The organism is Paenibacillus sp. CCS19, assembly GCF_033239625.1.
Classification (GTDB): Bacteria; Bacillota; Bacilli; order Paenibacillales; family Paenibacillaceae; genus Paenibacillus_T.
Genome location: NZ_BTCK01000041.1, coordinates 1 through 57,671, shown reverse-complemented (window position 1 = coordinate 57,671; position 57,671 = coordinate 1). Strand labels below are relative to the sequence as shown.

Here is a 57,671-nt window from a genome sequence, read left to right as displayed (position 1 = left end):
GGTAATCGCAAATAGGACTTCAATCCCGAGCGTTTCGCCGGCCTCCTGGACGAGCTTGTCGAGCGAGTAGACGCGGCTCTCTTGTTCGGGAGCCGACAGTTTGCGTACCGTATGCCGCATTCGATCCATGCTGTCCTGCAACTGGTCGCGTATTTGCTCGACGATCGCGCGCGCGCGATCCGCATCATGATCGAATAGATGCAGCGCGGCTTCCGACATCATTTTGACCCGAATGAGCCGATGTCCCAGATCATCGTGAATGTCTCTTGCGATCCGATTGCGTTCTTCCGTCTGCGCATATTGCTCGATCTGTGCGGCATATTCTTGAGCGCGCCGCCGCGCCGCTCCCAGCTCTTCATGATGCTGGGCAAGCCGGTCATACAATTGCTCCGTCTGATTCCGCTTTTCTTCATACTGTTTGGAAGCCGTAAGAACGGCTGATAACAGCAGCCATAATAGACTGGCTGTTAACATCAATTCCGGTTCTCTGCCGTTCATGGCGCTGATCTGAACCGCAAGTCCGCCGACCGCCCATGCCGTTAAGCTCTTAGATTTGAATGACAAGGAGTAGATCGCGATCAAGGTTGAGTAGGGCAGCAGGAACAGATAGCCTCCCCAGCTGTAAGACATTGCACCGAAGCCGATTAGCTCGCATGCAGCAAGCAGAGCCGCCATTCGCGGCAGCAATTCCCCTAATTTGACTGCGAGAATCGAGAGCAGGACACAGATGACGAATAGGCTCGTTGATTGATCCACGGGACGGTCCAGCAGTGTGGCGGCCGCGGGGATGATGATGAATAAATGGCGTAGCCATGTCATGAACAGCGTCATCTCGGCGTTTCTCCATCTGACTTTTTGTCCCATTATAGCATATCTGTTTTGAGGTTCGGATGAGGTTTGGATGAAGAAAGATGACTTTCGTCACCTGCATGTGATGACTTTCTATACCTGTCGTCGAGCATCCAGCATTATACAATGAGAGCAATAGAACGGATATGAGGAGTGAACCGGTACGATGAATGCATTTGTTCATTTTCGCGAGGTCGTAAAGAAATACGATTCGGTGATGACCGTTAACCATCTTACGCTGGATATCGAGGAAGGCGAAATTTTCGGATTGCTCGGCCCGAACGGCGCTGGCAAGAGTACGACGATCGGGATGTTGTCCGGACTGCTTGATTTGAACGGCGGCGACATTACGGTCGGCGGCAGCTCGATTAAGAATAGACCGATCGAAGTGAAACGTCAGATCGGGCTTGTTCCGCAGGAGTTGGCGATTTATTTGAACTTGACGGCTAGAGAAAATGTAACGTTCTTCGGCAAGCTGTACGGACTGCGTGGCGCGCAGTTGAAGGAACGGGTTGACGAAGCGCTGTTGTTCGTTGGTCTGCTCGACCGCGCGAAGGATAAACCGTCGACCTTCTCGGGCGGCATGAAGCGCAGGCTGAACATCGCTTGTGCGATCGTGCATCGGCCGAAGCTGATCATTATGGATGAGCCGACCGTCGGCATTGATCCGCAGTCTCGCAACCATATTCTCGAATCGGTGCGCACGTTGAACAGGCTTGGTTCTACGATTATCTATACGAGTCACTATATGGAAGAGGTAGAAACGATCTGCACGCGCGTCGGCGTCATGGACCAAGGCAAGTTGATTGCTTGCGGGACCAAAGAGCAGCTGCGCCTACAAGCAGGGCAGGATACGAAGCTGGCATTCGAGCTTGATCGCGAAGAGCCGCAGGCCTTAGAAGAAATCAACAGTCTCCCCCGCGTCAAGCAGGCCGGCTCCATCGGCGACGGCATCATTGAAGTGATTTGCAAAGATTCGGCCGCGATATTGCAGGACATTTTATTTATTTTTCACAAATACGGCATTTCGCTTCGTACGATGACGCGAACCGAGCCGGGGCTCGAGACGCTGTTTCTGCAATTAACGGGCCGATCGCTGCGGGATCAATAAGGGTTGAAGGAGGAGAACGATTATGCGTGCATTCTTAACGGCAGCCCAATACCAGATTATATCGCTCTGTCGGATGCGGAACTTAATATTGACGTTGTTCCTTCAGCCGCTTGTCTTGATTCTGCTGCTCGGGCATGCGTTCGGCGGAGAGATGAAGCCTGCCAAGGTCGGACTGTTCATTGAAGACACAGGAGCTCTGAGCAGTTCGATCCAAGAGTATTGGCATTCCGAGCAAGTGACAGCCTATGCGGCTGTGGAGATTACGCGATCTGAGGAGGAGACGCGTCAGTCCGTCGAGAGCGGACGTTTCGACTATGGCGTCGTCATTCGAGAGGGGTTCTCGGAAGCTGTCACGGCAGGCCAACCAGCTCAATGGGTCCTGATGCCAGGACATGATGATTCTCGCAACATTGCGGTGCGGGCAGTGGCAGATCGGTATTTGTCAGAGATGAACTTGAAGCAATCTGCGTCAATCAATGGCTTAGGCGATGCATCGAGCGATACGGAGAATGGGAGCACGGATGCTTCCTCAAAGACCGTGCAAATCGGAACGCTTGGCGTGAGCGCGGAGCATTTGTTCGGTACGGTGAATGCGAATCAATATTACGCAGTGTCGAATCTCATTATGTTTCTGCTGTATGCGGGAATGACCGGGACCATTGTTTTGCAGAATGAGAAGCAGAACTTCACGCTCCAGCGAATCTATACGCAGCCCTCTCGGTTCAATATGGTCGTCTACGGGAAACTGGCTGGTGTCGTCTGCTTCGGAATCGTGCAGTCGATCGTCATCATCGCCTTCACAACGTTTGTGTACGATGTAGATTGGGGCAATCGCCTCGACCTGACCGCGCTGGTCTGCCTATTATCGATCGCCGCCGGCATCGGCTGTGCGATCGTCATCGCTTCCTTCTTCAAGTCGCACCAAGCGTTCCGTTCTTTCTACAGCATCTTTATTTTCATCGCAACCTTCCTAAGCGGCGGCATGGTGGCGAATCTCGATGGAACGGTTGGCGAGCTTGGCAAGTTTACACTGAATTATTGGTCGACCAAGGGGTTAAGAGGCATCATGAACGGCGAGCTTGGCACTGATCTATGGATGCCGATCGGTGTACTCGCGAGTATTGCAGTTGTTCTTCTGGCAATTGGTGCAGTAAGAATGTCGAAGGTGGTGAAGGTCAATGCCTAGTCTTACAATTGCGCTGCTGCTCATACGGCGGGTCCTGTCTACGAGGCGCGATATCATAATGAGTCTGCTGCTCCCGGCTGCTGTGCTCGCTGGCATTGTCGCGTTATTCGCATCATCCAGCCAAACGGAGCCGAAGCTGACCGTCTTGAATCAAGATAAAGGAGCCTATGGTTCAATGATCGGCAAGCAGCTTGAGATCGAGCCGAAGTACGAGATTACTACGGTTACTTCGGGAACGGAAGAGCAATTGAAGCAAGCGATCGAAGTAGGGAATATAGACGCTGCTATCATTATTCCGGCAGCTTATTCCGAACAGCTGCTAGCGGGTCAATCGCCGACCGTGATTTTGTATCGAATGAACGAACAGCTGTGGAACGCATCCCTCGCGCTGTCGCTGGAAGCAGAGACGGATCGGATGAATCATGCGGCTTCTCTTCTGGCTCAGACCGGCGAGTTGAATAAGGAGAACCTTGATCATCTGCTGGCAACTGTACATGAGAATCGGATAGCTATGCATGATGCGGATCTGCAAATCGGCAGCACGATCGCTAATCCTGAAGTTATCGGGCTCATGTTGTTGTTCGTGCTGCTGCTCGTCATGAAATCCGTCTCTTTAATAATGGAAGATCGCGAGCATCGAACGATGGCGCGTATGTTCACCGCGCCTGTTCGCGGGTATGAGATCGCACTCGGCAACTTTCTTGGCAGTGCAGCCGTAGGGACGATGCAGCTTATTGTAATGGTCGGCTTGTGCTGCTTCGTATTTGGTTATGATCCTGGCTTCTCTCCACTTATGCTGCTCCTGCTGTTGGAATGTTTCCTTATTACTTCGGTTGGTCTAGCAAGTGCAATTGCAGGCCTCGTACGCAACAGTATGCAGCTAAGCGGTATAGGCAATCTGGTGATTACGCCGACGTGTATGCTGGGAGGATGTTTCTGGCCGATCTCCATCATGCCGGATTTCATGCAGAAGCTGGCCAATTTCACGCCTCAGAAGTGGCTGCTGGAGGCGGCTGATCGGCTATCCAGCGGCAGCGGGATAAACGCTGTTACTGTCCCTGTATTAATTATTCTGCTGTTCGCAGTCGTACTGCTTGCTTTCGGTGCGGTAGTGCTGCGTCCAAGCCGACAGGCCGTTAGCGGTTAGTTGCGGCCTAACAATTCGAAGGACGATCCAGTCGAAGCGGCTGTTTCGTCCTCTTTTTGCACCTGAACAGAGAGGTTTGCATTTTCGGACGCGCAGAGCAAGAACTTTTTTTGCGGATGATGGATATTGGAGCGGGGAGGGTGAATAGGATGACAATACCCCTCTTCTTCAACAAGTAATTGTCACAGCACGCGCTGGATTGTCGATTTGTCTACGGCCGGGACAAAACGGGCGCTCCAACGTTCAAAAATAGTCAATAATCCAAGTTGCCAGAACATAAGATGAAGTATAAACTAGATACGAGAGGTAATTGTCAGAACATTTCGCCAATTACTGATTGATCATCACCGAAGCAAGGGAGGGATTGCCGTTGAACAAGAGCCACGAAGTTGAATATTGCAATTTGGAGCTGCGATTCGACCGCCGGCAAATCCAGAATCTCATTCGGGATCTGATTCAGGAAGGCTACTCTCTGTATTGGAGCGAGACGGAGTACCAGTTTCTTATTTCGATTCGCACAGGGCGCAAGCTCGTCAAGCTGCGATTCCAGCGAATCAAGCAGCGTTATAAGATTGTTGGCGACTATTTGATTAAGGACGAGAAGCTGTCGGAGTTAATTGAGAAGCTGATCAACGACACACGCGGCCACGCGGTCGTGAAGCGGATTAAAGATCGTCAAATCGTTATCGAGAACATTATGTTCGGTGAAATTATACGTTTAGTGGAGGTGTCCGGCATGGAACATCGGATTATTTATCAGAAAAAGCCGTTTGTAACGATTGAAGAGATGATTCAGGCGTTCCAGTCGAAAAGAGCGGAGGAGCGGGCCATCGTTCTGCGCTACGAGCTCGACTATGAACTGTCGGTACTATACGAGGCGTTGTCGAACAATGATGAGGAGACGATTACATCGTCGAAGGAGAAGCTTGTCGGACTTCGGACGGAGATGCTCCAGCTGGAGCTGTGACGAATTGCAGATAGATTCAGGCAGCAAATTTACGCTAAAGCAGGGGAGGCGGCCATCATGGCGTCGAACCTGCTTTTTCCATATCAGAAATAATAATGATCGGTGATAATCTGGAAAGGATAAAAGATTATTGGCGGGGGCAGCGACTGTAGCGGTCCTTACCGGGGTGTTCAGTGCGTTTCGATCGGAGTGAGATAAGCTAACAAATAAGTGGATAAAGGGTATCTTGTCATGCCATGAATAACAAAGACTTAATAATGCGATTAGAAAAAGTAATGAATGAAGGCGCTTTTTTCCTAAACGACAGTTTTCATCAGCGGATAAAACGAGTACAATAGGATGTATTGTGAAACAAATTATGAGAGATAAAGGATGGAAGAAACAGATGTCTAAACAGCAAATCGGCGTGATCGGCCTTGCCGTAATGGGCAAAAACCTGGCACTTAACATTGAGAGCAGAGGTTTTACCGTATCCGTATACAATCGCTCCCGTGAAAAAACGGACGATCTGATGCAAGAAGCAGCAGGCAAAAACCTGGTACCTACATACTCCATTGAAGAGTTTGTAGCTTCCCTGGAAGTTCCACGCAAAATTCTGATCATGGTTCAAGCTGGCGCAGGTACAGACGCAACGATCGATTCGCTCGTTCCTCACCTGGCGGAAGGCGACATCATCATCGACGGCGGCAACGCATACTTCCCTGACACGCAACGCCGCAGCAAAGACCTCGAAGCTAAAGGCTTCCGCTTCATCGGCACGGGCGTATCCGGCGGCGAAGAAGGCGCACTGAAAGGTCCTTCCATCATGCCAGGCGGACAAGAGTCGGCATACAAACTTGTTGAGCCAATTCTGACGGCTATCTCGGCCAAAGTTAACGGCGACGCATGCTGCACATATATCGGACCGGACGGCGCAGGCCACTACGTCAAGATGGTTCACAACGGCATCGAGTACGGCGACATGCAGCTGATCTGCGAAGCGTACAACCTGCTCCAATCGGTTCTTGGCCTCGACGCGAAAGAACTGCACGAAATCTTCACAGAGTGGAATAAAGGCGAACTCGACAGCTACCTGATCGAGATCACGGCTGACATCTTCTCGAAGTACGATCCAGAGACGGGCAAACCGATGGTTGACGTCATCCTCGACTCCGCCGGCCAGAAGGGCACAGGCAAATGGACGAGCCAAAGCTCGCTCGACCTGGGCGTTCCGCTGTCCATCATTACGGAATCGGTATTCGCACGTTTCCTGTCCGCTATGAAAGAAGAGCGCGTGCAAGCTAGCAAGCTGCTCAAAGGACCTAAGCCTGCTCCATTCCAAGGCGACAAAGCAGCATTCATCGAGAATGTACGCAAAGCGCTGTTCGCGAGCAAAATCTGCTCCTATGCACAAGGCTTCGCACAAATGCGCGCCGCTTCCGATGAGTACGGCTGGGATCTGCGCTACGGCGATATCGCAATGATCTTCCGCGGCGGCTGCATCATCCGTGCCCGCTTCCTGCAGAACATCAAAGATGCATACGACCGCAACCCTGCGCTGTCGAACCTTCTCCTCGATCCTTACTTCCAAGAGATCGTAGAGTCGTACCAAGGCGCTTGGCGTGAAGTTGTAGGAACGGCTGTAGCACAAGGTATTCCAGTGCCATCGTTCGCAAGCGCGATCGCATACTTCGACAGCTACCGTACGGAGCGTCTGCCTGCTAACCTGCTGCAAGCGCAACGCGACTACTTCGGCGCTCACACGTTCAAACGTCTGGACAAAGAAGGCACGTTCCACCACAACTGGATGAGCAACTAATGGCTTAGGAAGGCGGGGAGGATGAGGGTTGTCCTAATGTAACGGGGACGACACGCCTTCCACTGCATCCTTCAGCCAACGGCGGAGGCGGTCGACCTCATGGTCGCCATTCTTCCGCTGAATGAGACTCATGGACGCTTCGGCGAACGAATGAAACGTTTTAAGCAAATGTGGCTGCGACAGATCCAGTAATTTCGGGTCTGCGTCAGCCACTTTCTTTTTAATGAATTCCAGCAGCCAGATGACATCATCTCTTGTAAGCGGGTAACTGCTGTCCAGCAGTCTGCTTACGCGGACAGCTGCCGGATTGTTGCTTGAATTCGACGATGGATTGACGTTCATAGACGACGGCCCCTTCCACTTCATATGTACTACTATCATCTCTACGGCAAAAGAAAGATTTTTATACCCGGCTTTACGGAAAAAATGGTATGATAAGGCCGTATGCGCTTACGTAGAAAGCAATTTGCTTACAGCTTTTAGGGGGATTATAGATGAGTGGACAACCCAATCCACAATCGGCTGCACCAAGCACAGCAGGTACGTCGGGCAAGATCGTCCTTGTAGGTTTCATGGGGACAGGCAAGTCGACGGTGTCGCGGCTGCTTGCGGAGCGGCTTGGCTGGCAGCGCATCGATTCGGATGAAGAGATCGAACGTCGGTCAGGCAAGACGATACCCGAACTGTTCGCCGAAGGTGGAGAAGACTATTTCCGCGATGTAGAGACTGCTGCTCTACAGGCGCTTATGGCATTAGAACAATCAGCTGTTATAGCGACTGGCGGCGGCGCCGTATTGCGCGAGATTAATCGGGCTTGCATGCTGGATAACGCATTTGTTGTTGCGCTCAAGGCAGATGAAGCGCATATTATCGCGCGCGTGGGCAATGATCCTTCCAGACCGCTGCTGCAAGGCGATGCGGCCGCTAACGTACGGCGTTTGCTTGATGCACGCAGAACCGCGTACGATTTTGCCACACTGTCCATCGATACAACCGGTTTAACGCCTGACGATGTGTGCAGCGCAATTATTGAACAGTGGACTGCAGCTTGTACTACATAATATAAAAGGAGATTCGACGAATATGGATGTTATCGTAACCCCAACACCTAAGCTTCAAGGTGATATTCAAGCACTCTCTTCCAAGAACTATACGACGCGCTACTTGCTTGTAGCAGCGCTTGCGGATGGCACGAGCACCGTGTACTACCCGGCACATAGCGAAGACAGCGATGCAATGCGCCGCTGCATTCGCGATCTTGGCGCAACGATCGAAGAAGACGATGAGAAAATCGTCATTACCGGTTTCGGCAGCCGTCCGAGCAGCGTGAAAGAGCTGAACGTAGGAAACGCTGGCGCGGTACTTCGTTTCCTGATGGCTATCGCATCCCTGAGCCCTGAGATTACGTTCGTGAACACGTATCCGGATTCGCTCGGCAAACGTCCGCATGATGACCTGATCGATTCGCTGAAACAGCTTGGCGCAGAGATCGATCACCGTGAAGGCAAGCTGCCGATTACGATCCGCGGCGGCAACCTGAAGGGCGGCAAAATTACGGTATCCGGCAACATCAGCTCGCAGTTCCTGAGCGCACTGCTGTTCCTGACGCCGTTGCTCGAAGAAGACAGCGAGATCGAAGTGCTGCATGATCTGAAGTCGAAAATCGTTATCGGTCAGACGCTCGAAGTCATTGAGCAAGCCGGCATCGTCATTCATGCAAGTGAAGATCTGATGCATTACCGCATTCCAGGCCGTCAGAAGTATGCTGCGAAGACGTATCGCGTGCAAGGCGACTATCCAGGTTCGGCTGCAGTGCTTGCAGCTGCAGCTGTGACGGAATCAGACGTTACACTGCGCGGTCTCGAAGAGAAGAGCAAGCAGGGCGAGCGCGCCATCGTTGACGTGCTTCGCATGATGGATGTGCCTCTGACGCACGAAGACGCGGTTGTTCGCGTACAAGGCAATAAGAAGCTGAAAGCGGTAGAGTTCGACGGCGACGTTGCGACAGACGCAGTACTCGCGATGGTAGCAGCCGCTGTATTCGCTGAAGGCACTTCCCGTTTCTATAACGTTGAGAATCTTCGTTACAAAGAGTGCGACCGTATTACCGATTACTTGAACGAGCTTCGCAAAGCAGGCGCGAACGTAGAAGAGCGTCAGGCTGAAATTATCGTACATGGTCGTCCTGAAGGCGTTGAAGGCGGCGTTGAAATCGACGCTCATTACGATCACCGCGTCATTATGGCGCTTACGATCGTTGGTCTGCGTTCGCAGAAGCCGCTTCGCATCAAGGATGCGCATCATGTTGCGAAGTCGTATCCGATCTACTTCGATCACTTGAAGGCGCTTGGCGCGCAAGTAGAGTGGGTAGAGTAATTTACGGTTAATTCGGATATATTCCTTTAGTGCAGTTGTCGTTGATTTTGGTATTGGTTAGGTTCGTATATGAATAGGCTGGGAGGCTTGTATCCGTATGGCATATGCACATCCTTCAAGAGAGCAGCTGAAAGAGCTTCTGGAGCGGTCGAATACGATCGCTGTTGTTGGTCTGTCCGACAAGCCGGATCGTACGTCGTACATGGTAGCCGAAGCGATGCAAGCGAAGGGTTATCGGATTATTCCGGTCAACCCGAACGCGGAGACGATACTTGGCGAGCAATGTTATGCATCGTTAGCCGACATTCCGGAGCCCGTCGATATCGTTAACGTTTTTCGCCGCAGCGAGCATACGCCGCCTGTAGCCGAGGATGCTGTTGCAATCGGCGCCAAGGCGTTGTGGCTGCAGCTTGGAATTGCCAATGAAGAAGCGGCTGCGATCGCCCAAGAGGGCGGCCTGTTCTTCGTGATGGACCGCTGTATCAAGGTGGAAGACTCCATTCTGCTGCCGCAAGGAAAATCCAAATAATGGCGTGATATTATTCGATGTCTCTTGCCACAATAAGACAGGTTTCCGAGTGGGATAATGGCTAAAGCCACATCGCCTCAATGGAGCCTCACTTATGCAAGCAACTCAAGGAGGAGACAAAAGAATGTATCCATTCAACCAGCAAGGCTCCCAGTTTCAGTCCAACAGCCAGCAGCAACCGTTCCAATCCGGCGGCCATTATGTGCAATCCCATTACCAAGGCCAATTAAGCCAGCCAAGCTTCGGACAACCGGGTGTTATTCCTTCGGGTTATCAATCGAACTCACATTTTAACCAAGGGAATTATTCTTCGTTTGGCGGCAATCAACAGTACCAGCAATACACGCCGGCAAGCCAGTCGCTTGGTCCGGTAATCTCGCGCGTGGGATGGCAGGCTGGTCCTGACTTGCATCAACAGCACCAACCGCAGCAATCGCACAGCTATGTACAACAATCTAGCGTGGGCAATCAATATGCTGCAGGTCCTGTCATCAGCCGTTACGGTTATCAAGCTGGTCCGGATAACAGAGGCCCTGTGAATCAAGTGTTTAACCAACAATCCAATCAGGGCTACTTCCAACCGCAGCATTTTGGGGCATCCCACATCCATACAGGCTTCACTGCACAAAGTCATACAGGGCAGCATCCGGTATATGAGTCGACGAACGCATACCAGCAAGCAGGCCCTGTCATTTCGCACTTTGGCGGATATGAGTCGAATCAACATTAAGGGTTGAATGAAGTAGTGACAAGGCTGTTTTCGGCGTAAATGCTGGAAACAGCCTTACCTTTCGTGCATCTCTTTGACAAAATGCGCAGCAGCGCTTACGATTTTACTAAAAACCAAAGAAGTATGTAAATTTTCATTTTATACTTTCGCTTGGATTTCTCCGGAATGAAACGCACTACGCCGTTAACAGGATGGCGAAACCCGTTTCACCTTGATAAACGAGAGGAGGCAGCAGCGAGTGAACATGCTCGGACGGCTGCAGCAGCTAGGCAGATCATTCATGCTGCCAATGATCGCTCTGCCTGCGGCATCCATATTTCTTAGCTTAAGCGTGCTGCCGTGGGACCGGATCCATCTGCCTCAGATGGCCGACTATTTGGCATTGGCCAGCCAAGCTATTTTTACATTCTTGCCATATATATTCGCCCTAGGCGTTGCAATGGGTATGTCTGGTAATGCAGGTACGGCTGGGATGGCAGCACTTGTTGCCATGTTCATTTATAGCGGAATTACGAGTAAAGGTAATCCCGATATCGAACCGACTGTTCTGATCGGCGCAATAATGGGTCTTGTATCAGGACTTAGCTTCGAGCGATTCAAAAATATTAAGCTGCCCGAATACATACAGTTTTTCGGTGGACCGCGATTTGTTCCGTTATTCGTTAGTGTGTTCGCAGTAATTTTCTCATCGATGATGGTTGGCGTGAGTGATGATATTCAGATCGGCTTAATTCATCTAGGCGAGATTGTTAATTCTGCTGGCGGCTTCGGCGTGTTCTTATATGGGTTTATCCATCGGATACTCGTCGTATTTGGCTTGCACCATCTGTTGAACCATGTTTTCTGGTTTCAGGTTGGTGGTTACACAACAGCGGATGGCAACGTTGCTTTCGGTGATTTGCCGCGTTTCTTCGCAGGCGATCCGACAGCGGGCGCTTATATGGCAGGTCTGTACCCAACGATGATGTTCGCGCTTCCTGCGATAGCGCTCGCGATCATTCAAGAGGCGCGCGAAGACTTGAAGCCGAAAATTCGCAAAACTTTTCTTACCGCTGCGCTCGCTTCATTCCTGACCGGTGTTACGGAACCGGTGGAATTCGCCTTCTTGTTCGTTGCGCCGTATTTGTTCGTCGTGCATGCGCTGTTGTCGGGCGTCATGATGTGGGTGACTTACGAGCTTGGCATTCGTCATGGCTTCTCGTTCTCCGCAGGCGCGATCGATTACGTGCTTAATGAACATCTGGCAACGCGCGGTTGGCTTATTATTCCGATTGGTCTTGTTTTCGGTATTTTCTACTATGTGTTATTCCGCTGGGCGATCAGACGGTTCCGCATTCCGACGCCTGGCCGGGAGGAAGGCTCGCAGCTCGATGAATGGGCAGGAGACATTCCTTACCGTGCTCCGCTTATTCTTGAAGCGATCGGCGGCAAAGAGAACATCGTTCAGATGGAAGCGTGCATCACCCGACTTCGCTTGAAGGTGTCCAATGAGAAGCAGCTGGATATTAACGCGCTGCGCAATCTTGGCGCTGCAGGCGTTATCCGACTGGGCGGCGGGCATGTACAGGTCGTATTCGGCACCTTCTCTGAACTGATCAAGGAAGAGATGAACAAGGTCATTCGCAACGGGCAATCGCAAGTGCTGTTCTGTTCGCCTATGCAGGGCCGTATGATGCCATTGGAGGATGTGCCCGATCCGATATTCGCTGGCAAGCTGGTTGGACAGGGCGTTGCGTTCATGCCAGATAAGGGGGAGCTTGTTTCGCCAGTGAAAGGTACCGTTCTCATGATATACCCAACGATGCATGCGATCGGCATTCGGTCCGAATCTGGGCTTGATGTGCTGCTGCATATTGGGATTGAGACTTCCAAGCTGACGGACAAAGGATATTTTCAAGCGGTTGTGCAGGAAGGCGAGACGGTTATGCCCGGACAACTGCTCATCCGCTTTGATCTGAATCGTGTGCGCAAGGCGAGCAAGTCGCTTGCGACACCGATGGTTATTACAAATTCCGATATGGTCAAAACATGGCGGTTCGCACCGTTCAAAGCGGTGAAGAAGGGCCAGGCTTCGATTATGTCGGTCGTCTTAACAGAGAGAGACGGTGGGGGGAGAAGCGATGATTAACGGAATTGGAGCATCGCCTGGAATAGCAATCGGCAAATCGTTCGTTCTACCCAACTGGGAATGGGAAATGACCGACCAGAAAATCGATGTCGCGGATCTAGCACGCGAATTCGATCGCCTATATGAAGGAATTCGTACTTCGAAGTTTGAGATCGAGCAGATGAAGGATGAGCTTCGCGAAGTCGTTGGACCTGCGGAGACGACGATTTTCGATGCGCATCTTGCGATTCTGGATGATCCAGCTTTCATGAATGAGATTCAAGGGATGATTCAGCGGCAGTACAAGGCGGCAGAGGTTGCGGTCAAAGAAGCGATCGACCACTTCGTCGCCATGTTCGATCTGCTCGATGATGAATATATGAAGGAGCGAGCGCTCGACATCAAGGATGTCGGCAATCGGCTGCTGAAGCATCTGCTCGGCGCACCGGAGATTACATTGCCGTCAGATACACAGCCGTTCATCCTTGTGGCGAAGGAGCTGTCGCCGTCGCAGCTGGCTCATCTGAACCCGCAGCACGTGCTTGGCATCGTAACGTTGTCTGGCAGTACGACGTCGCATTCCGCCATTATGGCTCGTGCACTGGGCATTCCGCTAGTTGTCGGTCTTGATATCGATGAGATGGAGGACGATCCTTTCCAGACGGGCGAAATGCTCGTAATCGACGGCTCGGAGGGCATTGTTATTCTTGATCCAACACCTGCTGAAGTGGACCGCTATGGCGAACTGCAGAAGCAGGAGCGAGAGGATCGTCAGCGGCTTCGCGGCTTTGCCAACGTGCAGCCGGTTACGCCGGATGGCAAGAAGCTTGAGCTTGCAGCCAATATCAGCTCATTGAAGGAGCTGGAGGTTGCGCTTAGCAGCGGTGCGCATGGCGTCGGACTGTTCCGTACCGAGTTTCTATATATGGACCGCCAGCGCTTCCCGCGTGAGGATGAGCAGTTCGATGTGTATCGCACCGTAGCGGAACGTCTTGACGGCAAACCGCTCATCATTCGAACGCTTGACGTTGGCGGCGATAAGCAGTTGGATTATTTCGAGCTGCCGGAGGAGGACAATCCATTCCTCGGTTATCGCGCGATCCGAATCAGCTTGGACCGGACCGATCTGTTCAAGACGCAGCTGCGTGCGATCGTACGGGCTAGTCACTACGGGCAGGTCAAAATCATGTATCCGTTAATCTCCTCTGTTGAGGAGGTGCGGGCTGCGAATCGTCTGTTGAAAGAGGTCATGCAGGAGCTGAGCGAGGAAGGCATTCCGTATGATAACGGACTGCAGACTGGCATTATGATTGAGCTGCCGGCGGCTGTACAGATTGCGGATCTGTTGGCGGAGGAGGTCGACTTCTTCAGCATTGGCACGAACGATCTCGTGCAGTTCACGCTCGCAGTGGATCGTATGAATGAGCAGATATCCTACATGTACGATCCGTTCCATCCTGCGATTTTGCGTATGCTGAGAATGACGGTTGAAGCGGCGAAGAGCAAAGGCATCAAGGTTGGGGTCTGCGGAGAGATGGCAAGCGACTTGAGTGCGCTGCCGATCTGGCTTGCGCTCGACGTTGACGAGCTTAGCATGTCAGGGCATGCCATTCTTGAGCTGAAGGAACGTTTGTTGCACACTTGTCAGGAGGAGAGCCGCGCGCTGTTCGCAGAGCTGCTGCGCTGCCGCACAAGCGCAGACATTCACGACAAGCTTAAAGCTTTCGACGCATCGGTGCTATAAGTTTGTTGTAACCAAAGAACAGCCGGCCTTCCAGCGTAAAGCAAGGAGGACCGGCTGCTGCTGTCTTTAACCTTTAGCGCGCGTACGAAGAGCTTCGACGAACGCTTGACCGTATTCCGGAAGATCCGGCGGTCTGCGAGCGGAGATGAGATTGCCGTCGACAACAACGGGCTCGTCGAACCACTGAGCACCTGCATTCTCCATATCGTCGCGAATGCCTGGGGTGGATGTCACTTTGCGGCCATTCAGTATTTTCGCAGAGACCAGCACCCAGCCAGCATGACAAATTTGCCCGATCGGCTTGTTTTGTTCGTTAAGCTCACGTACGAGCTCAAGCACTTTGGGGAAACGGCGAATTTTGTCCGGCGCCCAGCCGCCGGGAACAAGCAGGCCATCGATTGCTGCGCTGTCCAGCTCGTCATAGGACAAATCGGCTGTTGCAGGAACGCCGTATTTGCCGATATGGGTCTTTCCTTTGACAGGGCCGGCATACAACACCTTTGCGCCTTCCTCGCGCACGCGGTAAACCGGGTACCACAGTTCCAAATCTTCAAATTCGTCATCAAGCAGACAGATGACAGTCTGGTTATGTAGGCTCATTCTAGTGAACTCCTCTCCATTCATCCTGCGGGTAACGTTTATAGACGGATGAGCACTTCAATTGTATCGAAGGTGAAGCAATGAAGCAATCGCGGTTGCGGTTATTTCGACTGCTGCCGGCTATTCTGGTGATGGGTGCTATTTATTGGCTATCAGATCAGCCAAGCAGCGAGATGAATACAGTTTTTCTGCCATGGTTTCAGGAATTGTTCCCTGCGATGGAAGGCTTTGATTGGGGACATTACGTCGCATATTTCGTGTTAGCGTTGGCATTTGATTATTATGGCGGCGAGCGTTCAGATCGGGTGTCCGTTAAGATCATAATCGTTCTATTGTGCACGCTGTACGGGATAACGGATGAATACCATCAGCGGTTTATAGACGGACGTACGTCGGACTATCATGACCTTCTGCATGATGCGATAGGAGCATTCGCTGCCGTATCGCTGGTGGGCATTCCAGCTATTAGACGATGTTGGCGGCGTGTGGCGAACTAGCAAAACTTACAAGCGTTTATGAGAAGGATTTTATGTAACGAAAGTCGAATCAGTCTACGTTGCATTAAAGCGGCGTACTGCCCTTCCGGTGAAGGAGTGACTCTAGTTGCTAAAGACGTGTTCATGTGGTGAGACGATGCGAATGAAGCTTCGTACCGTCATTTATTCAGGCAAAGTGGAAATTGATAACGTTCCCGTGTATACTTGCAAGGCGTGCAGCCGCAGTGAGGTATATCCTGTGGTTAAGACGGATTTGACCGGTTTGATCGGTACGCTGGGCGCACAACCAGAGAAACAATCCTTTCGTTTCGATGATTGGAACGAATGGGCGAATTTATTAGTGGAAGCATTCAATGCTCACAAGAAGCAGCCGGATCCGGCTTTAGTCGATCGGCTCGCTGGGGAGCGAATCGATATGCTGCTTGATCTTTATTCGCTTGCCGAGAAATTCGGTGACAATGAATGGAAGAATGAAATTTCCAAGCGTTTGACACAGCTAAGTCATAAAGCCTCTATACATAGAAGCACCATCGCACCGTAAACACTAGTGTATAATCGTTAGGTTGAAGGATGGGAATGCTACTAATTGGGGGGAATGACATGTCCGACTATGATGTATTGTCCACCGTAGAGCAGTGGGAGACTGCAGCAGCAGTGACCGATAAGCCTCTCCTCATCTTCAAGCACAGCACGCGTTGTCCAATCAGCGCCGAAGCATTCCAGGCTTGGAGGAGGTGGGTGAGTGATCATCAGGACAGCGGCATTCGTCAAGCGCTCGTGCATGTTGTGGAACATCGCCCTGTCTCGAACGCCGTAGCAGAGCATACAAGAATTACGCATGCATCCCCGCAAGCGATTCTAATCGTGGATGGGAAGTCGGTTTGGAATACCTCGCACTGGCATATTACGTATGATTCGCTAGAGGAACATCTCCGTGAACATTGCGGAAAGTAAATTTTTGTCGTATCATTACGGTAAAATGATGTGCGATAAAATACGAAGCAATGGAGAGAAGGACCGTGACGGTAACCATTTATGATGTAGCAAGAGAAGCGGGCGTATCCATGGCCACAGTATCGCGGGTTGTGAATAATAACCCCAATGTGAAGCCGCAGACGCGCAAGAAAGTATACGAAGCGATCGAACGCCTTGGCTATCGACCGAACGCAGTTGCACGCGGCTTGGCCAGCAAGAAGACGACGACTGTCGGCGTAGTTATTCCCGACATTTCGAATGCGATCTTCGCTGAAGTTGCGCGCGGTATTGAAGATATTGCCAACATGTATCATTATAATATTATTTTGTGCAACGCCGATAAGCGCAAGGAGAAGGAAATTCGTGTTGTTAACACGCTGCTGGAGAAGCAGGTCGATGGCCTGTTGTTCATGGGCGGCGCTGTAACGGACGAGCATCTGCAAGCGTTTAAAACGGCGAACGTGCCAGTCGTGCTCTGCGCGACGACGGACGAGCATGGCGTCATTCCTTCTGTTGATATCAATCACGAGGAAGCTGCTTATGATGCTGTCCGTGCGCTTATTGCGAACGGCCACCGCCGCATCGCGATGATCAGCGGTACGCTGCAAGACCCGTCGAACGGCTATGCCCGTTTCCACGGCTATAAGCGCGCAATCGAAGAAGCAGGCATTACGTATGATGAGTCGCTCGTTCGCACGGGCAACTATCGCTACGAATCCGGCGTTGAAGCGGTCAAATATTTCTTGGAGCTCCCAGAGCGTCCAACTGCGGTATTCGCAGCTACGGATGAGATGGCGATCGGTGCTATTCACAGCATCCAAGATGCAGGCTTGAAAGTTCCTGAGAATATTTCGGTCATCAGCGTGGACAACAGCCGCATGGCATCGATGGTGCGTCCACAGTTGACGACGGTTGCACAGCCAATGTACGATATCGGCGCTGTATCGATGCGCCTTCTGACGAAACTCATGAAGAAGGAAGCAGTCGAGCAGGCGAAAGTTATTTTGCCACACGAAGTCATCACACGCAATTCGGTAGGCGGAGTAGTCTAACGAGTTATTAGGTTAAGAACAACAAAAGGACAACCCCATTTGGGGTTGTCCTTTTGTTGTTCTGAAGGTTATACGCCATACAAGTTGCGCAGCAACGCACAAGCTCGAACAAAAGTTGTGCCCCACAAGGGCACGCGGCTCCTAATACGGAGTAACTCAAACACGCCTCAGTCCTGCCACCACCCCAATCCGGGGTCCCGGGGCTCTCCAACCCCGGGGGTCCTCCCTAGCAGGGAGGATTTAGGTGGGTAGAAAATTTGGTTTTCAGGGCCCCGTCAGGGAAAAAATTATGTAATTAATGTTTTAGCTTTTGAAATAGGGGTCCAAGGGGCCAAGCCCCTTGAGTCCACCCTTGAGGGAGGATCATTGGCGGGTTACTTCTGTAGAACGCGATTACAAGTCAACTGATTCGCGGCTTGTATCGCTTCTCTGCGGGGCATAGGCGTCCATTGACGCAGGTCATCAAGCCAATCCTCGGGGAGGGCATCGATACCGCCGGCTTCATCAGCCCACGCTTTGCGCCAATCCTCAGACAACGTAACGGCTGAATCAGCTGATCCTTGAATATGGGCCAGAAGCGGATCGTCGGTCATCGCCAGCCAGACGAACGACCAGGCACGCGGCACGACTCGCCATTTGTCATAGCCGCCGCCTCCAAGCGCAACCCACTTGCCGTCTGTGTAACGGTCTGCAAGGTCGCGGATGATGAGCGGCATCTCCTTATAAATGCGCATGCTGCAATGCATGTGGGAGAGCGGATCGTACGCATGCGCATCACAGCCGTGTTGACTTACAATGAGGTCGGGCTTGAATAAGCGGGCGGCCTCTTCTATGGTAGTCCGGAAGCTTTCCATCCAGGAGTCGTCTTCCGTATAAGGCTCCAGAGGGACGTTCATGCAGGCGCCTATGCCGCTGTCCGTGCCTCTCTCATGCAGGAAGCCGGTGCCCGGGAACAGAAATTTGCCTGTCTCGTGGATGGAATAAGTAAAGACCGAAGCGTCATCGTAGAATACCCATTGGACGCCATCGCCATGGTGAACATCGGTATCGATATACAAAATGCGCAGATCATTGCGCGCCTGCACCTGTTTGATCGCGATTGCGGCATCGTTATAGACACAGAAGCCGGAGCCGCGATGCGGGAAGGCGTGATGCAGCCCGCCAGCCATGTGGAACGCGCGTGTGGCTTGTCCGCTCATGACTGCTTCGAGGGCGCAGATAGAACCTCCGGCGATTGCCGCGGCAGCATCGTGCATGCCCGCAAAATAAGGCGTGTCTTCGTCGGACAACCCATACCTCTCGGCAGCTGCTACCGCGTCTGTAGAAGGTGCTGGATCGCTTAATTGACGAACGGCTTGTACGTAGTCCGGCCGATGTACCGATAACAATGCTTCTTCGTCTGCCAGCTGCGGGATAATGATATCGTTACGTTCGAGCAGATTGCTTCGGACGAGCAGATCGATGGTGGACCGTAGTCGGGTCGGATCGAAGGGATGATGCTCATGAAACCGATAGTGTTCAGCGTCAGGATGATGGATGAATACGGCTTTCGCCGACATGGACGATCCTCCTTAAAAGCAATTTGCTAACTTCCTCGATATAACAGCCTGCAAGCAAATTGCTTGCTTCGAAAGCATACGCTTAGCAATTTGCTAACTTCCTCGATATAACAGCCTGCAAGCAAATTGCTTGCTTCGAAAGCGTACGCTTAGCAATTTGCTAACTTCCTCGAAGCTATATTCGTTGAATTAATACATAAACCGCTGACGGAAACGGACGCGATCAAATTGTTCGACCGACGACAGCGGCACATCGGGGCCGACGCGGACCATCAAGCAGTTGGCAGGATGGGAGCATATTTCCGGATCGTCTGTAGCGAACCATACCATTCCGATCGACTGCATGACGCGTTCCATCATCGCGCGGTACTCCCACACACTAAGCTTCATGCCTTCGAGGTCCCAGTGCCAATAATACTCGGTTGTATATACGATCATCTGATCCAGTTGGCCTTCTGCGAATGCGGTCTGAATCATTTGCTTGCCCACACCGCCGGAACGGTAGCTTGGAGCAACCTCAACAGCGCCTAACTCAATAAGATCGTCCATATTCGCGTCAGACCATCTCTCTAGTTCATCGGGATAGTGGAATGTCACATAGCCGACGATCGTGTCTTGGTCAATGCAGGCGATAATCCGGCCTTCCGGCAATTCAGCGATCTCAATCAATGCTTCCAGTTGTTCAGCCGGACGGCGGAAAGCGTGCAGCTGCTCGTGCATCCGCAATTGCCGCAGACGCTCCGGTGGAATCGGCCCTTCAATGACAAGCTCGCGGTCACGAATGAACAGAGTAAGCCGTTGATACACCTTCAAATGTTCCAACTGTTCACCTTCTTTTGTGTCATACGGAAATGAACTGCTTTTCTAGCATATTGATGGGTTGTTGCAAAAGGATATTGTTGTTGCTTCGTTACTCTATGGTATAATAACATACATGCTAATGAAAACGCATTCTTTAGATCCAGTTCAAGAAGTCCGCTTAGGATCTCGAGGCAACATGACAACTTTTTGAACATGATCTTCAATCATGGGCAATACGAATTCGATCTTCCAATTAGGAAGACCATAGTTTGATGGGAGGATGACATTCATGATCAACTTGCATCAAGAGCGCATACCAGCAACGACGAACCGTTCCAACATCGGTAATTACGAGACGGCACGCGAACAATTTGACTGGAGACAAATCGAGGAGCATTTTACTTGGCATACGACCGGCAAAGTGAACATGGCGTATGAAGCAATCGATCGTCATGTACAAGAGGGTAGAGGCAGCAAGGTAGCTTTGCATTACAGCGACGCTGCAAGAGATGAGAGCTGGACGTTCGAACAGCTCAGCCAGCACTCGAATCGGTTCGCGAATGTTTTGCGTAAGCAGGGCGTACAGAAGGGCGACCGCGTCTTTATTTTCATGCCGCGCACGCCTGAATTATATATTAGTCTGCTCGGCATTCTTAAGGTAGGGGCCGTAGTCGGACCGCTATTCGAAGCATTCATGGAGACGGCGGTGAAGGACCGCTTGCTCGACAGCGGAGCCAAAGCGATCGTAACGACGCCTTCGCTTCTCGGCCGCATTAAGCGTGATGAGCTGCCGGATTTGGAGAGCATCATCGTCTTCGGACAAGTTGAACCCGCAGAAGGCCTTATCAGCTATGAGCAGGAGATGAGCACCGCTTCTGACGAAGCAGAGATTGAATGGCTTGGCCGCGAAGATGGTCTCATTCTTCATTATACGTCGGGATCGACAGGCAAGCCGAAAGGCGTATTCCATGCTCAGAACGCGATGCTGCAGCATTATTATACGGGCAAGATCGTATTGGATCTTCGGGAAGACGATGTATATTGGTGTACAGCTGACCCAGGCTGGGTAACAGGTACATCCTATGGCGTGTTCGCGCCTTGGCTGAACGGCGCTACGAACGTCATTCGCGGCGGTCGGTTCAGTCCGCAGGATTGGTATGGTACGATACAGCGTTACGGCGTGACGGTATGGTACAGCGCGCCTACGGCGTTCCGTATGCTTATGGGCGCAGGCGAAGACGTTGTGAAAGGCTTTGATCTGTCGAGTCTGCGTCACGTCCTTAGCGTAGGCGAGCCGCTTAATCCAGAGGTTGTCCGTTGGGGCATGAAGGTGTACGGCCATCGCATTCATGATACGTGGTGGATGACGGAGACGGGCGGGCAACTCATCTGCAACTATCCGTCGATGGACATTAAACCTGGCTCGATGGGCAAGCCGATCCCAGGCGTTCGCGCTGCGATTATCGATGATCAAGGCAATGAGCTGCCGCCGTATCGAATGGGTAATCTCGCAATTGCGACGCCATGGCCGTCCATGATGCGCCGCATCTGGAATAATGATGCGAAGTATGAAGAATATTTCCGCATTCAAGGCTGGTACATTTCGGGAGATTCCGCTTATATGGATGAGGACGGCTACTTCTGGTTCCAAGGACGGATCGATGACGTGATCAATACGTCGGGCGAACGGGTAGGTCCTTTCGAAGTAGAGAGCAAGCTCGTTGAGCATCCCGCAGTTGCTGAAGCAGGTGTAATCGGCAAGCCGGATCCGCTTCGCGGGGAGATTATTAAGGCGTTTATCGCGCTTCGTGAAGGATTCACCCCGTCGGATGAACTGAAGGAAGAAATTGCGAAGTTCGTTAAAGTCGGTCTGTCGGCACATGCTGCGCCTCGTGAGATTGAGTTCAAGGATAAACTGCCGAAGACGCGCAGCGGCAAGATTATGCGCCGCGTTCTGAAGGCTTGGGAGCTGAACCTCCCAACAGGCGACCTTTCTACGATCGAGGACTAAATATAACCATAACAATTAAGGCTGAGCAGGTATCCAAACCTGCTCAGCCTTTGTTTGTTATTAAGGGTTGTACGAGAAGCTTGCCGCTTCTGCAGACTCACCGTGCTCGTTCACTGCACGAACTTGGTACGTACCCTTCGTGATAATCGAGATGTACTCGAATTTCGTGTCTCCTGTAGAGCCCAGCTTAACGTATTTGCCATTGCTATCGCCGCTGTAGTAGACCGTGTATTCCGATACTTGGTCGGAAACCGGATTCGCGTTCCACGTCAGCTTGACGCCTAGATCCGAAGCTTCAACCTTGAAACCCGTCGGAGCGGATGGGGAAGGGAGCGAACCTTCTCCGGTGCTGCTTCCATTGTCCCCTCCAGTGGAGCCGTCGCCTTGTCCGCCCGTAGTTTCGCCGAGTCCAAGATTCGGATCGATAATCTCGGTATCATCACCAGTGCCTGCTGGCTGCTGGTTAGGGTTAGCTCCGACGATGCGGCTAGGCGTTGATTCATGTCCCACGACGTCTACGGCAGTAATGTAGTAGCTGTATCCGCTGCCGCCTGTTGTATCCGTCTTGAACACGGTTTGCTCGCCGACTAGAATCGTCGTGCCAATCTGCTTGAATGGAGAAGTTGGCGAGTCGGCGCGATATAACCGGTAACCGACAACATCCGCTTCACGGTTCGGATTGAACGAGATGTTCGCTGACGTTGCGCTGACAACATTCAATCGAACATTGACTGGCGCGCTCGGTGCTGCTCCGTCATCTACGCGTGGATCGACAGTCGATGGTGCGTCGTTCTTCGCATCTTCCGGCATGAAGAACGAAAGCGGACGGCGTTGATCGGCTGGCAGCGCTTCTTGCGCCTTCTGGATTTCAGCCATCAGCTGATCGATCGGTTTCTCGCGTTTAACGACGACTTGCTGACGAACCATATCGAGCGGCGTTGCCTCATTCGGAATATAGTTGATTTTGTTGTATGGAATGTAAGCCATACTCACAAGCGCATCGTCTGCTTCTTTCGGCAAATACTTCTTGTTGAACCAGTCGGTCACAAGCTTGCCGGCTTGCTTGGTCAGATCCGTCGGAAGCTTGCCGCTGACGCTGGATACGGTTGCTCTTACAATGCCGTCTGGCTTCGACCATTCTTTCGTCGGGAACAGCTCCGGCCTTGCATCCGTTACGGCATTCATAATCATTGCCCAGATCGAGCGGGCACGCGTACGGCCGTCCTTGGATAAGGTGTGTATCGATTTCTCGTAACCGGCCCATACACCGAGCGAGATGTCCGGCGTGAAGCCCATGAACCAAACATCGCCGTAATCAGATGTAGAGCCCGTCTTGCCGGCCATCGGAATTTTGCCGTATTGCTTGAGTGTATTAGTCAGGGAATGTGCCGTACCGTTGGCATCGGAGATAACAGTACGCAGCATATCCGTCATCAGAAACGCAGTTTGTTCGGAATAAACGCGCTTCGGCTGAGCTTTATGCTCATAGACGATTTTACCCGTTGCATCGGTAATCTTCGAAATCATGTAAGCGTCATTGAACACGCCTTTATTCGGGATCGAACCGTATGCATTCGTCATTTCTTCAACGGTTACGCCTTTGCTTAAGCCGCCGATAACACCGGTTTGTGCATTATCATCTTCCGGTTGCAGCGTCGTGATGCCGAGTGAGCGGGCAAAGCTCCAAGCGTTCGGGATCGTAACCTTGTTCAAGAACAGCTTAAGCGCCGGCAAGTTCAAGGAGCGGTTGAGCGCTTCGCGAGCCGTCACGAGACCTAAGTAACGGTCGTTCGAGTTTTTCGGAATATGGAAGCCCTTCTGCCAGTCCTTCAAGATGATCGGCGAATCGTCCAGTACGCCTGCCGGTTGGATCAAACCTTTCTCCAGAGCTGGCAAGTACGCGGCGATTGGCTTCATCGTCGAGCCTGGCTGCCTTGTCATCTGCGTCGCGAAGTTCATCTGTTCTTCGTAGAAATCACGGCCTTCGAGCATGCCGAGAATCGCGCCTGACGTATGGTCGATCATAATGGCGGCGATCTGCTCGATGCCTTTCTCCTTACTGTCAGGAGCAAAGTTGTCAGGGTTCTCACCGATTTCGTGCATCAAGTTGTACACTTTCTTGTCAATCGTCGTGTAGACCCGATAGCCACCGCGCTGGAGCTGATCACGTGCATCCTCGATCAGCGTGGGATTCGCTGCGATTTCTTCCTTCGTTAACTCCGGATTCTCCTGCATGAGCAAAATTTGTGCAGCTTCCCGCTCAGCTTCAAGCATGAGATAAGGGAATGTCGAGTATGCTTTCTTCGCTGGCTTCGACATCGAAGCGCGAATATCGAATTGCATCGCTTCATCATATTGCTGTTGATTGATGCGGCCTTTGTTCAACATGTAGGTCAACACGTTATGCTGCCGTTCAATCGCCAGCTTCAGACCTTTCTCGTTCCATTCGCCTTTGCCCGTATAGGCGGTGTAAGCGGATGGGCGCTGCGGAAGACCCGCTAGATAAGCGGCTTGTGCGATATTCAGCTGATTGAGATCATTAATATTAAAAATGCCTTTAGCTGCAGCTTTGATACCGTACAGGTTATAACCGCTCGAGCTGTTGCCGAACGGAACTTTGTTCAAGTATGCCGTTAGAATTTCATCCTTCGTCAAGAAACGTTCCATCCGAATGGATAGGAAAATCTCTTTGACCTTTCGGCTGTCGGTCTTGTCCAAGCTTAGAAACATACGACGTGCAATTTGCTGTGTCAGCGTACTGCCGCCGGTTTGCGTTTCTTTATTAAGCACCTTCTGCAGCACGGCGCGTGCCGTGCCTTTCAGATCGATACCGAAGTGCTTATAGAAGTTGTTATCCTCGGTTGCAAGCACCGCGTCGATCACTTGCTGCGGAATATCTTTCGTTTCAACAACTCGCCGGTCTTCCTGCGTGCGAAGCTGTCCGACAGGCGTGACGTTATCGTTGAAATAGACGAACCCGGTCTCCGAGTTTTCTTCAAGCTTCTGCTCGATAAGAGCGCGCGGCCGTACGGGCTCGTCCTTGACGAGCGAGGCCACATAGCCTGCTGCAATGCCGCCTGCGAATAAACCGATCATTAAACCGAAAATAAACATCCACTTGAACGTGATCCAAACAACGAGTCCGAACACTCGCCATCTGCTATGTACCGCGGGTGATGATGGCTTCTGACCGTCTGTCATAAAAGCGAATTCCTCCTCTGATTAACAGAGTTATTATAGCATAATTAGAATTGCTTAGGCATCTATTCACGGGTTCAAATTACCAGTCGAAGCCGTCGCATTCATTGTTGTATTACACACCGCCTATAAACAAATAAACCGACCCGTCGAATCGGGTCGGTTTATTGTGGCTGGTTTGCGCTTTATCCAATCGTGATGCGACCTTCGGGATGCCTGAATTTCTCCTTCTCCGGCGTACTGGTCAGCGCGAACGCAAGCGTAACCGGACCCAGACGTCCAACGAACATGAGCAGCACGACGAACAGCTTGCCGAAGGTTGTCAGATTGCCGGATAAGCCGGCGGACATACCCGTTGTAGCGAATGCCGAGGTTACCTCGAACAATATGCTTAAGAAAGGCGCGCTTTCCGTCGCTGACAGCACCATGGTAGCGATGACGATCAAGAAGAATGACAGCAGTGTCAGCGTAATCGCCTTATGGATCCGATCCTGGTCAAGCCGATTGCGGAACAAGACGACGTCCTGGCGGCCTCGCGCCATCGTATAGACGGCGCCGACAAGGACAGCAAGCGTCGTTACTTTAATACCGCCGCCTGTCGAGCCTGGTGCAGCGCCGACGAACATAAGCAGTACGATCATGAATTGCGTAGCTTGACGCAAGGAGCCCGTGTCGAGCGTGCTGACGCCTGCCGATCTGGAGCTGACCGACTGCAGCATCGCACTGAACAGCTTGTGCACAAAATCCAGCGGTCCCATCGTATTCGGGTTCGTATATTCGAAGATCATGATGACGAGCGTACCGAAGACAATGAGCGCTGCAGATGTAAGGAGTACAACCTTCGAGTGGAGCGTCAGCTTGCGGTTGATGCGGTAAGTAATTAAGTCGGATATAACGATAAAGCCTAAACCGCCGAGAACGATGAGCAGCATCGATACGATATTGATAAGCGGATCTTCAACATAATGAATGAGACTCGAGGCGCGATCCGGGAACATGCCGAACAGATCGAAGCCCGCATTGTTGAAGATGGATACGCTGTGGAATACCCCGAAGTATATCGCTTGTCCAATGTGCATTTCTGCTAGAAAACGGGCTGAAAACAGAAGCGCGCCGCATCCTTCGATCACGAGCGAGTAGTAGATTACTTTTTTGATGAGCGGCACTATGCCTTCCAATGTCGATTGGTTCATCGCTTCCTGCAAAATGAGCCGTTCGCGGAACGAAATGCGTCTTCGCAGTACAATGGCGATAAGGCTCGCCATCGTCGTGAAGCCGAGGCCGCCAATCTGCACGAGCAGCAGTAAAACCACTTGACCGAAGTGGGTCAGATCGGTGCCGACATTAACGGTTGTCAGTCCCGTTACACAGGCAGCGGAGGTAGCCATGAATAATGCGTCTATGTAGGACATTGGATTACCTGTGTTGGCAGGGCCGGAAGCTAATAGAATAGTGCCTACGAGAATGATGACAATGAAGCCGTAAGTAAGCACCTGAGGCGGTGTTGGCCTAAACTTCTTCACTTTGCCTGCGAATTGCAGCATGAGGTCACATCTTTCGAAATTTAGTAATAATATCAAAACGAATCCAGCATAACCCTAATGCCGGAAACATGCAAGACGCTTGCAGTGTATATTGACGACAAGCTACAATAGAGAGAAAAATGCGGCGATGAAAGGAGGTGAACCCGGGTGTTTGAACTACAGGACATTATCCCGTATCTATTCTCGATCAGCGTGCTCTGTTCATTTGCTTATGTATATTTGTGGTGGACCGGCAGTGCGTCTTACGACCGTCATCCAAGCGTGCAGTTGGTGATGACCTTATCAGAACCTTCCACACCTCGTGTGAGAGAGTGGGCTAATCTGCGGCATGAGTTATGTCGCAAGGTCAAGCGCAAGGAAGCGCCGGATGATGATACTTCCAACTGTTCGTCCTCGATTGCAGACATCAGTTCTACAATACGAGGAGGAAAACTTACACAATGGCACACAGAACATTCGGGTTACCTATTTCGCGTCGATACGGCGTCGCTTTACTAATCATTATCCTTGCGCTTCTTAGCGGCTGCGGGGCGAACGGAACGATCGACGGCGATACGCCAGGCACATTCAATCACTATGTCGTGTATCCATTCTCCGAGCTTATCCAGCACCTAGCAGACTGGTTCGGCGGCAATTACGGCATTTCGATCATTGTGATGACGCTGCTGGTGCGTATCGTGCTCATGCCGCTCATGATCCGTCAACAGACTGGCCAGATGGCGATGCGGGAGAAAATGAAGGCCATGCAGCCAGAGCTTGCGCAGCTCAAGGAGAAGTATCAATCGAAGAAAGATCCGGAGTCGGCTCGCAAGCAGCAGCAGGAAACGATGCAGTTGTATGCCAAATACGGCGTGAACCCGCTGGCCATGGGCTGTCTGCCGCTCATCATTCAGCTGCCGATTCTGACGGGCTTGTATTACGCGATTCGTATGACGCCGGAGTTGAAAGAGCATTCGTTCCTCTGGTTTAAGCTGGGTGCGACCGATCCTATTATGCCGCTGGTGGCGGCAGCCGTTTACTTGGTTCAATCGATCATCATGCAGCGGATGTCTGGCTCAAGCGCAGAGAGCGGTCCGCAGAAGCAATTAGCGGGGCTTGTTTATTTGTCGCCGATTATGATGGGGCTGTTCTCCTTCTCGGCACCTGCAGCACTGCCGTTATATTGGGCGGTAGGCGGTGTGTTCATGATCGGCCAGTCATACTTGGCTCATTGGCTCTACGCCAGACGCAAAGCGAAGGGGAATGGGATCGTTCCGATCGCTGATGTGAAGAGCGCGAATAACTAATTGTAAGTTTGGTAAGCTTGCAAGGCCAAACAAAAAGCCCTTGGACATATGTCCAAGGGCTTTATTGTGCGGTTCGCAGTCGTTAAGATTAACGGCTGTAGAACTCGACGATTTGTTTTTCATCGATGTCTTGCGACAGTTCAGCGCGTTCTGGCAGGCGAAGGAATTTGCCTTCGAGTGCAGCTTCGTTGAGGTCGATGTAGTTAGGCACGTGAACGCGTGCTTCACGAGCTTCTTTGATCGATTTCAGGCTGCGGCTGCGCTCGCGCAGGCCGATTACGTCGCCGATCGATACCGTGTAGGAAGCGATGTCGACTTTTTTGCCGTTAACCGTTACGTGACCGTGTGCTACGAGCTGACGTGCGCCTGCACGGGAGTTCGCGAAGCCCAGACGGTAAACGAGGTTGTCCAGACGGCTCTCGAGCAGGAACATGAAGTTCTCACCGGAGATACCTTTAAGCTTCGAAGCGCGGTCGAACAGGTTGCGGAATTGCTTCTCGTTCAAGCCGTACATGTGGCGAAGCTTTTGTTTTTCTTGCAATTGCATGCCGTAGCCGCTGATTTTCTTGCGGAGGTTAGCACCGTGTTGACCTGGTGGGAATGGGCGTTTAGCGATTTCTTTGCCCGTACCGCTCAGGGAAATACCGAGGCGGCGGCTAAGTTTAAATTTAGGACCTGTATAACGTGACATATGTGTGTAACTCCTTCTTCAAATTGGGATTTTGAAAAGGGGGTTGCTGTTTCGCCGGAAACAATCTTCACTATCCCGAAGCAAGCTTCGATCAGATCTGACAAACATGTTCAGCCGCAGGCTTGTCAGCGATTGTTTCCTAAGGGTGACACAAAAAGCCCCGCCCAACAATCATTAATAAATTCTATAGGATTCAGCCCGCCATTGTCAAGCGCAGAACCTTGCATAAAACATTTCAATTATGTCCAACTTTTTGATTCAATAGACCTACTCGGATAGTGCATAATTCACAAATTTCAAGTATGATAGAAAGAGAGAGATTCACTAACATTCGGCGGTTCGGCTGCAACTTTTTACACTCCTGGTTTTTAGAGACGGAAGGGTGGTATGCTGCCATGAGAGACTATAGCAGCAACGCAGAAGCTTCAACGTCCGATCCTGCCAGAGCGCAGGAACTATGGTATGAGTTTGAAGATATTAACAGCAGCGATATTCCGTACCTGATTACGCTGCTTAATGATAGTTTTCATGATTGGATGGAAGAATCCAGCGGCTTGCCGCTTTTCAATCAGGCCGCGCTCTGTTTGCTAACGCCTGATCTGATGGTTGTCAGTCGAGCTGGCATCGTACAGGATGAGTCCGGTCAGTCTGCTGCGGCACGTCAAGCGTCCTATCTCTCATTCGTATCTCATCGGATAGAAATTGTAGAACAAGAGGGTTGGAAGGCTGTCGCAGTGCCCATCAAGCGGCGAACAGACAATAGCTTTCCGTTTGTCGTCATGACAGCGTCGGCAGCAGTTGTGGATGAAGGGATCGTCGCACAACTCCAGTCTGCATCCTTTCATATGCGCAATTGCTTCTATAGACGATTCGAGCGGATGTTCGTTAAAGATATATTGCGGGCTCAGCGTGAATCCGAGCAGGAAGCGCATAATCGCGCCTCTTGGTTCGCTGCTGCGAAACGGCTGTACGACGGCATCGATGTCGCTTCCGTTCTTTCGGAGATGATGAATAGTCTCAGCACGCTCTATCCCGAATCGCAAATCCGATTGTATTTGTCGCAGGATCATCTGGAAGGCGATCCTCGCGTATTGTCGCTGCAGTTCAATCACCCGACGGGCGATTTCGTCGCGAAGGCATTCCTTGAGGCAAAGCCGAATTTGCGTAAACGGGATCAAGGATTTGTTGATGTTGTCGTTCCGATGACGGGGAAGCAAGCGGTATACGGTGTTCTGCGTCTCGTATTGCCTGCTGCTCAGTGGAATCAGGCGGATTTCACGGCGCTGACGCTGCTGGCAGATACAGCGGGCAATGCTTTCGAGAATGCGAAGCTGTACGAGCAGTCGAACGTAATGATTGCCGAGCTGCGGCTTATTAACGAATTGACGAAGCGGTTGAATCAGTCGCTTAAGCTGAAGGATGTGTTCCATTACACGACAAGCGAGCTGATGCGCATCTATGAAGCGGACTGCTGCTGCTTGCTTAGCTATGATCCGGTACATCAGCAATTTGTCGTCATGTCCAGCAGCCTTCCATCGTTCGAGAACGAACATTTTTCAACCGAGTACGGGTTTACAGGTGTCGTCTACCGCTCACAGGAGCCCGTAATCATTTCGGATTATTGGGTTACCAATACGGTAGCATCGCGATGGATGGAGGAGACGGGGTCACGGTCGCTGATCGCGGCACCGATATTGGCAGGTTCGGAAGTTGCGGGCATCATCATGGTCGGTCATCGAATGCCGCATTATTTCTCGTACGACAACTATAAGCTGCTGCAAGTTCTGTCGAGTCATATCGGACTGGCGATGTCGAACGCATCATTGCATGCGGAGGTAAGACGGATGGTCATTACCGACCACCTAACCAATCTGAATGCCCGTCATTATTTGAACGATCGCATACAGCGCAAGCAGCGGACGGATCGCTGCGGATCGCTTATTCTCGTCGATATCGATAAGTTCAAGGAAGTGAACGATACGTTCGGGCATCAGGTCGGCGACCGAATTCTCGTTCAGGTGGCAGATGTTATCAAGTCCGCGATTAGAGGCACGGATACAGCTGCCAGATGGGGCGGAGAAGAACTCGCCGTATATTTGCCGGAAATTCGCAGGGAGCAGGCGTATCGGATCGCAGAACGGATTCGAATGAAGGTCGAGAGCGAGACAAGCCCTAAAGTAACGGTCTCATGCGGGCTGTCGGAATGGACTTTCGAAGATGATAAGGTAAGTGTAGAGGCGTTGTTCTACCGAGCCGATATGGCGTTGTATCAGGCGAAGCATCATGGCCGTAACTGTATATACGTTGGATAGGGGGGACACTGGCGGACACTCGCATAGTGTCCTTTTGTTATGGATACATTAGGCTTGATAGGCGCGGGCGTTTAAAGACATTGGAGGGGAAAGCATGATCAAGCAGAAGCGGACGATTCGAGCGAAAACTTGGCTGTTGACGCTGATGAGCATTTCGTTGTTCGGCGTGTCTGGCTGTGGAAGCGTAACGGATAACATGCCGGCTGATCGATTCCTTGCCTTGTCCATATCGGGACTCGCTGGCGTTGATCAATTCACCTTCACGGGACAAAGCGGCGTATTGCTCCCTGTAGGCGTCACAATCGGCTCGCTTACCTACAAAGGCGAAGTGACGGGGCACTCGGATATGAAGGTGCAAATGACCGGCAGCGGAGACGACAGAGGCGGAAGCGGCGGTATCGGGCTGCAATCGACAAGCGGCGAGTGGAGGCTGTTATCGCAGCGCGGGGCTGACCGATGGCTGCCTAGCGGCGGACAGGACGGTATAAGGCCTTTGTCGGTTAAGAAGGCAAATGAGGGAGTAGATGCAGGAACTGGGCTGTCTAACAGCCTGTGGGCAGGCCTGAATCCCTTAGAGAAGCTGGAACGTGTCCGAGACGCAGCGAAGAGCGTTGCATACGAGAAGGATGCTGCAATCCGATCGGGGCAGCGTGTCATCGTTATCGAACTGCAGCCGTCCGCTGCACGCGAGGAATGGACGAATCGTATGGAGCAGCAGTGGAGCGCGCTTATAGAGAATAAGGTGCAGAGCGCGACGCCAGAGCAGGCTGAGACGATCAAGCAGGCCAAGAAGCAGATGAACGATATGCTTCGTACGCTAACAGCGGAGACGCGGTACGAGGTGACGGCAGATCGGCGATCGATGCTGCCGTTGCGCGTCGTTGAGCACTCCAAGCTCAATTTCCAATCCGGCGGCCAAGCGCGCGAGGAGTCGTATACGGGCGAAGTGACATTCGGCGAATACTGATCGTCATGGAGGTTTGCTTAACCATCCCGACACAAACAAACGCAGATCTTCCCGAGATCTGCGTTTGTTTGTGTTCATTTTAAGTTTATTTAAGCTGCTCGGGATTCAAATCCTTCAGCTCTTCCGCGACGAAGATGCCGTCCTTCCGAATCAATCGTCCGTCGAAGTAAATTTCTCCGCCGCCGTATTCCGGCCGTTGGATTAAGACCATATCCCAGTGGATGCCGGAAGTGTTGCCGTTGAAGGCTGTTTCGTAACACTGTCCCGGCGTGAAATGGATGCTGCCTGCAATTTTCTCATCGAACAAAATGTCTTTCATCGGATGCAAAATATGCGGATTGACGCCGATCGCGAACTCGCCGACATAACGCGCGCCTTCGTCTGTGTCGAATACCTTGTTTATCCGCTCGGTATCATTGGATGTCGCTTCGACAATCTTGCCGTTCGCGAAGCGCAAGGTTACGTTCTCGAAAACAAAGCCGTTGTACGGACTTGGCGTATTGTAACTTATCGTTCCATTCACACTATCTCGAACAGGCGCTGTATACACCTCGCCATCCGGGATATTGCGCAAACCTGAGCATTTGATGGCAGGGATGTCTTTGATAGAGAAAGTAAGATCGGTGCCAGGACTTACAAGGCGTACTTGGTCGGTCTTGTTCATCAGCTCCACAAGCGCGTCCATCTTCTTGTCCATCATGGAATAATTCATTGTGCACACATCAAAATAAAACTTCTCAAACGCATCGGTGCTCATCGAAGCCAATTGAGCCATCGATGCCGTCGGATAACGCAATACAACCCATTTGGTCTTATTCACTCGAATAGAAGAATGGACCTTATGGTTGTATACGGTGCTGTAGAGCTTCATCGAATCGTCAGGCACGTCGGATAACTCGTAGATGTTGTTAGATCCGCGGATGCCGATATAGGCATTCATTTTGGACATTTGATAGGCATCGAAGTCGGTCCAAGTGTCAATCTGGGACTCCGTTGCATTGTACAACAGCTCTCTTGTCACTTGTTGGTCCCGTATGTTTACAAAAGGATTTCCGCCAGCTTGGTGGACCTTTCCGATGATCGCTTTAACGAGCGGGTTATCGATGTTGAACGCTTCGATCAATACATTTTCCCCGGGCTGCACTTTCGTTGAATAATTGACAAGAACATCTGCTAATTTATCTAAACGCGGATCGAACATAGCAGTACCCCTTTCGGTATGTTTTTTCATTATGCTCTAAGTATATAATTTTTCCTGCAAGATACCTATTTAGTCTTATTCATTCCTTTGTTTAAGATTACAGGAATATGTATATGTTAACAACGTAAGTGAAAGTTCTAAACAAATGGTCATAATAAGCTGTATGACGGTCGTCACAAAGTGTAAGCTAATGAAAATTTGATATTACTGGGTATAACGGTCTTTTTTCTCTTGAATGCGGCTGTTTTTCACGGTATGATGAAGACGTTACAGGTAACTATCCATGGTGGAGGGATTCATATGTCCAACAATGCAGCAATCGTAGAAATTTCCCAAACGGCGAGTCAATTCCGGTCCTCGATCGTTCTTCAAGCAGAGAACAAATATATCGATGTGAAGAGCATCCTCGGACTGTTTACGACACTTCTTGGCGGACATGCGTATGAGCTCCATGTTCATGGCCCAGACGCTGAAGAGGCTAAGAAAGCAATGGCTGAAGTGTTCAGCAGACATAACCTGAATGTTACGGTTATTGGCGAGTAATCGATAATAAGTCGGCTTATGCGGCCACAATATCCACAATAAAGCGTCCCTATGGGGCGCTTTATTCATTCTCATGAACATACAATTCTTCATTTCATGTCACCGGAATGTAACGTTATGCGCTTCCATATGAAGGTGACAGCCGTTTCGCCTTCTGTTTCCTCCTTGTACTTCTTTTGTTTTTCGTCTAATATAAAGGAAGGGTTTATAGAAGACGGCGAAGAACGCACACAGGGGGGAATACGATGTCTTCACCGGATGTTATGGATAATTTGCACCAGAAAGCGCTCAATCTTCTTGAGGAAGATGCTAATAAAATCGAAAAGCTGATCGAAGTTCAGATGGAGAACTTGACCACGCGCCAATGTCCGCTGTATGAAGAAGTATTGGACACGCAAATGTATGGCTTCTCCCGTGAAGTGGACTTCGCAGTGCGTGCCGGACTCGTCGATGAGATGGTAGGTCGAAACATTGTGAGCAAGCTTGAACGCAATTTGGCCAAACTTTACGAAGCTTTGAATAACAAGAAGTAGTCTCGGACGACCGAGACTGCTTTTTTTGTGCCCAGGAGATGATAGACAATATGAAACAAAATAAATATGATGACCAAACGTTCTTCTCTGCCTATGAACAAATGCCTAGATCGATAGATGGATTAAAGGCAGCCGGTGAGTGGCATGTACTGCAGGCGCTGCTGCCGGAGCTGAGCGGGAAGCGCGTTCTCGACCTAGGCTGCGGCTTCGGGTGGCATTGCCGCTATGCGCGCGAGCAGCAGGCGAGCGAGGTCGTCGGCGTGGATATTTCGGCTAATATGCTGAAGCGGGCGCAGGAGATGACGGATGATCCTCGCATCACGTATTTGAATCGTTCGATTGAAGAGATCGACTTCGAGAAGAATCGCTTCGACGTTGTCATTAGCTCGCTTGCGTTCCATTATATTCAAACGTTTGATGATGTTTGTGCCAAGGTGTATGATTGCATGGCGCCAGAAGGGACGTTCCTATTCTCGGTCGAGCATCCGATCTTTACGGCGCGGGACGAGCAGGATTGGATTTATGACGAGAAGGGTAATCGGCTGCATTGGCCCGTTGACCGCTATCAGTCGGAAGGGTTGCGCGACACTTCGTTCTTGACGGATCATGTCATCAAATATCATCGCACGGTGTCCACTTATATGAATTCGCTCATCCAAGCAGGTTTCCGTATTGCCGCCGTGAAGGAGCCTGAACCATCGGCAGCGATGATGCATATACCCGGCATGAAGGACGAACTCCGGAGACCGATGTTTCTCATTATTGCTGCAGTCAAATAAATCGCCGTATGACAAAAAGCCTCCGTCCCTTAAGAACAAGGGTGGAGGCTTTTATAGCATAAGAAATGAATTAGAGCTGCCCGCGCTCAGCAAGCATCGTCACGGCAAGAATGAACATCGCGTGCGACCAAGTAAGCGGTACGACCCAAGCGGTAGCGCCTGTCGTCTTATCGATTTGCTCTGGCAGCAAGCCTGTTTCGGTTTGATGGTCAATTGCCCATTGCAGCAGCTTGTGCGCAGCTTCGTATTCGCCAGTCTCGATCCGATAATGCGCAAGCCAGAGAGTCGTCAGAATCCATGGATTGCCGCCAATATAGTTGTCGTCCTCGTAACGTTTAATACCGCCGACGCCAGGGACGGTCAGCAACTGTTCGATCGTATTCGCCGTTTGAGCCATTCGCGGATCATCAGCGGATACGGCTGCGAACGGAATGGATAGACCTAGCAAACTGATATCGACAATGGGATCAAATTCGAGTACATGACGGGAATAGTTTTTGAGTCCGGGTTCGATCGTGCCTGCAGCGCCTTTCGCGATTTCTTCAGCGTAGCGGGGAGCTGGCACCGTCAGCTTGCGGCCGCGGTAGAAGCTGCCTTTGTTTTCATTCCAGCAGTCGGTACTGATTGCAGCGGCCATCCGATCAGCGGCCTCGTCCCACTGTTGTGCACGGGCTTGATCGCCTTGCAGACGTCCGAATGAAGCAGCGGCACGAAGTGCGCCGAACACGGCTGCAGCCGAGTACGTATGCTCCGCATGACGCTCTTCCCATAGATCATTGCTAGGGAGAGGCAGATTTGTCTCAGGATCAATGAATTGCAGCAGGAAGTCTGCGCCTTTCTGTACGGCTGGCCATACACGATCGGCAAATGCCTGGTTGTTGTTGGTTGTATAGTGCTGCCACATTCCCCAGATGATCGAAGCGCCTTCATCAATCTGTAAGCCCCATTGAGGTGCAAGCGAACCATCATGATAATGCCGCTGCTGCCACGATCCATCTTCATCTTGTGCGGTCAATGCCCATTCATAGAAGGAATCAGACAGCGAGTGGAGACCAGCTTTATCGATTGCTGTCGTAATAAAGGCAGCATCTCGACCCCAGCAATACGCATATCCGCCGCAGCGGGAGAATGTTTCATCGAATTCCGGCGCAGCAACGATACTGCCGGTCTGTTCGTCGGACATCAGCTTGAACATCAATTGCGAACGCTCATACAGACGCTTCACATCAGCGCGATCCGTTGGACAAGGTGCGGCTGCTTCCAAGTAACGGTGCCAGTAGTCGACCGTTAACTGTACCCATTCGGATGACGGTTTGCTCTTGGCTTCGGTCAATGCTCCATAAGCAGATGAGCGGTCATGGCCTGCTGCGATATAGACAGGAAGGGATGTAGATTCGCCAGGAGCAAGCGCCTGGATCGACCAAGCAAGCGCACCGTCCGGCTGCATGTCGATGAGCGAACCATGCAACTCGCCATGTTGTGCACCGTGCCATGCATGGCCGGCTTGGAATTTAGTGCATACGTTTGCACTCGAGACCGCAAAAAAATGATTGCTGCGGTAATGCACCAATGCATCGTGCGATGGTTCGAACATCGTCGTATTGTAGAGCTCGCTCTCGCATACATGGAAGGAGGAATGAATGAGCCACTCGAAATCGATAGACTGATCCCCGGTATTCGTGAATGTATGCTCCATCACGAGAAGGTCGCGTTCAGGTACGGCAAAATAACGGCTTTGAATGGCGACCGGATGGCTGCTGCTGGCAGATTGAACGTTGAAAATATTCGTTTTCTCAACATATTCAGCCGTATGCGTCCAGCTGCTCGCGTTGTCGAGCCATTCCGTCTGTCCATGGAAGCGGATGCCGCTGCGAACGGCATCGGCATGTTGAGGGAAATCGATGTGGGGCCACCACAGCCGGTACAGCGTGCCCGTCCGCCCGAAAGCGGCGAGCATCTTGCCATTGCCGACAATTGCATCAATCAAATAAGGTTTATTTGGTTTCATATAGATTTCAACCTCTCTTTATCGTTGTAAGCGAAGATTCGCGGACCATCAGTCGGTGCGGAATAATGAGCTGCTTCTGGTGAATGGTCTCTTCGTTGATCGCACGAACCAACGTTTGCGCCGCCGTATAACCAAGCTGGTAGGTGCCGATATCGATCGAACTGATCGGTGGCGTCGCAAGCTCGGACAGCGATATATTGTTGAAGCTGACAAGGCTGATATCGTCAGGCACCTTGTAGCCCAGCTCATTCAATCCTCTAAGAACCCCGAAGGCAACAACATCATCGATTACGACTAATGCAGATGGCCGTTCAGGCAAGCTCATAATAAGTGACATTGCGCGGTAACCGCTTTCTTGCAGAAACTCGCCCTCTACCGTCCAGTCTGAACGAATCGGAAGCTTGTGTGCTTCAAGCGCTTGGCGATACCCTTGCAGACGATCGTTCGAAACCGTCAGATTAGCGGGACCGCTGACAAAGCCGATCCTTTCATGGCCTTGCGTAATCAAATGCACGGTAGCATCATAGGCAGCTTGTTTATTGTCATTGTTAATCGACAGGACATCCGGATGGGATTCGCTTCTGCCAATCAATACGAATGGGAACTCCGAGCTGGCCAGGAAAGCGACAATCGGATCGTTCACTCTTGAGCTTAACAGAATGATGCCGTCTACACGTCGTCCGCGTACAAGCCGCGATACGGTTTCGATCTCATCATGCTCGCCGGTTGCTGTTGTAAGCAGCATATCATAACCCGCCCGGTTCGCTTGCGTCAGTATGCCGCGAAGCAGCTCGCCGAAGAAATCGTTCTGGAACAGCTCCTCTGCAGGTCTTGGAAGCAAGATCGCGAGCGTATTCGTCGTCTTCGATACGAGACTCTTGGCCATCATATTCGGATGATAACCTAGCTCATCCATTATTTGTTTTACTTTGCGCGAGGTGTCCAGACTGATGCGCGGATGATTCGAAACAACGCGCGATACGGTGGACGGGGACACGCCAGCCAGCTTGGCGATATCTTTAATCGTTACCATGACGACAACAGCCTTTCTGTGCAATCGTTTGTAATCTTGCTGCACCTTATGTTAATCCAAGATGACGGGATTGTAAATAGACAGGCTGATTGACCGTGGTTGGGTGATGAAATCGGTTGAATAGTTAAGGAAACGGGAGATATGAGGGGGTTTTATACCATTTTTGAAACAAAATCATCCAAAACAGCTTGTGCAAACGTTTTTACAAAGGTGGGCGCTGTCGTGTATGATGAGGACGTGAATAGAACGCTTACATGCTGGAATGAGCGGTAAAACAGTCGGAATTACAGCTGTTTTCTTCCATTCAGACGGCAGAGTGCACACGGTTGAACAAACGTTTGCACATTGCTGCATGCTGAATGCAACGGAAACAGACTGTGCCTGTGCACGTCTCGTAGCTAGCAGCTAAGTTGTAGGCAAGACGCGGATCTGTTCGGAATCAACAATAGGAGAGGGGTTCTTTTCGATGAAGAGATGGGTTGGATTGATGGCGATTGGTACGATGGTATTTATGTTGGCGGCTTGCGGCGGCGGTGGCAAAGATGACAACAACACGACGACGACAGAAACACAGACGTCGACGGACACGCAAACGACGGAGACGGCAACTGACGATCCGGCGCCTGCTGAGGCTGATGACCAATTGACGCCAGAAGATGGAGCGACCCTGGTCGTATGGGACAGCAAAACAGGACGCGGCTTTATCGACGAAATGGCGAAGCAGTTCGAAGCGGAATATGGCGTTCCAGTCAAGGTAGAAGAAGTAGAATCGCCTGACCAAGTGAATAAGCTGACGACTGACGGTCCTGCCGGACTCGGCGCCGACCTCGTTAACTTCCCGAATGACCAACTTGGCCGTGCAGTATCTGCAGGTCTCGTACTCGAGAATGACCAGTTCGCTGATGAAACGACTAGCTCAAGCCAAGAAAATGCAGTGAAAGCTGTTTCCTATGACGGCATTCTGTACGGCTATCCGCGTACGGTAGAAACATATGCACTGATCTATAACAAAGCCATCTTCCCGGAAGGCGCTCCAAAATCGTTCGAAGATATCGTAACGTTCGCAAAAACGTACAACGATGCTAAGAAAAACAAATATGCAATCATGTGGGAAGTCGGCAACTTCTACTTCAACTATGGCTTCCTCGGCTCCAATGGTGGTTACCTGTTCGGCGAAGGCGGAACGAAAGCTGACGATATCGGCTTGAATAACGACGGCGCAGTTGCAGGCGCTAAATTCTTCGCATCGCTCAAAGAAATTCTCCCAATGAACACGGGCGACGTAACGTACGACATCAAGAAAGGTCTCTTCACGGCTGGCACGCTGGGTATCGATATCAACGGACCATGGACGCTGGCTGACTACAAAACGTCCGGCATCGATTATGGTGTAGCTCCGCTCCCGACGATCGAAGGCAAACCAATGACTTCGTTCTCCGGCGTTAAAGCTTGGTACGTCAACTCCTTCACGAAATATCCGAAAGCTGCGAAGCTGTTCGCGAACTTCGTGACAAGCAAGGAAGCTGAGCTCAAAGAGTTCCAAATGAACGGTACGCTCCCAGCGAACAAAGAAGCGATCGGCGACTCTTCGATCCAAGGCGACGCAGTATCCAAAGCATTCCTCGACCAATTCGCAGTATCGCAGCCAATGCCTTCGATTCCAGAGATGGGTAACGTATGGAACCCAGCGGCGGCAGCGCTGTCCGAAGTTTGGAATGACGGCAAAGATGCAAAAGCGGCTCTTGATAACGCAGTACAACAAATCAAAGACGCTAACGCTGTAAACGCGAAATAAGTAAGCAAATGCAATGGATGAGCACCCGCCGGGTTCGGCCCGGCGGGATGCTTTTATACCAGAAAGATAGATAAATGAAGCAGCGAATTTGCAGGAGGGGAGCGAGACGGGAATGAAACGTCATCGCGCGACCGCAGCCGTTTTATCCGTGCTGTCGATGGGACTAGGGCAACTGTACAACCGCCAGTTTGGCAAAGGCATCTTGTTTCTGTGCATACAGATCGCGAGCCTTATTTATTTGATTCCGAGAGCAGGTCATGGCCTCTGGGGATTGATTACGCTTGGTGAGCAAGCGCAGCAGCGTGTTAAAGTAGGGAAAATTACGAAGGTGATCCAAGGGGATCATTCAGTCTATTTGATGATAGACGGCCTTATCATTGCATTGATTATTTTGCTCGTTGTCGGTATCTACCTCGCTAATATTTATGATGCGCATCGTATCGGCAAACTAAGAGAAACAGGCGGCAAACCGAACAATATCGTACAGAGCTATCAGTTTGTGACGGATCGTTACTTCCCGCATCTGTTGCTGTCGGTACCAGCATTCGGCGTCCTGTTCCTGACCATTATGCCGATCTTATTTACGATAATGCTGGCGTTCACGAACTATTCGTCGCCTGGACATATACCGCCGGCCAAGCTGGTTGATTGGGTCGGTTTCCAGACGTTCGCTGATTTGATTCAGCTGAAATCTTGGAGCGGAACGTTTCTTGGCATTTTGAAATGGACAGTCATTTGGGCGGTAGTCGCAACCGTTACGACTTATTTCGGCGGCATACTTGTCGCTCTTCTGATCGAACAGTCGGGCATTCGTTTCAAGAAAATGTGGCGGACAATCTTCATCCTGCCCTATGCCATTCCGCAGTTGATCTCTTTGCTCGTTATGCGTAACTTGTTCAACGGTCAATTCGGCCCGATCAATCAATATTTGAAGGCGTTTGGCCTAGGCACGCTGCCATGGCTGACGGATCCATTCTGGGCGAAGGTAACGGTAATCGTCGTTAACATGTGGGTCGGCATCCCGGTCTCCATGGTGCTCATTCTTGGCGTACTTACATCGATTCCGAAGGATATGTATGAAGCTGCTGAGGTAGACGGCGCTACATCGTTCCAGAAATTCCGCATCATCACGATGCCGTTCATTCTGTTCTCGACAGCACCGATTCTCATTACGCAGTTTGCAGGTAACTTCAACAACTTTAACGTGATCTTCCTGCTCACAGGCGGTGCGCCAGTAAACGGCGACTACCAGTATGCAGGCCATACCGACCTGCTCGTTACTTGGCTGTACAGCCTAACGCTTAACTTCAGCCAATTCAATATGGCTTCGGCGATCGGCATTATCATCTTCATAATCGTCGCGACGTTCTCGATTATTAACTATCGCCGTTCGCGGTCGTTTAAAGAGGAGGATATGATCCAATGAGGAAGCGCAATAGCGTATTACGGCTCTCTATCAGTTACATCATTCTCATCATTATTGCGATCGGCGCGTTGTACCCGGCGCTATGGGTTGTGCTGTCGTCTCTTCGTCCAGGCGCGTCGCTGTACAGCGAGCATCTGTGGCCTGATCAATTTACTTTCGCGCATTATAAGGAGCTGTTCCATAATAAGCAGTTCCAGTACGGCACGTGGTATGTAAACACACTCAAGATCGCTACGCTTACGATGATATTCTCAACCATCCTCATGACGCTTAGCATGTACGCTTTATCTCGCTTCCGTTTCAAAGGTCGTCAGACAACGTTGTCGGTTATGCTCGTGCTTGGCATGTTCCCGAGCTTCATGAGTCTTATTGCCATCTATATTTTCTTGCTGCAGCTCAATTTGCTCGATACGCATACGGCAATCGTACTCGTTTATTCGGCAGGCTCCGTGCTCGGCGGGTTCTTGGTCAAAGGCTTCTATGATACGGTTCCTCGCAGCTTGGATGAGGCGGCGCGCATCGATGGTGCAAGCCATATGCAAATTTTCGTACGGATTATGCTGCCATTATCCCGTCCAGTATTGACGTACATTGCACTTACTTCATTTGCAGGCGCATGGGTTGACTTTATTTTCGCTCGGCTTGTGCTGCGCACGAAGGAGAAGTGGACGCTCGCCGTCGGCATGTGGGATATGGTCAACTCGTTCCAGAACAGTAACTTTACGCTGTTCGCGGCAGGTGCTGTACTCATTGCGATTCCGATCACAATCTTGTTTATTTTCCTGCAGAACTTCCTGGTGCAAGGGCTTACGTCCGGCGCGTCCAAAGGTTAATTAGGAGGCTGGCGTATGAAACAGCGGCAGAAGCATATGAAGAAATGGATTCATACAGGGACGGCAGCATTATTGCTGTCGTCCTTTCTTGCAGGCTGTGGGGATGGCGGAGAGACTGCAACGTCCGAACAGCCTGCGAAGAGCTCGACTGATAATCAGCAGGAAGCTGCCGGCACAACTTCAAACAGCGCCGACAAGGGGGAAGCAGGGAGTTGGGGAGCCGTCGATGAACAGCCTTCTGCCGTTTATTATGAATTGTTTGTACGTGCATTCGCAGATTCGAACGGGGATGGAATCGGCGATTTGAACGGCGTAACGGCCAAGCTGGATTACTTGTCTTCTCTCGGTGTCGAAGGCCTCTGGCTGATGCCGATTACAGAATCGCCGAGCTATCATGGATACGATACGACGGACTACAAGAAAGTGGAGTCGGATTATGGTACGGTCGACGATCTGAAGCGTCTTGTAGAGGAAGCGCATAAGCGCGGAATTAAAGTGATTATGGATCTCGTCGTGAATCATACGAGCAGTGAGCATCCTTGGTTCAAGGAAGCGCTGACCAATGCTTCGAGTCCGTATCGGAGCTGGTACCATTTTGCGGCAGCGGACGAGAAGGTACAGACCGACAGTGCAGCAGGGGCGGACAGCGCATGGCATGGAAGCGGGGATAATCGATACCTGAGCATTTTCTGGGGCGGCATGCCAGATTTGAACTTCGATAATCAAGAGGTTCGCGACGCCATGATCGAAGCTGGCCGATTCTGGCTTGATCAAGGCATTGACGGTTTCCGATTGGACGCTGCCAAGCATATATATGGAGATTACGCCTCAACCATTCACTCGAAGGACGTACAAGACCTCAATCAGGCATGGTGGCAGGAATTCCGCGCGGGGCTCACCCAGAAGAAGACGGATGTCTATCTTGTAGGCGAAGTATGGGACTCTACGTCCGTTATCGCACCATTGCTGAATCATGCGCTCGACAGCGGCTTCAACTTTGACCTCGCGGGGAAGTTGTTGAGCGGGGCGGACCGGGAACAGGATCCGGACATTGCATTCGGTCTTACTAGGGCGTATGAAGCGTATAAGCAGGCTTCTGATGGAGCATTCGTCGATGCGCCATTCCTGAGCAACCATGACCAGCAGCGCGTTATGACAGCATTGAACGGAAATGTGGATCATGCACGCATGGCCGCTGCGATGCTGCTGACGATGCCTGGCAATCCCTTCATCTATTATGGAGAGGAATTAGGTTTAACGGGCAGCAAGCCGGATGAACGTATACGGGAATCGATGCCGTGGACCGCGTCGCTCGATGGTACGGACCAGGCGCGTTGGATTGAACCGACGTTCGCGAAAGGCGGCGAGGTTTCTGTGGAGCGGGAGGAGGCCGATTCGACCTCGCTCTTGCAGTGGTACAAGCAGCTGATTCAATGGCGCAAAGATGACAAAGCGCTCCGTGATGGAGGGATCAACGAGTTCAAGCTCGGTGACGAGAAAGGACTCGCGGCATACGTGCGCATGACGGCTGACGAGCGAGTGCTCGTCGTGCATAACTTAACGGGCAAGCCGCTTCAAGCAACGATCAGCGACGAGACGGTATATGGTGCATTCGCAAGTATTGCTCATGCGACAGACGCTGCCGCGACGCTGGAGGCACACACGCTTAACATGCCGCCGTATAGTACGGTTATCGTAAAATAGTGCAGTAACAAAAACACTCCATTCTTCTCGGAATGGAGTGTTTTTGTTATCCATATTTCATTCGTTCGTTGAAACTTTAAGCAAGCTCACGCAGCACTGCATAGCTGTATGCTTCCAGCGCAACTGTTCCGTTCGACTTCAATTCCGCACCTTCGGAAAGTTGATCTGCCCAGCGCGCTCCAGCGGTTGCAGCAGGGAGGGCGAAGCTTGCCGTGTCTTCAGATGCGTTCAGCACAATGACGAAGCGCTCATCGCCTTCCTGGCGCTCGTAGGCGAGCACTCGGCTGCCGGACTCGGCGGACAAGAACGAGAAGCCGGTGCCGCGCAGCGCAGCGTGCTCCTTGCGCATCGTAATCAAGGACTGATAGAACGAGAACAGATCGCGATTTTGCTTCTCTTCGTCCCATTCCATACATTTGCGGCAGCCAGGATCGCCGCCTCCGGTTAAGCCAACCTCATCGCCGTAGTAGATGCATGGTACGCCAGGGAACGTTAGCTGGAACAAGGCTGCAAGCTTCATACGCTGCTCGTTCTCATCGCAGATCGTCAGCAATCTAGGCGTATCGTGGCTGTCCAGCAGATTGAAGGCCGTCTCTGTCACTTGCAGCGGATACGCAGCCAGTTGGCTGCCGATGGCGTCTGCGAACTGCTTGGCATCGAGCTTGCCGTAGCTGCAGAAATCAAGCACAGCGTTCGTGAACGGGTAGTTCATGACGGCATCGAATTGATCGCCCTGCAGCCACATAAGGGAATCATGCCAGATCTCGCCGAGAATATAAGCTTCCGGATTAACGGATTTGACCGTTTGACGGAATTCGCGCCAAAATGCATGATCGACTTCGTTCGCGACATCAAGTCGCCAGCCGTCGATACCGATCTCGTCGATCCAATATTTCGCCACTTCAAGCAGGTAGCGCTTTACGTCAGCATTTTCGGTGTTCAGCTTCGGCATCGAAGCAACGAAGGCAAACGTCTCATAGTTCGGAATCCCATCCTCGGACACGCCCACTGGCCACTCCCGTACATGGAACCAGTCCGCATATTGCGAGTCGGAGCCGTGTTCGAGCAGATCTAAGAAAGGAGGGAATGTACCGCCTGCGTGGTTGAACACAGCATCGAGAAGCACTCGGATGCCGCGCGCATGGCAAGCCTCTACAAGCTGTTTCAACGTTTCGTTCGTTCCGAAGCTTGGATCAACCTTCAAATAGTCGGTCGTGTCGTATTTGTGGTTGGAAGGCGCTTGGAACACAGGGGTGAAATAGATGGCATTGATGCCAAGCTCGTTCAAATAATCAAGATGATCGATGACGCCCTGCAGGTCTCCGCCGAAGAAATTGCTAGGCGTCGGCTCACCGCCCCAAGGCTCTGCTTTAGCAGGGGTAAGGGATGGATCGCCATTCGCGAACCGTTCCGGGAAGATTTGATAGAACACCGCGTCTTTCACCCAAGCCGGAGGCTGGAACAAGTCGATCGGATTAATATATGGATAATCGAAGAAGGACAGCGAGTCTTTCGGCTCTTCAGCGAGGAAAGACTGCTCGGTCATGTAAGCGACCATTCCTTCGGAATCGGTCAGCTCGAAAGCGTAACGAAGCCGACGGAAAGGCGGCTTAACGACCGTCTCCCAGTAGTCGAACAGCTCGTCAGAAGCAAACACGCGCATTTCTGAGCGCAGCACCGTTTGCTCCCATGCATATTTGTCACCGTAAATAGCCGTTACGGCAGTGACATCGCTCCGTTTCGTCCGAATGCGCAGATAGATATGTGCAGCATCGTAGGCGAACGCCCAGTTATTTTTCGGCCGGTGGTAGATTGCTTCTCTCAACATTGATATCGTCTCCTCGCGTGCGGCACAGCAGAGCCGCTAGGATGGCGCACATCACATGATCAAACAAAAAAAGGCACAACCGTCGGAGCGTCGCAATGACGTTCGAGGTTGTACCTTGTGCTTGTGCGCAGGTAGCATTGCCTTTAAATTGGATATCGGCTGCTCGAATCGCACCGATAATGCCATTATAAAGGACGCTCGTTCAAATTGCTATAGTTAAGTTCGTCTAGACGAGGTAGAACGCGAAGCCCAGAATAACGTACAGCATTAGAAGCAATACGCCCTCGTACCAGTTCGTCGAGCCGTCTTTATTAACCGACTTCGCGATAAATACCGACACGCCGATAGCTGTCAGCTCGATCGGGGTGAATACGATATCCATGATGGAGTTGCGATTGAATAAGTAGCTGACAAGAATGAGCACTGGGGCGACGAATAGTGCGATCTGCAGGCTGCTGCCGATGGCGATTTCAACTGCTGCGCCGATTTTATTCTTCATTGCGAGCATGATTGCCGCGCTATGTTCCGCCGCGTTGCCGACAATGGCGATTACGAATGCGCCGACGAACAGCTCTGATAAGCCGAATTTGTGCGTGAATGTATCAAGCGTATGGACAAGCCATTCACTGACGAACGCAACCATGACGGTAGCTACTACTAACATAATGATGGAAGTCGTCTTCGACCAAGCGGGCTCTTCGCCGTGATCGGCGTTCATTTCTTCATCTGCGAGCATATCCTTATGCGTGATCATCGAGAAGACGAGCCAGAGCAGATAGCAGACAATGAGAATGATCGCAACCGCGATGCTGAGCAGCTTATCTTTGTCGAGGGAGAAGTGCTCCATCTTGATGAACACGGCCGGGACGAATAGTCCAATAACCGCTAGTATCATGAGTGAGCCATTGTGCTCCGCAAGTTTGATGTTATAGGTCTGGACTTTGTACTTCAAACCGCCCATCAGAATACTAAGACCGAGCACTAACAACAGGTTGCCGATAATGGAGCCGGTTATACTCGCTTTCACCATGTCGAACAATCCTTCTTTAACGAGGAAGATCGCAATGATGAGCTCTGCTGCGTTGCCGAACGTTGCGTTCAGGAAGCCGCCAAGCCGTTGCCCGGCATAATGGGCGACACTCTCTGTTGCTTTGCCCAAGAAGCCTGCAACGAACACGATTGCAATGGCTGAAATGATGAACTGAGCGGTCATATCCCAGTGGCCGAAATGGCCGATGGCACTGAGCGCAAACATGACAATTAGACCTGTGAAAAACAATTTCTGTCTCAATGGACTGCACCTCGTTATCGAACGGATTGTTTTGTCTGCCCATTACTATACTGGAAATCGATTGGTATGTAAACTTTCCCCAATTCGACGGCGTTCGCGGCTTGCTTCCGCACCACGGTTCCGATACAATATTATCAAATGGTAACTAGAGGAGAGAGCGACATGACTGAACAACTTCAAACCGGCCTTATTCGGATATCCGACGACGTCGTCGCTACCATCGCAGGTCTAGCTGCGTTGGAAACGCCAGGAATTGCTGCAATGTCCGGCGGTATTTCAGAAGGGCTCGCGAAACGGCTTAGCGGCAAGAACGTCCAGAAGGGCGTTTCTGTCGAAGTCGGACAGCTGGAAGCGGCAATCGATTTGCGTGTCATCGTAAAGTATGGCATTCCAATCCATGAAGTATGCCGCTCGCTGCAAGTGAATGTTCGCGAATCGGTCGAGAACATGACTGGCCTTCATGTCGTAGAAGTGAATGTGAAGGTTGAAGGCGTTGCTTTCAAGGAAGAAGAGACAATCGATCAAGAAGCGCTTCGTGTGAAATAACGATTGACCTACAACAATAACGCCCCGTCTCGATCTGCCTGCGGCAGAGGAGGACGGGGCGTTATTTGTTTCGACAGATATTGATCAGAGCGTTATGTTTCTCTGTTGTTTCCTGATCGTCTGGGGCGCATCCGCCTTGCCGGTCTTGTAATATTCTCGCGAGATGCTAAGCAGGATGCCCATGCTGAGCAGGACGACGATAATGGATGAGCCGCCGTAACTGATGAACGGCAGCGTGACGCCGGTTATCGGTATCGCGCCGATAACACCGCCGATGTTGACGAAGGCTTGTACGCCAATAAGTCCGACGATCCCTGTTCCTACAATCGTCCCGTATACATCCGGACAGCGGAGCGCAACGATTAGCCCCCGCCATAGGAAGAGCAGGTAGATGAGCAAGAAGACGCAACTGCCGATAAAGCCGAATTCTTCCGCGATAATCGCAAAAATAAAGTCATTGTACGGAAACGGAAGATAATCGAGCTTCTGCACGCTTTGTCCAAACCCTGCGCCTGTCAAACCGCCATGTCCTAGCGCTCCCAGCGACCGAACGAGGTGGAAGCCTGTTCCCTGCGCATTCTCCAGCGGGTGAAGGTACGACGTGAAACGGTATAGCCGGTACGCCGATCCTGTGGGATTGATCATAGCCGATACGGAGAGGAACAATCCTGCAGCAATCGCGGCAACGAGTCCGGCGGACATCAGCTGCTTGAAGTTGGCGCCGCCTCCGACCATCATGATGGCTGCTGCCGTTGCAATGATCATACAGCCGCCGAGATCGGGCTGCGCCATGATGAGTCCGCAGACGAGGCCGAGAATAATAAATACCGGCAGCAGACCTCGGCGGAAATCGCGGAACTGCTCGCCTTTCTTCGCGATGAGTCTGCCTAGATACAGAATAAGTCCAAGCTTGGCGAATTCGGTAGGTTGAATGCCGAAGCTTCCGATATACAGCCAGCTGCGAGCTCCGTTCACTTCAGTTGCGATATATGGCACAGCCGCGAGCAAGCCGATGGATCCGGCGGCGTACAGCATGCCAATTCCCTTCTGAAAAGACAGATAAGGCATGTTCATCAATATGAACATGCCGAACATCCCGAAGAATGCGAACATGATCTGACGCTTCGTGAAGAAGAGTGCGTCATAATTGTAACGCGAGTCCGCGACCGCAATATTGGAGCTTGAGCTGAACACCATGACGAGACCAAAGCCGACAAGCAGCAAAATGAGCACGAGCAGTAAAAAATCAGGCCGCCCTTTTGATATGGATCCCGTCTTTGATTTCATCTGGCCTCCTCTATGCAAGCAGGGCGCGAAGCTGCTGCAGGCGCTGATTCGCGATATTCAGAATTTGGTTAGGCACTGGCGACTCATAATCCAGACCGTGCGGGAACGTTGCGCGGCCGATGTAGACAGCGTCCAGCGACAGCACGGCATTCGGATTCTCCAGCTTGCCTTCTACAGCATGCGTATTGATGCGCACGAAATACGTTTCGTGGCTTGCGTTATCTTCTAATTTCAGATCGTATGTAGCGCGCGTATATTCCCATTGCCATCTTACGAAACCGAGTTTATGCGTCGATTCGTCCAGATGAGCCAGGTCGCTTGTCATGCCGTTCAATCCCGTATTCTCGATAATCATTAGCAGTTGACCTCCTATAGTTCGCAAAGAAAGTTGAAATGGCTGTCAAACCTTGCCCATTTCTTAGTATCTATTCTTAACTCATGATAGTATGTTTCACCTTTGCGCGCAAGCCTTCCGGCAGTCAAATGAATTTGTTCTATGACTACCTTGCGGAAGCCCGTTCTGATACAATTAATAATTAATCGAGACTGCATTAGGATAGGAGGGATTCAGGATGATTAAACATTGGGATCCTACAGATGAACTGAAGAGCGCCTACACGGAGATGGTGGAGTGGCGCCGATATTTGCATCGGCATCCTGAGCTCTCGTTTCAGGAGGAACGCACCTCTGCGTGGATTGCGGACAAGCTTCGGTCGTTCGGCTGCAAGGTGACGGAGCGAGTAGGCGGATATGGCGTAGTGGCAGACATAGAAGGCGCGGAGAGCGGTCCTTGCATTGCGCTCCGTGCAGACATCGATGCGCTGCCCATCCAAGATTTGAAATCATGTGAATACGCATCGACTGTACCGGGCGTCATGCATGCATGCGGACATGACGGACATACGTCAACATTATTAACGATAGCGAAGCTGTACGCCGCCAATCGCAACCAATGGCGAGGCACGAGAAGGCTGATCTTCCAGCCGGCCGAGGAGCTTTGCCCAGGCGGTGCGGCTGCGATGATACGCGATGGCGTGCTGGATGGCGTAGATGCGATATATGGCGTACATTTGTGGACGCCGCTCCCGTATGGCATCGCTGCATCCCGCGGAGGCGCATTGATGGCTGCGCCAGATGAATTCACAATAACGGTTAACGGGCGCGGCGGCCACGGCGGCATACCGCATCAGACCGTTGATGCTGTCGTAACCGGTGCTACCTTAGTCGGTGCGCTGCAGACGATCGTAAGCCGCAATGTCGATCCGATCAATCCAGCTGTCGTAACCGTCGGTTCGTTCCAAGCGGGTTCAACCGGGAATGTAATCGCAGAGAAAGCGGTATTGAACGGCACTGTACGAACGTTTAATAATGAAGTTCGTCAGTTCATCAGAGAACGGATGGCTTCGATTATTACGCATACAGCTGGGATGTTCGGCGCAAGCATCGATTTGGATTACCGCGAAGGTTATCCAACCGTCGTGAACGATGAAGGCGAGGCTGCCCGATTCGATGAGGTGGCGAAGCAGTTGTTCGGAGCGGATGGGGTGCAGCGATCCGAGCTCATTATGGCCGGCGAGGACTTCTCTTATTATTTGCAGAAGAAGCCAGGCTGTTTCATGTTCGTTGGCGCAGGCAATGAATCTTGCGGCGCTTCTTATGCGCATCATCATCCGAGGTTCGATATTGATGAGCGGTCGATGCTGATGTCCGCGAGACTTATGATCGGCATGGCAGAGAACCGAGCATCAGAATAGTGAAACGTTATTTAAAAAACTTGAAAGAAGCGGTCGAGCTCAGCTCGGCTGCTTTTTTTTGTCTATAACAGGTACTGATTCTCATGCAGTTTTATGGCAAAAAAATGAACTTTATCGAACAAAGGTGCATCTTTCGCGAATGAACAACGGATGAAGTGGATAAAAAGGGGAGCAGGATATGAAACTAATCCAGTAATGAGTCTGGATGGAATCGGAGTGAGGTTATGACGGAATCGAAAGCGAAACCGATTATCGTTCTATCGGATCTGACGGTTCTTTATGATGAACGTACAGCTGGTGGGGATAACATCCGTGAGCAGCTGTCTACATTCACCGAGCTTGTCAAACAAGCGGGTCCGCTGCATACCTATCGAATAACGAATCTAGCGTTGTGGAATGCGGCATCGTTAGGCGTGAAGCCAGAGGAAGTCGCGGACACGCTGGAGCGAAGCGCCCGCTATCCGATTGCGGAGAGCGTCCTCCGCTCCATCAAGCAAACGATGGGACGGTACGGGCGATTAACGCTTGAACGATCGACATTGGACGGCCAGCAGCTGCTCCTCTGCGGGGATGAGGCGATCATAGAGGAGATAACGGAGGAGCCCTCGCTGAAGACGCTGGCAGGCGACAGGGTCAATCGTACAACTTTATCCTTACATCCCGATCGTCGTGGTGTAATGAAACAGGAGCTGCTCAGACTTGGCTATCCCGTCATCGATGCTGCAGGTTATAGGAGCGGCGAGACCTTATCCATCTCACTGGCTGCGTCAACGAAGAAGGGCGCTTCGTTTAAGCTTCGACATTATCAGGAGCAGGCGGTAGACCGCTTCTTCGAGGACCGCCATGCAGGCGGCGGGAGCGGAGTTGTCGTGCTTCCTTGCGGGGCAGGCAAAACGATGGTTGGCATTGGCGTTCTGGCAAGGCTGCAATGCGCAGCGCTTATTCTAACCTCCAATTTGACCTCTGTGAATCAGTGGAAGGAAGAGCTGCTCGACAAAACGACTGTCGACAGCGAATCCATCGGCGAATATTCATCGAAGCGCAAACAGATCAGACCCATTACGATCGCAACATACAATATGATGGCAACGAACGGTGAAGAGCAGGAATACCGCCACCTGCAGCTGTTCGGAGAGCGGGACTGGGGTCTCATTATTTACGATGAGGTTCATATGCTTCCTGCGCCAGTATTCCGCATGACAGCCGACCTGCAGGCGACCCGCCGACTTGGGCTGACAGCAACGCTCGTGCGGGAAGATGGAAGAGAACGCGATGTATTCTCGCTAATCGGACCGAAGAGGTATGAGCTGCCGTGGAAACAGCTCGAGCAAAGCGGAGATATTGCTTCGCTTCATTGCGAGGAAGTGCGCGTACCGCTAAATGACGAGCCAGCGTATTGGGAAAGTAATGCGCGTTCGCGCGCTCGGCTGGCGGCCGAAAATCCGAATAAGACCGCTATCGTGCGGCAGCTGCTCTCCCGCCATCCAGGTCGATCGGCTCTCGTTATCGGCGCTTATATCCGTCAATTGAAGCAAATTGCGGAAGAGCTCGGAGCGCCCCTGCTCACAGGCGAAGTCGATCAAGAGGAGCGGGCGGTGTTGTACGATTCCTTCCGGCGAGGGGAATATCCTGTGCTCGTCGTATCGAAGGTTGCGAATTTCGCAGTTGATTTGCCGGATGCTTCGGTAGCTGTCCAAGTGTCAGGGAGCTTCGGATCCAGGCAGGAGGAGGCACAGAGGATCGGACGGCTGCTGCGGCCCAAACGCGATCACAGCGACGCCGTTTTCTACTCTCTTGTTACAGAGGGGACGGTAGAGGTCGATTATGCGCTGAAGCGTCAGCGATTTATGATGGAGCAGGGGTATCGGTACAGCCTTACGGCTTCGGCGAAGGAGGGAATAGGCGATGATGCTTACTGAGCTGTTGAAGAAGCTCCCGTCTGAAGAGCTTGCACGGCTAAATCAAGCGCCTCTATGGGAGAAGGACGCTCATGCGCGGCAGTGGCAGGACGCTGTTCTGCGTCCGGATTTACTGCGCAGCAGCGTTGTCCGCTTGTCGCCGCTTGCCGATCGGCTGCTGCGCTATTGGCTTCGTGCAATAGGACCGCTTCCGATGCAAGAAGAGCTGCTGCGAACGCGATGTGTGCAAGAGGCTGGATTGGCTGGCGCAGAGCTTAGAGCTGCTATTCGCGAGCTGCGAATGAACGGTGTTCTATTCGCGGTCCGCAAGTCTTGGGGGGAGCAGCTGCTGTTCATGCCTGCGGATTGTTATCTGGCATGGAGGCGGGCGTTCGGTTCACATAAACCGCTAGAAGATTTAACGACTGGGTATGATTCGATCACTGCGGCAGGCTCTGAAGAGAATAGCATGCGCTTTACGGATGAGGGGACCTCGGATTCCATTCCACTTGGTCGGAGACTGGTGCGCGCATACGCTGCGCTGCATGCGATCGGACTCGGTACGACATCGAAAGGGCTATTTCCGAAGAAGACTGCTGCTGACATTGCGGCGATTACGGCATTGCGTCACACAGAGATGTTCAGTAGTCTGCGTACCGTATATCAGGAGCAATATCCGCTGGGCTTCACAATAGCGCTGGATGCTGCCTCGTGGCTTGGCATAGTCGCCCTGCAAGACGATGGGGAACCACGCTGGAGCTGGTCGGAGGACATGCTGCAAGCTTGGCTTGCAGGCGATCCTTATATCCGAGAAGCAGAACTTCTGCGGCTGATAACGATTCGATACGGGTTCCGAAGTTCCGTTCAGGCTGCGTTTACGTCCGGTCTGCTCTTGCTGAAATCAGATGAGAGTTATCCGTTGAATGAACCGCTGCATCCGTTATTGGCGCAATGGATCGACGCAATGTGTGCTTGTGGCTGGGCTTGCATGTCATCAGATCCAGCAGGGAACTGGACGTTCCGATGGTTGATTGATCCGTGGGCGGCTGTTGAAGATGATGATGGCGATGGCGACTATAATGAATACGTCATTGTATTGCCTGACGGAGAGCTTATTGTTCCGCCACGCGTATCGTTTGCAGTTCGATGGAGGCTTGAACAGATTGCAGAGTGGGTTCGGGACGACGCGGTATCGATCTACCGGTTGACTGCACAATCGGTGATGGCCGCGGCCGAACAGGGGGATACGGCGGAGAAGCTCTTAGAAGAGCTGCAGCTTGCATCTGGTCAAGTGCCGTTGCCCGGGGAGCTTGTACATGCGATCGAGCATTGGGTGTCGCGGACAGGGCGTACAACGATTGAACAAGTGATGCTGCTAAGGTGCGATTCCAAAGAAATTGCAGATGCAGCGGCAGGTCGCGCCGGCTTAGCCGGTCTATTGGTTGAACGGCTGGGCGACCTTGCATTCGTGATCCGATCAAGCGATGAACCGCAAGTTCGAAGGGAACTGGAGAGAGCAGGATGGCCGCCGACACGTCTTGAAGAGATGCAGCCGTCAGCACAAGAGCCGGCGGCATCCAGCTCTACTCGCAAGCGTAAGCCGGAGGGAAGGAGAGCGGGCTCTCATGTGACGGCTCCTGCTTCATTCATCTACGACGAGCATGCGCTTCATCTATATGAGCTGTTAACTGCTAATCAACAACTGCCCGATGAGGAAGGATTGGATGGGGTTCCTTCGGAATGGCCTGCAGCTTGGACAGCGCAAATGCGGCATTATCATCCGTCGACGCGAAGACAGATGATCGAACAAGCTTTGGCATGGGGGGCGCCGCTCCAGCTTCGAGCTGGCGGCAAAGTCGTTGAACTCGTCCCGGAACGGCTTGATGATCAGTTTGATTCATGGGCGGTAGCCGGTTATTTGCGAACGGAAGAGGCTTACGAGCCGGTTCGGCTCCTGCCGGAAATGTGGGACGAGATGAGGCTCATCATCCCGCTGTAAGCATGCTCTATCGTTCTGTCCTTTGAAATGGTATAGTAAAGAGGTATAAACATTTTACTGGAGAGAAGGTGTATGGATGCCAACGGTTGAAGAGCGATTTGAATTGGATTCGGTCTCGTTTGCAGAAGCTGAATTCATGTCGGATCTGGATATGACCGATATAGTTCTTATGGCCTATGAGTTAGGAGAGGCAATTAACCATTCGGCTGAAGTCGCCGATTATTTATATTGGAAGTCCGTTGTTGACCAAGATGCCGATGTCCAGGCTGGCGCCAAACTGCTGGCGAAGGCGAAGGAGCAGTTCCAGGACTGCGAACGGTTCGGAAGATTTCATCCGGACTATCATGCGGCCAAAGATCGCGTACGCGAGGCGCAAGCGCATCTTGAGACGTTCGAGGCTGTGCGCAGCTTCAAAGCAGCGGAGCAGGTAGTGGATACGCTGCTGTACGACGTTTCGAGGCTGATCGCAGACTCGGTATCCGAGACGGTGAAGGTGCCGAGCAACGATCCGAATCCGAAGGGGAGCGGCTGCGGCGGCGGAGGATCGTGCGGCTGCGGAAGCGGCGGCTGCGGATAATAGAGAGCATTATCATTAACGCTCATGGGCAGGCGGAGATAGAGGGGGAAGGTCGTCATGTTGTCGGAACGTACAGGATATATTGTATGGGTGTCGGATTTGAAGGCGGCCCGTTCGTTGGATAAATACGGCACCGTGCACTATATGTCTAGGAAGATGCACTACGTCGTGATTTATGTAGATGCGGATCGTGCGGAGGAGACGTCGCGTAATATTGCGCGTCTTCCTTTCGTACGCAAGTTGGAGCGATCCTATCGCAATGAACTGAAGACGGAGTATGCGAAGAAAGTGCCGGACAAAACTCGTTCTTACAGTATTTAGCAGTTCGAACCATAAGTGAATTCTCTGCGCGCCGCTTTTCCGGACGGGAAGACGCAGAGAATTTTTTTATACATTTTTAATTTTAACCAAGTGAATTATATGTGGTATACTTGATTCATAAGTAATACATTTTATAACAATATTGGCTCTGCCTTATTTTTATGTTGAAATATCGAAACGGAATGATAGAATGGAAGCGTGCATATTACTAGTAACAAAGGCCTGCTTCCCGGGGAGGGGTGAGTCGGGATGAGAGACAAGTTGACCGAGAGATGGAGTACTTACGAACCATTTTATGTGGAATTGGCTGATAAGAAAGTAGCAGACGTCGTAATTACCAATCATGCCAAGAGTCGTTGGGTGGATCGCGTTGAGAGCAGTAAGACCGGCTTCGCCGATATCGCCGAGTTTATGTGGCAATGCTTGAAACAAGGACGAGTTGCATCTTATTACCGCAATGAGCAGGACGTATACTTAATTGATGATGATCTCGTGTTTGTCGCAGAATTCGCGGAGCTGGAGAAAGAGAAGGATTTGATCGGCAATCCATTGCACAAGATGATTGTCGTGACATTCCTAGGTCGAATGTCGGAGACCATTGAGCTTCGTGACTTGAAATCTTATTACTCGTGGCTTCGCCATTCTCGTCGGATGACGCTGATTAAGAACAGCAGGAAGAGAAAATAGTGATTTGGTTTACGAAGAAGCGCCGCAGCGGCGCTTCTTTTTCTTTTGCGGTAACGGTTAGTGGTTTGCGGTATAATAGAAAGATATAGCCACTATCGGGAAGGCAGGAACGACGGATTATGGCGTTAAACTTTCATCAATTGCACATCTTCTTCACCGTTGCGGAGAAAGGCAGCTTCTCTGCCGCAGCGCAGGCGCTTCATATGACGCAGCCGGCGGTCACGATGCAGGTTCAATCGCTGGAGGATTACTTCGGCACGAAGCTGCTGCAGCGCTCGACCAAACGAATTGATCTGACGGAAGCGGGCCGCGCGCTTCTTCCTTATGCGCAGCGCAGTCTCGAGTTGATTCGAGAGACGGATCAGGCGATGTCTACCTTTACGAGCAAGCTCAAAGGACGTCTGCAGTTGGGGGCGAGCCTGACGATCGGGGAATACATTTTGCCGAGACTGCTAGGGCCATTCGGATTGGAGTTTCCGCATATCTCTATCAGTATGAAGGTCATGAACACCGCTCAGATCATTGATGATATTATAAATAATCAGCTCAATTTCGGCCTGATTGAGGCGCCGGTCAGTCACGCTGATATGCAGATGGACAAAGTGCTAAGCGATGAACTGGTGCTTATCGTTGCCCCTAACCATCCGCTTGCCGCGATGGAGAAGGTGACGCTGACTGATGCCGTGAAGCATCCGTTCGTCGTGCGCGAGCAGGGTTCAGGTACGCGTCTGGTCATGGAGGATCAGCTGCGTAATCAGCATATCGATCCGAACACGCTGGAGATCGTAATGGAGCTAGGGAGTACAGGTGCGGTGAAGTCGGCAGTCGAAGCCGGAGTTGGCATATCGATTGTATCCAAGTCTTCGATTAAGCATGAAGTGGCTCTTGGATTAATCCGTGTCGTTCCGCTTGCAGACGTTAACTTTAGGCGGCATTTCTATTCCATTCATCTGAAGTCTGCGCTGCTGCCGATCTCTGCGGTAACGTTCTTAACTTTCTTGCGAGAGAGGGATTTGAAACAATGGCTATAGAGGAACGAGCGGATCTGCATACGCATACGACGGCGTCAGATGGTACGAATGCACCGGCTGTTGTTGTCAGACTGGCGAAGGAAGCGGGACTGCGTGCGGTTGCGATAACCGATCACGATACGATGGCTGGTTGTCCGGAAGCGGTGGCAGAAGGCGGTCGTATCGGGATTCAAGTGATCCCCGGCATTGAACTGAGCACTGCCATGAATGGCCGCGATATTCATATTCTCGGTTACTGGTGCAATGCATCCGATGCCAAGTGGCAGGCGCGGATGAAGGCTCAGCAGAGCTTTCGCGGCCGTCGCAATCGGATGATGATCGAGAAGCTGCAAGAACTCGGGATTGCCATTACGCTCGAGGAGATTATCGCCATTGCAGAGCGGAGCGGGAAGAAAGCGGACAGCGCTGAACAGATTGGTCGTCCGCATCTTGCCGAGGCGTTGATCGAGCGGGGAGCCGTCGCGGATATGAAAGAAGCGTTCGACCGGTATCTTGGCGAGCACGGCGCCGCTTATTGCAACCCGCCAAGACCAACGCGGATGGAGGCGGTCGATTGGATT

General features: G+C 51.6%; 50 protein-coding genes (1 of these 50 running past the window's edge). 35 read left to right on the top strand and 15 right to left on the bottom strand.

The window, feature by feature from the left end:
- Positions 1 to 831, bottom strand: the 5' portion of a protein-coding gene (locus SBI19_RS23070) for a sensor histidine kinase (protein ID WP_317971882.1). The gene continues 324 nt to the left of window position 1, outside the view; only the first 831 of its 1,155 coding nucleotides appear in the window; its start codon is at positions 829 to 831; the stop codon falls past the left edge of the window.
- Positions 832 to 1,015: 184 nt separating this feature from the next.
- Here SBI19_RS23070 and SBI19_RS23065 point away from each other — a divergent pair, with 184 nt between their 5' ends.
- The 5 genes from SBI19_RS23065 to gndA all read left to right on the top strand — a co-directional run bounded on the left by SBI19_RS23065 (position 1,016) and on the right by gndA (position 7,058).
- A complete protein-coding gene (locus tag SBI19_RS23065; protein ID WP_317971881.1) occupies positions 1,016 to 1,960 on the top strand; it encodes an ABC transporter ATP-binding protein in 945 nt (314 codons plus the stop codon).
- A 22-nt stretch (positions 1,961 to 1,982) separates the two neighbouring features.
- Positions 1,983 to 3,146: an ABC transporter permease gene (locus SBI19_RS23060; RefSeq protein ID WP_317971880.1), complete on the top strand. Its 1,164-nt coding sequence runs from the start codon at positions 1,983 to 1,985 to the stop codon at positions 3,144 to 3,146.
- Positions 3,139 to 4,293, top strand: coding sequence for an ABC transporter permease (locus SBI19_RS23055; RefSeq protein WP_317971879.1), 1,155 nt, complete (start codon positions 3,139 to 3,141; stop codon positions 4,291 to 4,293). Before SBI19_RS23060 ends, SBI19_RS23055 begins: the two co-directional genes overlap by 8 nt.
- Before the next feature lie 370 nt (positions 4,294 to 4,663).
- On the top strand, positions 4,664 to 5,260 hold the full coding sequence (locus SBI19_RS23050; RefSeq protein ID WP_317971878.1) for a hypothetical protein: 597 nt from the start codon (positions 4,664 to 4,666) through the stop codon (positions 5,258 to 5,260).
- Positions 5,261 to 5,645: 385 nt separating this feature from the next.
- The gene (gene gndA, locus SBI19_RS23045; protein ID WP_317971877.1) at positions 5,646 to 7,058 is read left to right on the top strand and encodes an NADP-dependent phosphogluconate dehydrogenase; all 1,413 of its coding nucleotides are present in this window, start codon (positions 5,646 to 5,648) and stop codon (positions 7,056 to 7,058) included.
- A gap of 33 nt (positions 7,059 to 7,091) precedes the next feature.
- Here the strand turns inward: gndA and SBI19_RS23040 are convergent, their stop codons facing one another.
- A complete protein-coding gene (locus SBI19_RS23040; protein WP_317971876.1) occupies positions 7,092 to 7,400 on the bottom strand; it encodes a hypothetical protein in 309 nt (102 codons plus the stop codon).
- A 152-nt stretch (positions 7,401 to 7,552) separates the two neighbouring features.
- Here SBI19_RS23040 and SBI19_RS23035 point away from each other — a divergent pair, with 152 nt between their 5' ends.
- The 6 genes from SBI19_RS23035 (at position 7,553) to ptsP (ending at position 14,544) form a co-directional block, all read left to right on the top strand.
- A complete protein-coding gene (locus SBI19_RS23035) occupies positions 7,553 to 8,119 on the top strand; it encodes a shikimate kinase (RefSeq protein ID WP_317971875.1) in 567 nt (188 codons plus the stop codon).
- A 22-nt stretch (positions 8,120 to 8,141) separates the two neighbouring features.
- The gene (aroA, locus tag SBI19_RS23030) at positions 8,142 to 9,434 is read left to right on the top strand and encodes a 3-phosphoshikimate 1-carboxyvinyltransferase (RefSeq protein ID WP_317971874.1); all 1,293 of its coding nucleotides are present in this window, start codon (positions 8,142 to 8,144) and stop codon (positions 9,432 to 9,434) included.
- A 97-nt stretch (positions 9,435 to 9,531) separates the two neighbouring features.
- Entirely contained in the window at positions 9,532 to 9,963 is a 432-nt protein-coding gene (locus SBI19_RS23025; RefSeq protein WP_317971873.1) for a CoA-binding protein, read from the top strand.
- Positions 9,964 to 10,087: 124 nt separating this feature from the next.
- A complete protein-coding gene (locus tag SBI19_RS23020; protein WP_317971872.1) occupies positions 10,088 to 10,693 on the top strand; it encodes a hypothetical protein in 606 nt (201 codons plus the stop codon).
- Positions 10,694 to 10,931: 238 nt separating this feature from the next.
- Positions 10,932 to 12,821: a glucose PTS transporter subunit IIA gene (locus tag SBI19_RS23015; RefSeq protein ID WP_317971871.1), complete on the top strand. Its 1,890-nt coding sequence runs from the start codon at positions 10,932 to 10,934 to the stop codon at positions 12,819 to 12,821.
- Positions 12,814 to 14,544: a phosphoenolpyruvate--protein phosphotransferase gene (ptsP, locus tag SBI19_RS23010; RefSeq protein ID WP_317971870.1), complete on the top strand. Its 1,731-nt coding sequence runs from the start codon at positions 12,814 to 12,816 to the stop codon at positions 14,542 to 14,544. The genes SBI19_RS23015 and ptsP overlap by 8 nt, the downstream gene beginning before the upstream one ends.
- 66 nt (positions 14,545 to 14,610) lie before the next feature.
- Here ptsP and SBI19_RS23005 read toward each other — a convergent pair whose 3' ends face one another.
- Positions 14,611 to 15,144, bottom strand: coding sequence for a type 1 glutamine amidotransferase domain-containing protein (locus tag SBI19_RS23005; RefSeq protein WP_317971869.1), 534 nt, complete (start codon positions 15,142 to 15,144; stop codon positions 14,611 to 14,613).
- 80 nt (positions 15,145 to 15,224) lie between these two features.
- Here SBI19_RS23005 and SBI19_RS23000 point away from each other — a divergent pair, with 80 nt between their 5' ends.
- The 4 genes from SBI19_RS23000 (at position 15,225) to ccpA (ending at position 17,668) form a co-directional block, all read left to right on the top strand.
- Positions 15,225 to 15,641, top strand: coding sequence for a VanZ family protein (locus SBI19_RS23000; RefSeq protein ID WP_317971868.1), 417 nt, complete (start codon positions 15,225 to 15,227; stop codon positions 15,639 to 15,641).
- A 136-nt stretch (positions 15,642 to 15,777) separates the two neighbouring features.
- Positions 15,778 to 16,182, top strand: coding sequence for a hypothetical protein (locus SBI19_RS22995; RefSeq protein WP_317971867.1), 405 nt, complete (start codon positions 15,778 to 15,780; stop codon positions 16,180 to 16,182).
- A 59-nt stretch (positions 16,183 to 16,241) separates the two neighbouring features.
- The gene (gene ytxJ, locus SBI19_RS22990) at positions 16,242 to 16,595 is read left to right on the top strand and encodes a bacillithiol system redox-active protein YtxJ (protein WP_317971866.1); all 354 of its coding nucleotides are present in this window, start codon (positions 16,242 to 16,244) and stop codon (positions 16,593 to 16,595) included.
- A gap of 65 nt (positions 16,596 to 16,660) precedes the next feature.
- Complete coding sequence (gene ccpA / locus SBI19_RS22985; protein ID WP_317971865.1) at positions 16,661 to 17,668, top strand: catabolite control protein A; 1,008 nt, start codon at positions 16,661 to 16,663, stop codon at positions 17,666 to 17,668.
- A gap of 374 nt (positions 17,669 to 18,042) precedes the next feature.
- On the opposite strand, the gene SBI19_RS22980 is transcribed toward ccpA, so the two are convergent.
- Both SBI19_RS22980 and SBI19_RS22975 read right to left on the bottom strand, forming a co-directional pair.
- Positions 18,043 to 19,227 (bottom strand): acetoin utilization protein AcuC, encoded by a 1,185-nt coding sequence (locus SBI19_RS22980; protein ID WP_317971864.1) that lies wholly within the window; start codon positions 19,225 to 19,227, stop codon positions 18,043 to 18,045.
- A 189-nt stretch (positions 19,228 to 19,416) separates the two neighbouring features.
- Positions 19,417 to 20,049, bottom strand: coding sequence for a GNAT family N-acetyltransferase (locus SBI19_RS22975; RefSeq protein WP_317971863.1), 633 nt, complete (start codon positions 20,047 to 20,049; stop codon positions 19,417 to 19,419).
- 268 nt (positions 20,050 to 20,317) lie between these two features.
- Here SBI19_RS22975 and acsA point away from each other — a divergent pair, with 268 nt between their 5' ends.
- Positions 20,318 to 22,039 (top strand): acetate--CoA ligase, encoded by a 1,722-nt coding sequence (acsA, locus tag SBI19_RS22970; RefSeq protein ID WP_317971862.1) that lies wholly within the window; start codon positions 20,318 to 20,320, stop codon positions 22,037 to 22,039.
- A gap of 60 nt (positions 22,040 to 22,099) precedes the next feature.
- Here the strand turns inward: acsA and SBI19_RS22965 are convergent, their stop codons facing one another.
- Together SBI19_RS22965 and SBI19_RS22960 are read right to left on the bottom strand one after the other, a co-directional pair.
- A complete protein-coding gene (locus tag SBI19_RS22965; RefSeq protein ID WP_317971861.1) occupies positions 22,100 to 25,240 on the bottom strand; it encodes a transglycosylase domain-containing protein in 3,141 nt (1,046 codons plus the stop codon).
- Between the two features lie 182 nt (positions 25,241 to 25,422).
- A complete protein-coding gene (locus SBI19_RS22960; RefSeq protein ID WP_317971860.1) occupies positions 25,423 to 26,781 on the bottom strand; it encodes a TrkH family potassium uptake protein in 1,359 nt (452 codons plus the stop codon).
- A 440-nt stretch (positions 26,782 to 27,221) separates the two neighbouring features.
- On the opposite strand from SBI19_RS22960, the gene yidC reads away from it, so the two are divergent.
- On the top strand, positions 27,222 to 28,067 hold the full coding sequence (gene yidC / locus SBI19_RS22955) for a membrane protein insertase YidC (RefSeq protein ID WP_317971859.1): 846 nt from the start codon (positions 27,222 to 27,224) through the stop codon (positions 28,065 to 28,067).
- 88 nt (positions 28,068 to 28,155) lie between these two features.
- On the opposite strand, the gene rpsD is transcribed toward yidC, so the two are convergent.
- On the bottom strand, positions 28,156 to 28,758 hold the full coding sequence (gene rpsD / locus SBI19_RS22950) for a 30S ribosomal protein S4 (protein WP_317971858.1): 603 nt from the start codon (positions 28,756 to 28,758) through the stop codon (positions 28,156 to 28,158).
- A 395-nt stretch (positions 28,759 to 29,153) separates the two neighbouring features.
- Between rpsD and SBI19_RS22945 the strand changes: the two genes are divergently transcribed.
- Both SBI19_RS22945 and SBI19_RS22940 read left to right on the top strand, forming a co-directional pair.
- A complete protein-coding gene (locus SBI19_RS22945; RefSeq protein WP_317971857.1) occupies positions 29,154 to 31,070 on the top strand; it encodes a sensor domain-containing diguanylate cyclase in 1,917 nt (638 codons plus the stop codon).
- 94 nt (positions 31,071 to 31,164) lie between these two features.
- Complete coding sequence (locus tag SBI19_RS22940) at positions 31,165 to 32,037, top strand: hypothetical protein (RefSeq protein WP_317971856.1); 873 nt, start codon at positions 31,165 to 31,167, stop codon at positions 32,035 to 32,037.
- Between the two features lie 85 nt (positions 32,038 to 32,122).
- Here the strand turns inward: SBI19_RS22940 and SBI19_RS22935 are convergent, their stop codons facing one another.
- Positions 32,123 to 33,238, bottom strand: a complete 1,116-nt coding sequence (locus SBI19_RS22935; RefSeq protein WP_317971855.1) for an aminopeptidase — start codon at positions 33,236 to 33,238, stop codon at positions 32,123 to 32,125.
- A 300-nt stretch (positions 33,239 to 33,538) separates the two neighbouring features.
- On the opposite strand from SBI19_RS22935, the gene SBI19_RS22930 reads away from it, so the two are divergent.
- From SBI19_RS22930 to SBI19_RS22920, 3 genes are all read left to right on the top strand, one after another.
- Positions 33,539 to 33,781 carry an HPr family phosphocarrier protein gene (locus SBI19_RS22930; RefSeq protein WP_110042879.1) on the top strand — a complete coding sequence of 81 codons (243 nt, stop codon included), beginning with the start codon at positions 33,539 to 33,541 and terminating at the stop codon, positions 33,779 to 33,781.
- A 245-nt stretch (positions 33,782 to 34,026) separates the two neighbouring features.
- Entirely contained in the window at positions 34,027 to 34,314 is a 288-nt protein-coding gene (locus SBI19_RS22925; RefSeq protein ID WP_317971854.1) for an Fpa/YlaN family protein, read from the top strand.
- Between the two features lie 50 nt (positions 34,315 to 34,364).
- Positions 34,365 to 35,093 (top strand): class I SAM-dependent methyltransferase, encoded by a 729-nt coding sequence (locus tag SBI19_RS22920; protein WP_317971853.1) that lies wholly within the window; start codon positions 34,365 to 34,367, stop codon positions 35,091 to 35,093.
- Positions 35,094 to 35,163: 70 nt separating this feature from the next.
- Here the strand turns inward: SBI19_RS22920 and SBI19_RS22915 are convergent, their stop codons facing one another.
- Positions 35,164 to 37,101 carry a glycoside hydrolase family 15 protein gene (locus SBI19_RS22915; RefSeq protein ID WP_317971852.1) on the bottom strand — a complete coding sequence of 646 codons (1,938 nt, stop codon included), beginning with the start codon at positions 37,099 to 37,101 and terminating at the stop codon, positions 35,164 to 35,166.
- A gap of 7 nt (positions 37,102 to 37,108) precedes the next feature.
- Positions 37,109 to 38,134, bottom strand: coding sequence for a LacI family DNA-binding transcriptional regulator (locus SBI19_RS22910; RefSeq protein ID WP_317971851.1), 1,026 nt, complete (start codon positions 38,132 to 38,134; stop codon positions 37,109 to 37,111).
- A gap of 466 nt (positions 38,135 to 38,600) precedes the next feature.
- On the opposite strand from SBI19_RS22910, the gene SBI19_RS22905 reads away from it, so the two are divergent.
- From SBI19_RS22905 to SBI19_RS22890, 4 genes are all read left to right on the top strand, one after another.
- Positions 38,601 to 39,929, top strand: coding sequence for a sugar ABC transporter substrate-binding protein (locus SBI19_RS22905; RefSeq protein WP_317971850.1), 1,329 nt, complete (start codon positions 38,601 to 38,603; stop codon positions 39,927 to 39,929).
- Between the two features lie 112 nt (positions 39,930 to 40,041).
- Complete coding sequence (locus tag SBI19_RS22900; RefSeq protein WP_317971849.1) at positions 40,042 to 41,355, top strand: carbohydrate ABC transporter permease; 1,314 nt, start codon at positions 40,042 to 40,044, stop codon at positions 41,353 to 41,355.
- Positions 41,352 to 42,188, top strand: a complete 837-nt coding sequence (locus tag SBI19_RS22895) for a sugar ABC transporter permease (RefSeq protein WP_317971848.1) — start codon at positions 41,352 to 41,354, stop codon at positions 42,186 to 42,188. Before SBI19_RS22900 ends, SBI19_RS22895 begins: the two co-directional genes overlap by 4 nt.
- Positions 42,189 to 42,203: 15 nt before the next feature.
- Complete coding sequence (locus tag SBI19_RS22890; protein ID WP_317971847.1) at positions 42,204 to 43,892, top strand: alpha-amylase family glycosyl hydrolase; 1,689 nt, start codon at positions 42,204 to 42,206, stop codon at positions 43,890 to 43,892.
- Positions 43,893 to 43,968: 76 nt separating this feature from the next.
- On the opposite strand, the gene SBI19_RS22885 is transcribed toward SBI19_RS22890, so the two are convergent.
- The gene (locus SBI19_RS22885) at positions 43,969 to 45,720 is read right to left on the bottom strand and encodes an alpha-glycosidase (protein ID WP_317971846.1); all 1,752 of its coding nucleotides are present in this window, start codon (positions 45,718 to 45,720) and stop codon (positions 43,969 to 43,971) included.
- Between the two features lie 226 nt (positions 45,721 to 45,946).
- Positions 45,947 to 47,011, bottom strand: coding sequence for a calcium/proton exchanger (gene cax, locus SBI19_RS22880; RefSeq protein WP_317971845.1), 1,065 nt, complete (start codon positions 47,009 to 47,011; stop codon positions 45,947 to 45,949).
- A gap of 162 nt (positions 47,012 to 47,173) precedes the next feature.
- On the opposite strand from cax, the gene SBI19_RS22875 reads away from it, so the two are divergent.
- The gene (locus tag SBI19_RS22875; RefSeq protein ID WP_317971844.1) at positions 47,174 to 47,557 is read left to right on the top strand and encodes an Asp23/Gls24 family envelope stress response protein; all 384 of its coding nucleotides are present in this window, start codon (positions 47,174 to 47,176) and stop codon (positions 47,555 to 47,557) included.
- 84 nt (positions 47,558 to 47,641) lie between these two features.
- On the opposite strand, the gene SBI19_RS22870 is transcribed toward SBI19_RS22875, so the two are convergent.
- Complete coding sequence (locus SBI19_RS22870; protein ID WP_317971843.1) at positions 47,642 to 48,844, bottom strand: FtsW/RodA/SpoVE family cell cycle protein; 1,203 nt, start codon at positions 48,842 to 48,844, stop codon at positions 47,642 to 47,644.
- Positions 48,845 to 48,854: 10 nt separating this feature from the next.
- The gene (locus tag SBI19_RS22865; RefSeq protein WP_317971842.1) at positions 48,855 to 49,199 is read right to left on the bottom strand and encodes a YugN family protein; all 345 of its coding nucleotides are present in this window, start codon (positions 49,197 to 49,199) and stop codon (positions 48,855 to 48,857) included.
- Between the two features lie 217 nt (positions 49,200 to 49,416).
- On the opposite strand from SBI19_RS22865, the gene SBI19_RS22860 reads away from it, so the two are divergent.
- The 8 genes from SBI19_RS22860 to SBI19_RS22825 form a co-directional block, all read left to right on the top strand.
- Positions 49,417 to 50,598 (top strand): M20 metallopeptidase family protein, encoded by a 1,182-nt coding sequence (locus SBI19_RS22860; protein ID WP_317971841.1) that lies wholly within the window; start codon positions 49,417 to 49,419, stop codon positions 50,596 to 50,598.
- 224 nt (positions 50,599 to 50,822) lie between these two features.
- Positions 50,823 to 52,517: a DNA repair helicase XPB gene (locus SBI19_RS22855; protein WP_317971840.1), complete on the top strand. Its 1,695-nt coding sequence runs from the start codon at positions 50,823 to 50,825 to the stop codon at positions 52,515 to 52,517.
- Entirely contained in the window at positions 52,504 to 54,495 is a 1,992-nt protein-coding gene (locus tag SBI19_RS22850) for a helicase-associated domain-containing protein (RefSeq protein ID WP_317971839.1), read from the top strand. The genes SBI19_RS22855 and SBI19_RS22850 overlap by 14 nt, the downstream gene beginning before the upstream one ends.
- Before the next feature lie 76 nt (positions 54,496 to 54,571).
- Entirely contained in the window at positions 54,572 to 55,072 is a 501-nt protein-coding gene (locus SBI19_RS22845) for a YlbF/YmcA family competence regulator (protein ID WP_317971838.1), read from the top strand.
- 57 nt (positions 55,073 to 55,129) lie between these two features.
- Positions 55,130 to 55,393 carry a YlbG family protein gene (locus SBI19_RS22840; protein ID WP_317971837.1) on the top strand — a complete coding sequence of 88 codons (264 nt, stop codon included), beginning with the start codon at positions 55,130 to 55,132 and terminating at the stop codon, positions 55,391 to 55,393.
- A gap of 249 nt (positions 55,394 to 55,642) precedes the next feature.
- Complete coding sequence (locus SBI19_RS22835; RefSeq protein ID WP_317971836.1) at positions 55,643 to 56,080, top strand: hypothetical protein; 438 nt, start codon at positions 55,643 to 55,645, stop codon at positions 56,078 to 56,080.
- Between the two features lie 119 nt (positions 56,081 to 56,199).
- Positions 56,200 to 57,111 (top strand): selenium metabolism-associated LysR family transcriptional regulator, encoded by a 912-nt coding sequence (locus SBI19_RS22830; protein WP_317971835.1) that lies wholly within the window; start codon positions 56,200 to 56,202, stop codon positions 57,109 to 57,111.
- Positions 57,102 to 57,671: PHP domain-containing protein (locus SBI19_RS22825; RefSeq protein WP_317971834.1), on the top strand; the 570-nt coding region annotated here is incomplete at its 3' end. The genes SBI19_RS22830 and SBI19_RS22825, both read left to right, overlap by 10 nt.

Bases quoted from the DNA above. Each gene is read 5' to 3' on its own strand.
- SBI19_RS23065 (WP_317971881.1), top strand. From the start codon at position 1,016: ATGAATGCATTTGTTCATTTTCGCGAGGTCGTAAAGAAATACGATTCG.
- SBI19_RS23060 (WP_317971880.1), top strand. From the start codon at position 1,983: ATGCGTGCATTCTTAACGGCAGCCCAATACCAGATTATATCGCTCTGT.
- SBI19_RS23055 (WP_317971879.1), top strand. From the start codon at position 3,139: ATGCCTAGTCTTACAATTGCGCTGCTGCTCATACGGCGGGTCCTGTCT.
- gndA (WP_317971877.1), top strand. From the start codon at position 5,646: ATGTCTAAACAGCAAATCGGCGTGATCGGCCTTGCCGTAATGGGCAAA.
- SBI19_RS23040 (WP_317971876.1), bottom strand. From the start codon at position 7,400: ATGAACGTCAATCCATCGTCGAATTCAAGCAACAATCCGGCAGCTGTC.
- SBI19_RS23035 (WP_317971875.1), top strand. From the start codon at position 7,553: ATGAGTGGACAACCCAATCCACAATCGGCTGCACCAAGCACAGCAGGT.
- aroA (WP_317971874.1), top strand. From the start codon at position 8,142: ATGGATGTTATCGTAACCCCAACACCTAAGCTTCAAGGTGATATTCAA.
- SBI19_RS23025 (WP_317971873.1), top strand. From the start codon at position 9,532: ATGGCATATGCACATCCTTCAAGAGAGCAGCTGAAAGAGCTTCTGGAG.
- SBI19_RS23020 (WP_317971872.1), top strand. From the start codon at position 10,088: ATGTATCCATTCAACCAGCAAGGCTCCCAGTTTCAGTCCAACAGCCAG.
- ptsP (WP_317971870.1), top strand. From the start codon at position 12,814: ATGATTAACGGAATTGGAGCATCGCCTGGAATAGCAATCGGCAAATCG.
- SBI19_RS23005 (WP_317971869.1), bottom strand. From the start codon at position 15,144: ATGAGCCTACATAACCAGACTGTCATCTGTCTGCTTGATGACGAATTT.
- SBI19_RS23000 (WP_317971868.1), top strand. From the start codon at position 15,225: ATGAAGCAATCGCGGTTGCGGTTATTTCGACTGCTGCCGGCTATTCTG.
- SBI19_RS22995 (WP_317971867.1), top strand. From the start codon at position 15,778: ATGCGAATGAAGCTTCGTACCGTCATTTATTCAGGCAAAGTGGAAATT.
- ytxJ (WP_317971866.1), top strand. From the start codon at position 16,242: ATGTCCGACTATGATGTATTGTCCACCGTAGAGCAGTGGGAGACTGCA.
- SBI19_RS22980 (WP_317971864.1), bottom strand. From the start codon at position 19,227: ATGTCGGCGAAAGCCGTATTCATCCATCATCCTGACGCTGAACACTAT.
- acsA (WP_317971862.1), top strand. From the start codon at position 20,318: ATGATCAACTTGCATCAAGAGCGCATACCAGCAACGACGAACCGTTCC.
- SBI19_RS22965 (WP_317971861.1), bottom strand. From the start codon at position 25,240: ATGACAGACGGTCAGAAGCCATCATCACCCGCGGTACATAGCAGATGG.
- SBI19_RS22960 (WP_317971860.1), bottom strand. From the start codon at position 26,781: ATGCTGCAATTCGCAGGCAAAGTGAAGAAGTTTAGGCCAACACCGCCT.
- yidC (WP_317971859.1), top strand. From the start codon at position 27,222: ATGGCACACAGAACATTCGGGTTACCTATTTCGCGTCGATACGGCGTC.
- rpsD (WP_317971858.1), bottom strand. From the start codon at position 28,758: ATGTCACGTTATACAGGTCCTAAATTTAAACTTAGCCGCCGCCTCGGT.
- SBI19_RS22945 (WP_317971857.1), top strand. From the start codon at position 29,154: ATGAGAGACTATAGCAGCAACGCAGAAGCTTCAACGTCCGATCCTGCC.
- SBI19_RS22940 (WP_317971856.1), top strand. From the start codon at position 31,165: ATGATCAAGCAGAAGCGGACGATTCGAGCGAAAACTTGGCTGTTGACG.
- SBI19_RS22935 (WP_317971855.1), bottom strand. From the start codon at position 33,238: ATGTTCGATCCGCGTTTAGATAAATTAGCAGATGTTCTTGTCAATTAT.
- SBI19_RS22930 (WP_110042879.1), top strand. From the start codon at position 33,539: ATGTCCAACAATGCAGCAATCGTAGAAATTTCCCAAACGGCGAGTCAA.
- SBI19_RS22925 (WP_317971854.1), top strand. From the start codon at position 34,027: ATGTCTTCACCGGATGTTATGGATAATTTGCACCAGAAAGCGCTCAAT.
- SBI19_RS22920 (WP_317971853.1), top strand. From the start codon at position 34,365: ATGAAACAAAATAAATATGATGACCAAACGTTCTTCTCTGCCTATGAA.
- SBI19_RS22915 (WP_317971852.1), bottom strand. From the start codon at position 37,101: ATGAAACCAAATAAACCTTATTTGATTGATGCAATTGTCGGCAATGGC.
- SBI19_RS22910 (WP_317971851.1), bottom strand. From the start codon at position 38,134: ATGGTAACGATTAAAGATATCGCCAAGCTGGCTGGCGTGTCCCCGTCC.
- SBI19_RS22905 (WP_317971850.1), top strand. From the start codon at position 38,601: ATGAAGAGATGGGTTGGATTGATGGCGATTGGTACGATGGTATTTATG.
- SBI19_RS22900 (WP_317971849.1), top strand. From the start codon at position 40,042: ATGAAACGTCATCGCGCGACCGCAGCCGTTTTATCCGTGCTGTCGATG.
- SBI19_RS22895 (WP_317971848.1), top strand. From the start codon at position 41,352: ATGAGGAAGCGCAATAGCGTATTACGGCTCTCTATCAGTTACATCATT.
- SBI19_RS22890 (WP_317971847.1), top strand. From the start codon at position 42,204: ATGAAACAGCGGCAGAAGCATATGAAGAAATGGATTCATACAGGGACG.
- SBI19_RS22885 (WP_317971846.1), bottom strand. From the start codon at position 45,720: ATGTTGAGAGAAGCAATCTACCACCGGCCGAAAAATAACTGGGCGTTC.
- SBI19_RS22875 (WP_317971844.1), top strand. From the start codon at position 47,174: ATGACTGAACAACTTCAAACCGGCCTTATTCGGATATCCGACGACGTC.
- SBI19_RS22870 (WP_317971843.1), bottom strand. From the start codon at position 48,844: ATGAAATCAAAGACGGGATCCATATCAAAAGGGCGGCCTGATTTTTTA.
- SBI19_RS22865 (WP_317971842.1), bottom strand. From the start codon at position 49,199: ATGATTATCGAGAATACGGGATTGAACGGCATGACAAGCGACCTGGCT.
- SBI19_RS22860 (WP_317971841.1), top strand. From the start codon at position 49,417: ATGATTAAACATTGGGATCCTACAGATGAACTGAAGAGCGCCTACACG.
- SBI19_RS22855 (WP_317971840.1), top strand. From the start codon at position 50,823: ATGACGGAATCGAAAGCGAAACCGATTATCGTTCTATCGGATCTGACG.
- SBI19_RS22850 (WP_317971839.1), top strand. From the start codon at position 52,504: ATGATGCTTACTGAGCTGTTGAAGAAGCTCCCGTCTGAAGAGCTTGCA.
- SBI19_RS22845 (WP_317971838.1), top strand. From the start codon at position 54,572: ATGCCAACGGTTGAAGAGCGATTTGAATTGGATTCGGTCTCGTTTGCA.
- SBI19_RS22840 (WP_317971837.1), top strand. From the start codon at position 55,130: ATGTTGTCGGAACGTACAGGATATATTGTATGGGTGTCGGATTTGAAG.
- SBI19_RS22835 (WP_317971836.1), top strand. From the start codon at position 55,643: ATGAGAGACAAGTTGACCGAGAGATGGAGTACTTACGAACCATTTTAT.
- SBI19_RS22830 (WP_317971835.1), top strand. From the start codon at position 56,200: ATGGCGTTAAACTTTCATCAATTGCACATCTTCTTCACCGTTGCGGAG.